This window comes from Candidatus Eremiobacterota bacterium, from assembly GCA_031082125.1.
GTDB lineage: Bacteria > Vulcanimicrobiota > CADAWZ01 > CADAWZ01 > Ess09-12 > Ess09-12.
In genome coordinates, this window is sequence record JAVHLM010000017.1 from 1 (window position 1) to 57671 (window position 57671).

Annotated in this window: 51 protein-coding genes, 3 tRNA genes and 1 pseudogene (1 of these 55 running past the window's edge); 27 read left to right on the plus strand and 28 right to left on the minus strand. The window is 54.3% G+C overall.

The genetic code is table 11. The features are described 5' to 3' along the window. Positions 1 to 983 precede the first annotated feature (983 nt). Positions 984 to 2117, minus strand: a pseudogene (locus RDV48_18015) (hypothetical protein). A 29-nt stretch (positions 2118 to 2146) separates the two neighbouring features. On the opposite strand from RDV48_18015, the gene RDV48_18020 reads away from it, so the two are divergent. Then, positions 2147 to 4117 (plus strand): LysM peptidoglycan-binding domain-containing protein, encoded by a 1971-nt coding sequence (locus tag RDV48_18020; GenBank protein MDQ7824703.1) that lies wholly within the window; start codon positions 2147 to 2149, stop codon positions 4115 to 4117. Between the two features lie 78 nt (positions 4118 to 4195). Here RDV48_18020 and RDV48_18025 read toward each other — a convergent pair whose 3' ends face one another. Continuing rightward, positions 4196 to 4756: a hypothetical protein gene (locus tag RDV48_18025; protein MDQ7824704.1), complete on the minus strand. Its 561-nt coding sequence runs from the start codon at positions 4754 to 4756 to the stop codon at positions 4196 to 4198. Positions 4757 to 5119: 363 nt separating this feature from the next. Between RDV48_18025 and RDV48_18030 the strand changes: the two genes are divergently transcribed. The 7 genes from RDV48_18030 to RDV48_18060 all read left to right on the plus strand — a co-directional run bounded on the left by RDV48_18030 (position 5120) and on the right by RDV48_18060 (position 13453). Continuing rightward, positions 5120 to 5629: a prepilin-type N-terminal cleavage/methylation domain-containing protein gene (locus RDV48_18030; protein ID MDQ7824705.1), complete on the plus strand. Its 510-nt coding sequence runs from the start codon at positions 5120 to 5122 to the stop codon at positions 5627 to 5629. 11 nt (positions 5630 to 5640) lie between these two features. Continuing rightward, positions 5641 to 6459: a hypothetical protein gene (locus RDV48_18035; GenBank protein MDQ7824706.1), complete on the plus strand. Its 819-nt coding sequence runs from the start codon at positions 5641 to 5643 to the stop codon at positions 6457 to 6459. A 34-nt stretch (positions 6460 to 6493) separates the two neighbouring features. Further along, entirely contained in the window at positions 6494 to 7837 is a 1344-nt protein-coding gene (locus RDV48_18040; GenBank protein MDQ7824707.1) for a hypothetical protein, read from the plus strand. A gap of 127 nt (positions 7838 to 7964) precedes the next feature. Beyond that, a complete protein-coding gene (locus tag RDV48_18045; protein ID MDQ7824708.1) occupies positions 7965 to 9941 on the plus strand; it encodes a PAS domain S-box protein in 1977 nt (658 codons plus the stop codon). A 204-nt stretch (positions 9942 to 10145) separates the two neighbouring features. After that, positions 10146 to 10463, plus strand: coding sequence for a hypothetical protein (locus RDV48_18050; GenBank protein MDQ7824709.1), 318 nt, complete (start codon positions 10146 to 10148; stop codon positions 10461 to 10463). A 27-nt stretch (positions 10464 to 10490) separates the two neighbouring features. Continuing rightward, complete coding sequence (locus RDV48_18055) at positions 10491 to 12092, plus strand: hypothetical protein (protein ID MDQ7824710.1); 1602 nt, start codon at positions 10491 to 10493, stop codon at positions 12090 to 12092. Positions 12093 to 12193: 101 nt separating this feature from the next. Next, positions 12194 to 13453: a hypothetical protein gene (locus tag RDV48_18060; GenBank protein MDQ7824711.1), complete on the plus strand. Its 1260-nt coding sequence runs from the start codon at positions 12194 to 12196 to the stop codon at positions 13451 to 13453. 12 nt (positions 13454 to 13465) lie between these two features. Here RDV48_18060 and RDV48_18065 read toward each other — a convergent pair whose 3' ends face one another. The 4 genes from RDV48_18065 to RDV48_18080 all read right to left on the minus strand — a co-directional run bounded on the left by RDV48_18065 (position 13466) and on the right by RDV48_18080 (position 16679). Beyond that, the gene (locus tag RDV48_18065) at positions 13466 to 13858 is read right to left on the minus strand and encodes a YkgJ family cysteine cluster protein (GenBank protein MDQ7824712.1); all 393 of its coding nucleotides are present in this window, start codon (positions 13856 to 13858) and stop codon (positions 13466 to 13468) included. 55 nt (positions 13859 to 13913) lie between these two features. Continuing rightward, positions 13914 to 14594, minus strand: coding sequence for an HAD family hydrolase (locus RDV48_18070; protein ID MDQ7824713.1), 681 nt, complete (start codon positions 14592 to 14594; stop codon positions 13914 to 13916). Positions 14595 to 14697: 103 nt separating this feature from the next. Then, positions 14698 to 16437 (minus strand): beta-propeller fold lactonase family protein, encoded by a 1740-nt coding sequence (locus RDV48_18075; GenBank protein MDQ7824714.1) that lies wholly within the window; start codon positions 16435 to 16437, stop codon positions 14698 to 14700. Further along, the gene (locus RDV48_18080) at positions 16434 to 16679 is read right to left on the minus strand and encodes a hypothetical protein (protein ID MDQ7824715.1); all 246 of its coding nucleotides are present in this window, start codon (positions 16677 to 16679) and stop codon (positions 16434 to 16436) included. Before RDV48_18080 ends, RDV48_18075 begins: the two co-directional genes overlap by 4 nt. A 79-nt stretch (positions 16680 to 16758) precedes the next feature. Here RDV48_18080 and RDV48_18085 point away from each other — a divergent pair, with 79 nt between their 5' ends. Both RDV48_18085 and RDV48_18090 read left to right on the plus strand, forming a co-directional pair. Continuing rightward, positions 16759 to 17745 (plus strand): SDR family NAD(P)-dependent oxidoreductase, encoded by a 987-nt coding sequence (locus tag RDV48_18085; protein MDQ7824716.1) that lies wholly within the window; start codon positions 16759 to 16761, stop codon positions 17743 to 17745. Positions 17746 to 17794: 49 nt separating this feature from the next. Further along, positions 17795 to 18841 carry a glycosyltransferase gene (locus tag RDV48_18090; protein ID MDQ7824717.1) on the plus strand — a complete coding sequence of 349 codons (1047 nt, stop codon included), beginning with the start codon at positions 17795 to 17797 and terminating at the stop codon, positions 18839 to 18841. On the opposite strand, the gene RDV48_18095 is transcribed toward RDV48_18090, so the two are convergent. The 4 genes from RDV48_18095 to RDV48_18110 are packed head-to-tail and all read right to left on the minus strand — an operon-like array spanning position 18823 to position 23588. Further along, on the minus strand, positions 18823 to 20493 hold the full coding sequence (locus tag RDV48_18095; GenBank protein MDQ7824718.1) for a glycosyltransferase: 1671 nt from the start codon (positions 20491 to 20493) through the stop codon (positions 18823 to 18825). The genes RDV48_18090 and RDV48_18095 overlap by 19 nt on opposite strands. Then, entirely contained in the window at positions 20480 to 21427 is a 948-nt protein-coding gene (locus tag RDV48_18100; protein MDQ7824719.1) for a class I SAM-dependent methyltransferase, read from the minus strand. The genes RDV48_18095 and RDV48_18100 overlap by 14 nt, the downstream gene beginning before the upstream one ends. Further along, positions 21424 to 22668, minus strand: coding sequence for an ABC transporter ATP-binding protein (locus RDV48_18105; GenBank protein ID MDQ7824720.1), 1245 nt, complete (start codon positions 22666 to 22668; stop codon positions 21424 to 21426). The genes RDV48_18100 and RDV48_18105 overlap by 4 nt, the downstream gene beginning before the upstream one ends. After that, positions 22665 to 23588, minus strand: a complete 924-nt coding sequence (locus RDV48_18110; protein ID MDQ7824721.1) for an ABC transporter permease — start codon at positions 23586 to 23588, stop codon at positions 22665 to 22667. The genes RDV48_18105 and RDV48_18110 overlap by 4 nt, the downstream gene beginning before the upstream one ends. Positions 23589 to 23689: 101 nt before the next feature. On the opposite strand from RDV48_18110, the gene RDV48_18115 reads away from it, so the two are divergent. Beyond that, positions 23690 to 24574, plus strand: a complete 885-nt coding sequence (locus RDV48_18115; GenBank protein MDQ7824722.1) for an NAD(P)-dependent oxidoreductase — start codon at positions 23690 to 23692, stop codon at positions 24572 to 24574. Between the two features lie 6 nt (positions 24575 to 24580). On the opposite strand, the gene asnB (RDV48_18120) is transcribed toward RDV48_18115, so the two are convergent. Both asnB (RDV48_18120) and RDV48_18125 read right to left on the minus strand, forming a co-directional pair. Beyond that, positions 24581 to 26509, minus strand: a complete 1929-nt coding sequence (gene asnB, locus RDV48_18120; GenBank protein MDQ7824723.1) for an asparagine synthase (glutamine-hydrolyzing) — start codon at positions 26507 to 26509, stop codon at positions 24581 to 24583. A 56-nt stretch (positions 26510 to 26565) separates the two neighbouring features. After that, positions 26566 to 27750, minus strand: a complete 1185-nt coding sequence (locus tag RDV48_18125; protein ID MDQ7824724.1) for a hypothetical protein — start codon at positions 27748 to 27750, stop codon at positions 26566 to 26568. Between the two features lie 182 nt (positions 27751 to 27932). On the opposite strand from RDV48_18125, the gene asnB (RDV48_18130) reads away from it, so the two are divergent. From asnB (RDV48_18130) to RDV48_18145, 4 genes are all read left to right on the plus strand, one after another. Next, on the plus strand, positions 27933 to 29825 hold the full coding sequence (gene asnB, locus RDV48_18130) for an asparagine synthase (glutamine-hydrolyzing) (protein MDQ7824725.1): 1893 nt from the start codon (positions 27933 to 27935) through the stop codon (positions 29823 to 29825). Between the two features lie 88 nt (positions 29826 to 29913). After that, positions 29914 to 30351, plus strand: a complete 438-nt coding sequence (locus RDV48_18135) for a hypothetical protein (GenBank protein ID MDQ7824726.1) — start codon at positions 29914 to 29916, stop codon at positions 30349 to 30351. A gap of 122 nt (positions 30352 to 30473) precedes the next feature. Further along, positions 30474 to 31454: a hypothetical protein gene (locus tag RDV48_18140; GenBank protein ID MDQ7824727.1), complete on the plus strand. Its 981-nt coding sequence runs from the start codon at positions 30474 to 30476 to the stop codon at positions 31452 to 31454. Continuing rightward, on the plus strand, positions 31441 to 31641 hold the full coding sequence (locus RDV48_18145) for a Trm112 family protein (GenBank protein MDQ7824728.1): 201 nt from the start codon (positions 31441 to 31443) through the stop codon (positions 31639 to 31641). Before RDV48_18140 ends, RDV48_18145 begins: the two co-directional genes overlap by 14 nt. Here the strand turns inward: RDV48_18145 and RDV48_18150 are convergent. After that, positions 31638 to 32573 (minus strand): hypothetical protein, encoded by a 936-nt coding sequence (locus RDV48_18150; GenBank protein ID MDQ7824729.1) that lies wholly within the window; start codon positions 32571 to 32573, stop codon positions 31638 to 31640. The genes RDV48_18145 and RDV48_18150 overlap by 4 nt on opposite strands. Before the next feature lie 215 nt (positions 32574 to 32788). On the opposite strand from RDV48_18150, the gene RDV48_18155 reads away from it, so the two are divergent. Both RDV48_18155 and RDV48_18160 read left to right on the plus strand, forming a co-directional pair. Further along, positions 32789 to 33217 (plus strand): UPF0158 family protein, encoded by a 429-nt coding sequence (locus RDV48_18155; protein MDQ7824730.1) that lies wholly within the window; start codon positions 32789 to 32791, stop codon positions 33215 to 33217. A 24-nt stretch (positions 33218 to 33241) separates the two neighbouring features. Further along, positions 33242 to 33820: a flotillin family protein gene (locus RDV48_18160; protein ID MDQ7824731.1), complete on the plus strand. Its 579-nt coding sequence runs from the start codon at positions 33242 to 33244 to the stop codon at positions 33818 to 33820. 20 nt (positions 33821 to 33840) lie between these two features. On the opposite strand, the gene RDV48_18165 is transcribed toward RDV48_18160, so the two are convergent. From RDV48_18165 to RDV48_18180, 4 genes are read right to left on the minus strand one after another with little or no spacing between them, the layout of a single operon-like run. Beyond that, a complete protein-coding gene (locus RDV48_18165) occupies positions 33841 to 34992 on the minus strand; it encodes a tetratricopeptide repeat protein (protein MDQ7824732.1) in 1152 nt (383 codons plus the stop codon). A 47-nt stretch (positions 34993 to 35039) separates the two neighbouring features. Beyond that, positions 35040 to 35705 (minus strand): phosphoribosyltransferase, encoded by a 666-nt coding sequence (locus tag RDV48_18170; GenBank protein MDQ7824733.1) that lies wholly within the window; start codon positions 35703 to 35705, stop codon positions 35040 to 35042. Between the two features lie 35 nt (positions 35706 to 35740). Then, on the minus strand, positions 35741 to 36202 hold the full coding sequence (locus RDV48_18175; protein MDQ7824734.1) for a hypothetical protein: 462 nt from the start codon (positions 36200 to 36202) through the stop codon (positions 35741 to 35743). Positions 36203 to 36239: 37 nt separating this feature from the next. Then, on the minus strand, positions 36240 to 36722 hold the full coding sequence (locus tag RDV48_18180) for a hypothetical protein (GenBank protein ID MDQ7824735.1): 483 nt from the start codon (positions 36720 to 36722) through the stop codon (positions 36240 to 36242). Positions 36723 to 36860: 138 nt separating this feature from the next. Here RDV48_18180 and RDV48_18185 point away from each other — a divergent pair, with 138 nt between their 5' ends. After that, positions 36861 to 37418 carry a periplasmic heavy metal sensor gene (locus RDV48_18185; GenBank protein MDQ7824736.1) on the plus strand — a complete coding sequence of 186 codons (558 nt, stop codon included), beginning with the start codon at positions 36861 to 36863 and terminating at the stop codon, positions 37416 to 37418. 42 nt (positions 37419 to 37460) lie between these two features. Here RDV48_18185 and RDV48_18190 read toward each other — a convergent pair whose 3' ends face one another. Genes RDV48_18190 through RDV48_18200 form a run of 3 tightly spaced genes read right to left on the minus strand, consistent with a single transcriptional unit; the run spans position 37461 to position 41096 of the window. After that, positions 37461 to 38630 carry a carbonic anhydrase gene (locus tag RDV48_18190; GenBank protein MDQ7824737.1) on the minus strand — a complete coding sequence of 390 codons (1170 nt, stop codon included), beginning with the start codon at positions 38628 to 38630 and terminating at the stop codon, positions 37461 to 37463. Positions 38631 to 38668: 38 nt separating this feature from the next. Beyond that, positions 38669 to 40177, minus strand: coding sequence for a 4Fe-4S dicluster domain-containing protein (locus tag RDV48_18195; GenBank protein ID MDQ7824738.1), 1509 nt, complete (start codon positions 40175 to 40177; stop codon positions 38669 to 38671). 4 nt (positions 40178 to 40181) lie between these two features. Beyond that, positions 40182 to 41096 carry a DUF362 domain-containing protein gene (locus RDV48_18200; protein MDQ7824739.1) on the minus strand — a complete coding sequence of 305 codons (915 nt, stop codon included), beginning with the start codon at positions 41094 to 41096 and terminating at the stop codon, positions 40182 to 40184. Positions 41097 to 41327: 231 nt separating this feature from the next. Between RDV48_18200 and RDV48_18205 the strand changes: the two genes are divergently transcribed. The 3 genes from RDV48_18205 to RDV48_18215 all read left to right on the plus strand — a co-directional run bounded on the left by RDV48_18205 (position 41328) and on the right by RDV48_18215 (position 43712). Next, positions 41328 to 41906 carry a D-sedoheptulose 7-phosphate isomerase gene (locus RDV48_18205; GenBank protein MDQ7824740.1) on the plus strand — a complete coding sequence of 193 codons (579 nt, stop codon included), beginning with the start codon at positions 41328 to 41330 and terminating at the stop codon, positions 41904 to 41906. 24 nt (positions 41907 to 41930) lie between these two features. Continuing rightward, positions 41931 to 43109: a glycosyltransferase family 4 protein gene (locus tag RDV48_18210; GenBank protein ID MDQ7824741.1), complete on the plus strand. Its 1179-nt coding sequence runs from the start codon at positions 41931 to 41933 to the stop codon at positions 43107 to 43109. A 132-nt stretch (positions 43110 to 43241) separates the two neighbouring features. Beyond that, positions 43242 to 43712, plus strand: a complete 471-nt coding sequence (locus RDV48_18215) for a hypothetical protein (GenBank protein MDQ7824742.1) — start codon at positions 43242 to 43244, stop codon at positions 43710 to 43712. Positions 43713 to 43784: 72 nt separating this feature from the next. Here the strand turns inward: RDV48_18215 and RDV48_18220 are convergent, their stop codons facing one another. Both RDV48_18220 and RDV48_18225 read right to left on the minus strand, forming a co-directional pair. Continuing rightward, positions 43785 to 45065, minus strand: a complete 1281-nt coding sequence (locus RDV48_18220; protein ID MDQ7824743.1) for a zinc ribbon domain-containing protein — start codon at positions 45063 to 45065, stop codon at positions 43785 to 43787. A gap of 126 nt (positions 45066 to 45191) precedes the next feature. After that, the gene (locus tag RDV48_18225) at positions 45192 to 45521 is read right to left on the minus strand and encodes a hypothetical protein (protein ID MDQ7824744.1); all 330 of its coding nucleotides are present in this window, start codon (positions 45519 to 45521) and stop codon (positions 45192 to 45194) included. A 251-nt stretch (positions 45522 to 45772) separates the two neighbouring features. On the opposite strand from RDV48_18225, the gene RDV48_18230 reads away from it, so the two are divergent. Further along, positions 45773 to 46960 carry a glycosyltransferase family 4 protein gene (locus tag RDV48_18230; protein ID MDQ7824745.1) on the plus strand — a complete coding sequence of 396 codons (1188 nt, stop codon included), beginning with the start codon at positions 45773 to 45775 and terminating at the stop codon, positions 46958 to 46960. On the opposite strand, the gene RDV48_18235 is transcribed toward RDV48_18230, so the two are convergent. Further along, the gene (locus RDV48_18235) at positions 46921 to 48132 is read right to left on the minus strand and encodes a glycosyltransferase (protein ID MDQ7824746.1); all 1212 of its coding nucleotides are present in this window, start codon (positions 48130 to 48132) and stop codon (positions 46921 to 46923) included. The two genes, RDV48_18230 and RDV48_18235, sit on opposite strands and share 40 nt — an antisense overlap. 194 nt (positions 48133 to 48326) lie before the next feature. Between RDV48_18235 and RDV48_18240 the strand changes: the two genes are divergently transcribed. Further along, on the plus strand, positions 48327 to 48791 hold the full coding sequence (locus tag RDV48_18240) for a S24/S26 family peptidase (GenBank protein MDQ7824747.1): 465 nt from the start codon (positions 48327 to 48329) through the stop codon (positions 48789 to 48791). 47 nt (positions 48792 to 48838) lie between these two features. Here the strand turns inward: RDV48_18240 and RDV48_18245 are convergent, their stop codons facing one another. Next, positions 48839 to 49384: a DUF4384 domain-containing protein gene (locus RDV48_18245; GenBank protein ID MDQ7824748.1), complete on the minus strand. Its 546-nt coding sequence runs from the start codon at positions 49382 to 49384 to the stop codon at positions 48839 to 48841. Between the two features lie 144 nt (positions 49385 to 49528). Between RDV48_18245 and RDV48_18250 the strand changes: the two genes are divergently transcribed. The 4 genes from RDV48_18250 to RDV48_18265 all read left to right on the plus strand — a co-directional run bounded on the left by RDV48_18250 (position 49529) and on the right by RDV48_18265 (position 52537). Further along, a tRNA-Ile gene (locus RDV48_18250) sits at positions 49529 to 49600 on the plus strand. 20 nt (positions 49601 to 49620) lie between these two features. Next, positions 49621 to 49693: transfer RNA gene (locus RDV48_18255), tRNA-Glu, on the plus strand. A gap of 13 nt (positions 49694 to 49706) precedes the next feature. Then, positions 49707 to 49779: transfer RNA gene (locus RDV48_18260), tRNA-Val, on the plus strand. 403 nt (positions 49780 to 50182) lie between these two features. Next, on the plus strand, positions 50183 to 52537 hold the full coding sequence (locus RDV48_18265; protein MDQ7824749.1) for an arylsulfatase: 2355 nt from the start codon (positions 50183 to 50185) through the stop codon (positions 52535 to 52537). Between the two features lie 5 nt (positions 52538 to 52542). On the opposite strand, the gene RDV48_18270 is transcribed toward RDV48_18265, so the two are convergent. The 4 genes from RDV48_18270 to RDV48_18285 form a co-directional block, all read right to left on the minus strand. Beyond that, entirely contained in the window at positions 52543 to 54567 is a 2025-nt protein-coding gene (locus tag RDV48_18270; GenBank protein MDQ7824750.1) for a hypothetical protein, read from the minus strand. A 216-nt stretch (positions 54568 to 54783) separates the two neighbouring features. Beyond that, positions 54784 to 56019: a serpin family protein gene (locus RDV48_18275; GenBank protein MDQ7824751.1), complete on the minus strand. Its 1236-nt coding sequence runs from the start codon at positions 56017 to 56019 to the stop codon at positions 54784 to 54786. A 63-nt stretch (positions 56020 to 56082) separates the two neighbouring features. Beyond that, positions 56083 to 56892 carry a zf-TFIIB domain-containing protein gene (locus tag RDV48_18280; GenBank protein MDQ7824752.1) on the minus strand — a complete coding sequence of 270 codons (810 nt, stop codon included), beginning with the start codon at positions 56890 to 56892 and terminating at the stop codon, positions 56083 to 56085. Between the two features lie 120 nt (positions 56893 to 57012). Then, positions 57013 to 57671: the final stretch of a S41 family peptidase gene (locus RDV48_18285; protein MDQ7824753.1), read on the minus strand. The gene runs 820 nt beyond the window's last position; 659 of the gene's 1479 nt are visible here — the last part of the coding sequence; its start codon lies off the right edge, out of view; the stop codon is at positions 57013 to 57015.

The window sequence follows — 57671 nt, forward strand, 5'->3', positions numbered from 1 at the left end:
GAATCAGTGATCGGCTTGCCCTGGAATTGGCGATCGATTATCTCTGGAATACGCACTCCGCTCTCAACTTTTTCTTTCCACGGGGAGACAATCCTGCAGGGGTTCCTGCCGGATCTGCTCATCTGATTCTCAATGGTTTCAACTTTCAGCGGCATCTCCTCTCCTTCTGGTCATGATCCCCATGAAAATTTTCAAAATTCCCAGATTTTTTTCTCAACACGTACCGCCGGCCTGAAGATACAAATGCGGTCACACTTAACTGTGTAAATTTTTTTGTGCCTATTTTTTTCCCCAAGGTTTAACAAAAATTTTATTGACGGCTTGTTAATATTACGCTATAATGAAGGTGTGACCTAAAAATGTGATCAGTTTTTACTGTGAAAATCGGCACGCGCTGAAAGCGCAAGAAGGGGAGGTTTCAATGAGTGGAGAGATTTCATCAATCAGAGGCACCGGTGCACTCCAGTATTCACCGGAGGTCTATGCAGAGCTTCAGGCGCGGCAGATGGCCCGCGATGCCCAGCTCCAGCAGGCAGGTACACTGCCCATTGAGAGGCTCACGCCCCAGCAGGTCTCGGAATACCAGCAGTTTTACAACGGCACGCTCGACAACATAGACCGGCTGAGATATCCCTGCAGCTTCCCCTCGCTCCAGCCTTCACAGGATGACGAAAGATCAACAGGAAACGAGGCACAGACTGCGGCCAGAGAGCTCCACAGAGAGATCGTCGGCAACTCAGATGAGAGCAGCCTGAAAAGCATCCTCTCATCCCTCGACAAGGGAATGCTCGGCGAAATCAAAAAAGAGTATCAGGAGCTTTACGGGATATCACTGGAAGAGGCTGTTTCAAATGCCGCCAGTGATGAAACCCGCGGGGAAATGCTGAGCCTCCTGGATGGCGGCGGATCGGATGAGTCGAGGGCACCCCAGACAGCCAACCAGGCACCGAACCAGACACCGAATCAGAGACCGAATCAGACACCTAACCAGAGGCCGAATCAGACGCCGAACCAGACACCGAATCAAACTCCGAATCAGACGCCCAATCAGACGCCTAATCAGACACCGAATCAGACACCGAACCAGACGCCTAATCAGACGCCTAATCAGACGCCGAATCAAACACCTAATCAAACGCCGAACCAGACACCGAATCAAACACCGAATCAAACGCCCAATCAGATGCCGAACCAGACGCCTAATCAAACGCCCAATCAGACTCCGAACCAGACTCCGAATCAAAGGCCTCATATTCATCATATAGATCAGACTCCGAATCAGACACCCAATCAGCGTCCGAATCAGACGCCGAACCAGACGCCTAATCAGACACCGAACCAGACGCCTAATCAAACTCCGAACCAGACGCCGAATCAGACACCGAATCAGACACCGAATCAAACTCCGAATCAGACGCCCAATCAGACGCCTAACCAGACGCCTAATCAGACACCGAACCAGACACCGAACCAGACGCCTAATCAGACACCGAATCAGACGCCGAACCAGACACCGAATCAAACTCCGAATCAGACGCCCAATCAGACGCCTAATCAGACACCGAATCAGACACCGAACCAGACGCCTAATCAGACGCCTAATCAGACACCGAACCAGACGCCGAATCAGACGCCTAATCAGACACCCAATCAGACGCCTAATCAAACTCCGAACCAGACGCCGAATCAGACACCGAATCAGACACCGAATCAAACGCCTAATCAGACGCCCAATCAGACGCCGAATCAGACACCTAATCAGACGCCGAATCAGACGCCGAATCAGACACCGAATCAGACACCGAACCAGACGCCTAATCAGACACCGAATCAGACACCGAATCAGACACCGAATCAAACTCCGAATCAGACGCCGAATCAGACACCCAATCAGACGCCTAATCAAACTCCGAACCAGACACCGAATCAGACACCGAATCAAACGCCGAATCAGACGCCCAATCAGACGCCTAACCAGACGCCTAATCAGACGCCGAACCAGACGCCTAACCAAACACCCAATCAGACACCGAATCAGACACCTAACCAGACGCCTAACCAGACGCCGAATCAGACACCTAATCAGACACCTAATCAGACACCCAATCAGACGCCGAACCAGTCACCCAATGCCAATAAATACACTGTGAAAGAGGGAGACTCTCTCTGGAAGATTGCTCATGAGAAAGGCGTTCCTTATCAAGATGTGATCAAGGCAAATTCACAGCTCCCAAATCCAAACTTGATAAGGCCTGGTGATATCATCAATATCCCTTCCGTCTCAGGAACCACGGCCAATCAGAGACCTAACCAGACGCCTAACCAGGTGCCCAATCAGGTGCCTAACCAAACACCCAATCAGCGTCCGAATCAGACACCTAACCAGACGCCTAACCAGACGCCTAATCAGACACCCAATCAGACGCCTAACCAGACACCCAATCAGACGCCTAACCAGACACCGAACCAGACGCCTAATCACACACCTAACCAGACACCGAACCAGACGCCTAATCACACACCTAACCAGACACCGAACCAGACGCCTAATCACACACCGAACCAGACGCCGAACCAGACGCCTAATCACACACCGAACCAGACACCGAACCAGACGCCTAATCACACACCTAACCAGACGCCGAATCACACGCCGAATCAGACACCGAACCAGACGCCTAATCACACACCGAATCAGACGCCTAACCAGACGCCTAACCAGACGCCTAATCAAACACCGAACCAGACGCCGAATCACACACCCAACCAGACGCCGAACCAGACGCCTAATCACACACCGAACCAGACGCCTAATCACACACCGAACCAGCCCAGGCCTCAGCCTACACCTCAGCCTACACCGCAGCCTACGCCGCAGCCTACGCCTCAGCCCACGCCTCAGCCCAGGCCGCAGCCCACGCCTCAGCCCACGCCGCAGCCCACGCCGCAGCCTACGCCGCAGCCTACGCCTCAGCCCACACCTCAGCCCACACCTCAGCCCACGCCGGATCCTGCGCGCGAGGAGCCTCCTCGCATACAGCCGGGCGTTCCGACGGAGATTTCCAAGCAGCAGTTTGATGAGCTTGGCAAGCAGCAGCTCAAGACACAGGCCGACGACGATAAAAACAAGAACAAGGTTGATGACAGGGTGGAAGCCCTCCAGTATATGCAGCAGATAGGTGGGAGCATCGGGCTCCCGGCGGGTGTGAAACCGTCGGATATAAAGATATCCGACGTCAACAAGGACGGAAATTTCAACGTCGGCGACACCCTCTATTACAAGCAGGGCGACAAGTATATGAAAGTGGTGCTTTCCGAGCAGAACGTGACTGACATGAACCGGGTGAAGAACGGCATCACGGCATCAGGAGCCCTCGGGCAGGCTGTCGAGAACGGAGATGTGCGCTTCAACGGCTCCATGAACGGCCAGAAATACGATCCGCGCTACTGGAAAGAAATTGATCATCCCCTGAACCCGGGGAAAAAGATGTATGCGGTGAGAACTGAGGGGGCCGACGGGAAAGCGGGCACGGCCGACGATGTGACGCCCTTCAAGGCAGTCCAGACTATGTTCGACGGCACAGGGAAATACGCAACGGACTGCGCAGCCCCGGTGCATATGGCAGGGCTCTACGAGGAGGCCCTCACCCTCGGCCCGGACAAGTTCAACGAGAAATACAAGAACCTTGCCATCAATGGATGGTTCAAGGTCTCCGAGAGCTCGACACAGGTTGACACCTCGGGAAGCTCCGTCGCCAAGCCTCTCCCCGGCGTTGAGGTCAAACTCGACAACGGCGTGGTGCGCAATTACGTTGACGCCGACAAGACCACGGAGCTGGGAGCGGTGCTGAGGCCCAACGATTTCGTGTACTTCCAGAATCCTGATCCCTCCAAGGTGGGCCAGGCCACCCAGGGAGAAAACACCAGGTTTGCAGGATTCGACTCCCAGGGCAGGCCGCAGTTCTCCTGCAACCCCAGCGGCGTGGTTACCGCAGAGCGCGTGCAGATTCCGGGAACGGATCCCCCCAAGTTTGGTTGGGGAGTGAAGCTCGGCGCTTTTGACAGCAAACCCTGGTTGATGCAGACAGGAGGAGTAGGGCACACTGCCGGCACCTAGATCCCGGCCCGCCTCACGTTGAAAAAAAAGAGAGCCCCGCGCGGGGCTCTCTTTTTTTCCGCAGAAACAGGGCGGGGCTTACATGAAGGTAACGGCAGTCTTTGCCGTGAGGGCCCCATCCCACACCTTGGTGAAATCCACTGACAGGCCTGGCGAGCGCTCAATGTCCTTGGGCACTTCCTTGATCACCATGTGGAAGGCATACTGGCCCTCCTCTGCGATGGAACAGCCCAGCTTGGGCCCCAGGTGAACGCAGAAGGTGTAGGTTCCCGGGGGGAAGCCCGCAAGGGCCATGTTCTCATCCACGACAGGAGGGGCCGAGCCGGCATAGAGAAAGCGATAATGGCTCCCGCTGCCAAAAGTGAGAGGCACGGAGAAAATCCCGTCAGGCGGCAGTTCCATGAAATCGCTCTCGGAGAGCGGGGGCGTGATTGTGGGTCCGAAGGGCACCACCTCGTAATCTCCTGCGAAAAGCCCTGTCATGAGGCGGTGCGTTGCCATATAAGTGCAGAAAATGATTGACCCGAAAGAGATATTGGTCATCTTTGCGTCAAACTCTGGAAGCTCCCCGCCCCGGTAAGCATTTTTCCGGGGCACAAGCTCCAGCTTGAGTCCCATGCATATGGAATTATCGGTCATATTGTCCACTCCCTTCACTAAAGCCTGGGGATGTCCCACTTCTCCAGAGAGAAGGCTTTTCCTTCTCAGCTTACCCTCTTCATATGGAAAAGCCCTTCCCCCGACAGGCCTTGTGGTGATTATTTCCCCAAAACGCGTCTTACACAGAAAGTTGGCCGATTTTTCAACGCTTTCGCAAAGAAAAGTTCATTTATTACCCTTTTATGCTACAATCCAAAAAAAGATACTTTTTGCAGCATTGCGCATTTCAAGCCGGGAAATTGGGCCTCATGGCCTATACCAAAAGACCAGTTTATATGCTATAATAAAACCGTGAAAATATCCGCTCCAACATTTATAAGAAGCGTAAAGACACAGAAACTGATGCAGCAAAGGGCTCGAAGAGGTTTTCTCCTCATCGAGCTTGGCATTGCCATCTCCATCCTCGCCGTAGGGATGCTCGCCCTGGTGGGGACTATTTATAAGAGCGTGGAGTGCATAGACAAGGGGAAAGACACTTTTTATATGACGGAGATTGCCAAACAGAAGCTTGATCTCGTGAGAGGCAAGGCCTTCAACTATATCCCAAGCGATGGATTCGTCTCCCTCTCTACCCTTTACAACGGCAAATACATCACTTCATACTATAAATATCAATATCTCATTTACTATTACACCAGGAACGGCACCCTGGTGAGCAACCCGACAGCCCTCCAGATAAGCCAGCAGGTGGCAAAAAAGGTAGTGGTGGTCACCGTCACCATGCCGTCAAACAACGAATCTTTCACCATAAACAGCACCAATGTCACCTATTCCAGGAACAGGAAGAATCTCAATGTCACGCGGTATGTCAAAATGGAAACTTCCATCACCAGGCAGACCCATTCAATATAAGGAACAAATAAATGAAAGAGTATAAGAGATCTCCTGGCGTCACACTCATAGAGATGGTTCTTTACTCGGCCCTCATGCTCACCGTCTTTTCCACCGTCTTCGGTATCTTTGTGATGGCCATAAGATCTTATCAGCTCTGTGACGCAAAGATCAACGTGCAGCGCGCGGCCCTCACCACGTCGCTGAGACTTGCAAAGGAACTTGAGGAGGCTAGCATTTATTCCGTCGCCATCTACCGGCCGGAAGACCTCACACCCGGCGCACCCCTGCGCCCTCATTATCCCCATGGTTACTACGACAGCTCAAGTGTAAATAATCTTGCAGGCATATCCTTTCTCTCGCCGAGGAAAGCAGCCTCCACCGGGGCTGCCAATCCCGACAAGGCTGAATTTGACTCATCGGGAAGCCTCCAGTTCTGGTCATGTGTGTGCTACTATCTTGTTTCTCAGGGAGGAAATCCTCCCCTTTATACTCTTAAAAGAAAGATGAAAACTTTCACCGCGGCACAGACTGTCACCACACAGGCCATGTATTCACCGGAGTACTTTTACAACGGCGCCGGGAAAACCACTCTGAAAGAAGATATTATCGCACGAAATATCTACAGCCTTGATATCTACTGGTGGAACGAATCCGGCACGGGCACCAATCATGACAGCTACGGATATTCGGCCCTCACGCCGACCTCCAAAATCCAGTACGGCCTTTATAACCCAGGCGCCTATGATTCGTCACTCTACGTAAACATCGCCTCTTATGACAAGAACATCAACGGCCAGGAAGTCATGGTGACGGCGAAAGAGAATGTCACTTTCTATAATAATAAATAATAATATCATGATAATCTGACGGGAGGGGAATTCTATGAGAAAGGCTCACAGAAAAGAGGAGGGAATAGGAACGGCAGTAGCGCTCCTCTTGCTCTCGGTGCTCTCTGTCGTGTGTCTCACATTGGGAACGCTGGGAATCTTCAACCTGCGCTATACAAATGATTACTCCTATAAGACGGCGGCTCGTTTTGCAGCCATCGAAGGCCTCAATGAAGCCGCGGCAGCTATCTATGGCAGCTCCTCCTGGACCACAGGATTCAGCAATACTTCGCAGATAAGCGCCCCTGGCAAGTATTATGTCACCTTCAGCACAAGCACCCCCTATTACTCAACAAATAACGCCAACGGCTCAAGCGCTGTCACGGGTTATAAAAATGTCTCCGTGCCGCCAGGGTATGTGTACTTGATTTCCCAGGGCAATGTGAACGGCGCTTGGAACTCCACTTCCAAAAAATACGACGGCGGCCAGACAGTAAAGGTTGCCACCATGATCAAGGCGCCGGTGCCCAATAATGACTCGGCATGGAACTACGCGGTGTTCTGCAACGGATTTTTTAATGTGAGCGGAGGTGGTAAATTTGAGACGGGAAGCTATAATTCTATAACAGGGAGCCCTTCCTACTCGACGCCCAATGATACATCAGGCGGGGATGTCGGTACGAACTCAATTGCAGCCGCTATCATTGCTCTTGGCAGCAGCAATTTTTTCAGCATCGGCGGCAATGTATCCCTTCCTCCTGGCGCTGACTCTTCAACCGCAGTGACAAACAGCAGCAAGATTGACGGCACAATAATAATCCGAACCTCAGTAATCTCTATTCCCATAGTGGCAGATTTTGTCACCGCCATATCACCTGTAAGCGATGTGTCTGGAGGCTCCAAGAAAAGCTATATGACCATTACCCCCGGATACTATGGCTCTCTTGAGAACGGCTACTATACCCTCTCACCAGGCGATTACTCTTTTTCGAATATCAACCTGGGAAATGGAGCAATCGCCCTCAGCAGCACCACGAACAGGGTCCGGATCTATGTGCGCGGCACAGCCTCTACAAGCGATATCGATATTGATTTCGGCAACGGAGAAATCAATAACAGCTCTTTTAAGTCGGGCCTTCTGCTCATATACGGCGGCACAAATGTGACAAAAGTGAATATCCAGGGGAATGCCGAAGCCGCCCTGGGCCTCTATACCCCCAACGCGACAATTGATTACCAAGGAACCGGCGAACTCTATGGAAGTTTTATCTGCAATAATTTTACCCTTTCAGGCGGAGGCCACGGTAATATTTTCCACGACGCCGCCCTCAACCAGACCTCCGTGCCCAATCCCGACGACGAGTACTCCAAGATCAAGTCATTCACTTACATAGAATAGGGGACCCTCCCTCAAGCCTTCCTGAGAGCCCAGCCCCCGGGAAGGTTCTTCCAGGACGCGCCTTTCACCGAGAGAGGATTGTCTCCCCTTTAAAGAGAATTGTTGATGTAAAGGTGGGTGGGGAATCTTGGAAATCTCCTCATGTGCTTCTGCTTCTTTTACCATACTTCTTGTTGATGACTATGAAGATTACCTCGTACTCCTCAGGACACGGCTCCAGAAGCAGGAAAAACGTTTCACCTTTCTCACCGCCTCTTCGGCAGATCAGGCGATGGCCCTCACAAGAGCCCACCATGTGGACTGTATCATCTCCGACTACGAAATGCCGGGGAAAAACGGCCTGGAGCTCCTCTCTGAGCTCCGCGCCTCCGGAGACATGACCCCCTTTATCTTCATCACCGGCCAGGGCAGCGAGCAGTTGGCCGCCGAGGCTCTGAGGCATGGCGCCGCTGATTACTACGCCAAAGATGAAGACTTTGCCCTCTATTCCCGCATTGCCAACTCGGTTCATCAGGCGGTAAAGGCTCACCGGGAGAAGCTCCTCCTCTATGAAGCTCAGGCAAGGCTGAAGCGCGAACTGGATCTCTCCAGGTCGCTTGCGAATCTCTCTTCAAAGCTCATCACCAGGGCCTCTCTTGAGGACATTTCCTTCATAGTGCTTTATTACGCGAAGCAGCTCACAGGGAGCCGCTTCGGCTACGTGGGTCATATTGATCCCGCCACAGGCTTCCTTGTCTGCACCTCCATGACAAGAGATATCTGGGATGTCTGCGGCATTGAGGGAAAGGCCGTGGTCTTTGAGAAGTTCAACGGCCTCTGGGGATGGGTCCTCACCCACAGGAAGCCCCTGATCTGCAACGACCCCTCGAAGGATCAGCGCGCTGCGGGCACGCCGAAAGGCCATATCCCCATTGAGCGCTTCCTCTCGGCGCCTGCCCTCATAGGCGAATCGCTTGTGGGGCAGATTGCCCTCGCCAATGCCGAGAGTGACTACACAAGCGAAGACCTCATGGTGGCCGAGCAGCTTGCGGCCCTCTATGCCCTTGCCGTGCAGCGCTTTTTCACCGTCGAGGAGCTCTGGAAAAGCCGTGAGCGCTACCGCACCCTGGCCGAGGCCACTCAGGATATGATCTATATCATTGATGCAAAGGGCACCATCACTTACGTGAACAGGGCCGCCGCGGTATTCCTCGGGAAGACGGAGGAGGAAATCATTGGAAAGAAACGCTCTTTCTTTTTCCCCCCCGGGCCCGGCACCACCCAGAAGGCGAGCCTGGAGAAAGTCTTTCACACCGGCACCCCGCTCCATCTGGAAAACCATCTTCCCTACCGCGACAAAGAGCTCATGGTCCACACGAGCCTTGTTCCCCTCAAGGATGAAAAGGGCACCGTGGTAAGCATCCTGGGGATCACAAGGGACCTCACGGCTTTCCTGGAGGCCAGAAAGCTCAAGGAAGAGTCACATGCCCTCATGAACATGGCCCGTACTGCCGTTGATACAGTCGAAGCCATCGGAGAGGCCCTCATCATCATGGACAGGGAGGGAAAAGTCGTCATGGTGAACGCCGCCTTTGAGAGGCTCACCGGATACGGGAAAAGCGAGATCATGGGAAAGATGCTCACCCGCCTTGCCAAAAGGATGATCCCCGCCCAGGACATGAAGCACTTTCTCAAGGTCATCAGGGAAGCCCTCGAGGGGAGGGCACCCTCGCCGGTCCCCGTCATGATTCTCCAGAACGACGAGGGGGAAAAGCGCTCCACCCAGCTTGGCATCTCCTTCATAAGAGACGGGGCAGGAGAGGTAGCCCATGTCATCTTCATCATGAAAGACATCACAGAATTGAAGAGAGCGGCGGAAGAGCGAGAGAAGCTCATAGCGGAGCTCCAGGAAGCCCTTGCTCGCGTGAAGACCCTCAGCGGTATCCTTCCCATCTGCTCATCATGCAAAAAGATCCGGAACGCCAGAGGCTCATGGGAAAGGCTCGAGGCCTACATGGGCAAGCACTCTGATGCCGAGTTCACCCATGGTCTCTGCCCGGAATGCGCAGAAATGCTCATCATGGCATCGGAAAACCACCGGCCCTCCGCCCCCTCCTCACCATGAAGCACTCTGCCGGGATGCTGCCTCCAATGAGAGAAACTCCTGGGATATTCTGCCCCCTCCCAGGGAGGATAAACGAGACTTCCCTCGAACCATGGAGGTGCGGAGAGACGGTCCATGAGAGGAGTGGTGGATTGTGTCTCTTTGTTGTTTTCAGATGACCGCGCGGGGAACAGGCGAAAAGCGGCGCCGGGGAGGCGAGCACTCATGAAGACCGGAAGCACAAGGAAAAAAGGGGTGCTCCTTCTTATCACGGGGAGTGCCATCATCTTTATCGCATCGGCGCTCAATTCCCTCCATGGGATGGCTTTTGACGGGTCAACATCCCTTTCAAGGGGAATCTACCTTTTTGACGTCCTCTCCACCTTCGGCGTGGTGATTATTCCCTGGGGCCTCACCCTCGTCCTGAGGAAAGAGGGGGTTCCCCCCCATTTCAGGCCTGAGTGCCTTCCCCACAGGAGTGACCATGAGGTGAGGGGGGCTCCCGCCGCCAGGCCGAGCATAGTGCGGAGGTTCCTTACCTAGGCGGGCATAATCTTCAGGAGCATCACTATGAGCATGCTGCAAAAAACAGGCTTTAAAAAAGATGCCATAATGGCTTTCCAGGCTTTTGCGTGGGCCTTCGCCCTTTTCCTGATGGTCCTCTTCACCTCCCGGGCCCTGTCGGCAAAACCCCTTGTAAAAAAAATAGGGGGGAGGACCTGGATTGCCAATACCACTATCAAGGTGGCCCCCCAGGAGAGCGCCATATACCATGCCAGTCCCCTCGTCTACCTGGCCCTCACGGGAGGGCTTGGTGAATACCACCTCCAGAACGGCACCTTTACCCTTTATTACCTGGGCGATGATGACCTCGGAAGCGACATCACCTCGCTCGCCATGGTGAATGATACCCTCTGGGTCGCCACGCGGAAGGGCATACGCCTCTTCAACACCAGGGAACGCTCCTTCACCGGTTCTTTGACGCCGGAAAACAGCCCTCTCGGTGCCGAGAACAACATCTCCCTCGTAAAGTCTTCCGACGGGTCATCGCTTTATGTGACGAGCTTCGAACACATCCAGCGCTATGATCTCCTCACCAGGAAGTGGGAAGATCTCAACTACGCCTATGAGGATCTCGCCATCGGCGAGCCTTCAGGCAACCCTTACTGCCTGGCGGGAGATGGCACCCTCTGGGTCGCCTCAAGCGCCCATGCTGCAAGCCGCGGGGGGCTCATGAGATACTCCGAGCCCGAAAGGCAGTGGACCCTCTACAGAGGGGAGCTCACCGGCGTAAAAAACCCGAAACGCATTGACATCAGTGATATGCTCCTTCTCCCCGACAGCCTCATGGTGCTTTCCAATGACAGACTGTCACGGCTTGACATCCACCAGAACAAATGGAGCGTCTTCCCCGCAGGCAATCTCCCCAGCCTCGCCGCATCACTTACCAGTGCCTACCCGAACATCCAGGGATATTACGGCCGGAATATGCATGGCATCCTTGAGTATTTTGAGAAATCCCTTGAAGATATGATCAGGCTCAGGGACTACCATGACATATACTTCAGGGACGGCGTCATAATGGGGCTCAATGCCGAATCCTTCTCCCTTTTCGAAGGGAACCATGCCATCCAGAATGTCCGCTACGCAAGCGAGCCCCTTCTTTTCAGAAAACCCCTGGGAAATGACGGCCAGATGAAAGCCCTGTTCCTTTCCAACAGGGGGCTCGAGCTCCTTGACGTGCCGGGGCTCAAGCTTTCAGTGATAAAAAACTCCGAGTATTTCATCGACAAGTATGACTTTTATGATTACACGGCCCTCTGGCGCGAGGGATTCGTGATGCTCTCGATCTCGAGGACTCCGGCTCCCGGCGAGGGGGCTTCGGTGCGCTTCTCAAGGCTCTTCTACCTTGATCTTAAGAAGGAGACCATCGAGGACAAGACTCCCCGCGAGGTAAAGAGTGCCGAAGAGCTTTTCATGGCAAAGAACATCCTTTACTGCTACACCGACAGGGGGCTCATGCGCTGGAAAGACACGCTCTGGGTAGCTTCGAAGGACAAGGTGAATCCTCCAGCCATTGCCCCGCAGCCTCCCACACGGAGAGCGGTCGCCACCTTCAAGGGAGGAAGGAAAGTGGAATTTACCCCCCGGGGGCTCTTTATCTCACCCTGAAGCCACTTTATCAAATGCCTCCATAATGGCCGGCCTCAGAGGAATGGCGCACCGCGGTGTAGAACTGAAATCTTCCAAGAGTGCTCAAGGATGGTGACGCCATGAAAGAAAATACCTCCTTTCCGCCAGCCACCAAGCTTACCCTGGGAGTGAGGGCCGATGACATCCCGTTCCTCAAGGAGCATCGGAGCAAGATAGCCCCTGCCCTGGCAAACCAGATTATCGCCCGGGATGCCGTCGTCTTCTTCGAGGAGGTGCCCCTCAAGATCAAGGAGGTCCTCCCCTCATCACCGGCCATTATCACGCGCCTTACGACCCTCTCCTTTGCTGAAGATGACTTCGTGCCCCCGGAAGGGGGAAACTACCAGATCATGGGGGAAGCCGCCCCTGTAGTCACGCCCTTGGGGACCGCCGCGCAAGACCCCTCCCAGGGACCGCCGCCGGTGGCCTATGCAAAAATGGTGACCCTTGGCGTGCGCCCCGACGAAACCAAGGCCCTCGAGGAGAAATCCGATCTCATCATGGAAACCCTCGATGGAGAGAAAGTCTATGTGACCAAGACGATTTTTGTAGATACCATCCCGCTCCTGGTCATGGAAGTGGACCCCCACTCTCCCGCTATGATCACAAAGCGCACAAGGATCTCCCTCACCGAGCATGAGTTTCTCCCCGAAGGAGAGCCTCCCCCGAAGAACCAGGATACGCAGAAAACCATCTACATGGTGGTCTTTTTTGTCCTGGCCATCGCCATATTCTTTCTGGGGTCTTACCTCTTTAAATATGCCACGGGGAAAACCACTTTCACGATAAAGTGCGCGGTGAAAATACCGCCCACGGTGGCTATCCGCAGGGAGGCCGTCGATGTGCAGGCCGAAACAGTTCAGAGAAGGCTCACCGACAGCGGCATCGATGCCAGGGCCCAGTCCAAGCCTGATGAGACCATAGAGCTCCGCGTGGCGAACTATGGCCGCTCCATGAACAAGCTCATTACCACCACGGGAAACATCTCATACCGCGCTTATGAGAGCGATGACATTAGCAGCAAGTGGGTCGATTACGTGCCTCAGGTCTTCATCGAGAAGGCCGAGGTGAAAAAGGGGGCCCAGGGACCCGAAATCCACTATACCCTGGCCGAGGCATCAAGGACAAAGTTTGTGGAAGCCATGCTCCCCAGGCCTAATGTAACGGTGTGCCTTTTCATGGATGACGAGAAGATCTCTTCACCGGTCAACAAGGAGCAGGTTCGCACGGGAAATGCCGTGCTCAAGGACAAGGGCCTCACCGAGGAGCGGGCGCAGTTCCTCGCCGCCATCATGAGAAACGGCGCCTACCAGTATCCCATGGAAATCCTGAACAAGTAACAGGGCGCCTGCTTATTTCCCCTCTCCCAGGCGCTTCAGGATGTCCTCAAAGTCCTCGGGGGGGACAAGGGTGAAGCCGCAACCCTCCTTCACGTCGGCTCCGCATGAGAGAAGGGCCGCCTGAGGATACTCGACGCAGATGTCGGGGCGCTCGGGGTAGATGGTGCACCTGTTTTCACCGTCAATCTTCGTGCATGAAAAGACCAGGATGCCGCTCTCGGTGACTGTCTTGGGCTGAAAGACGGCATAGCGGGGATTTTCCCTCACAAACTGCTCAAACTCTTCCACGGTGGCGATCTTTTTCCCCTCATCGGTGAGAGCCATATCGCGGCAGCAGGCGCCGCAGCAGCGGCAGCGGCCGATACGGAATGATCCGGGCCTTTCCCCCCTGAGCCTTCTCGCCATTCGCGCAAGGGCAATCCTCATTGCATGAAAAAATCTGCGGAGGCGATCCTTCATATCATCTTATGGCCCTCGCCAGGGCAAGGGCCTCGGCGAGGGTGCCAATCTCAAAATCGCAGTGGCTGCTTTTCCCGAAAAGTGACGACTGGGGCTCCTGGACGATCCGGGCCGTGTAGATCCCGAGGCGGTGGGCTCCATCAAGCTCCTCACAGGCGCCGTCGCCGATGAAGAGCGCCTCGTCAGGGCCGATCCGGAGGCGGGAGAGGGCTTCCCGGTAGATGGCGGGATCGGGCTTGGAGACTCCCAGTTCACAGGAGATCACAAGGGTATCAAAGCAGGGGACAAGCCCCAGGTGCTCGGCGATGAAGAGGGAGTTATTCGAGGCATTGCTCACCAGGGCCGTTTTGAAGCCTTCACTCCTGATGGCCCCAAGAGCTTCCATGACACCTGGATACAGGTGGGAATAGGAGAGGAGCCTTTCCCTCTCTTCAAGAACCAAGCGCTCTTTTATGCCGTCAGCAACAGAAACTCCGAAGTGTGCGCCTACCATGGCAAGCATCTCGCCTGTATCCCTGATTTTTCCCAGGAACCGGTCGGGCGTGCGGGCACGCCACACCTTCCTGAACTCGCCGCACTCGATGCCCAGGGCACGTGCCATCTCGTCCCGGAAGGCCAGGTAAGGCTCCTCGTCAATATAGACAAGGGTGTCGAAGAGGTCGATGAGAAAAGCCTTAATCATAAGTCATTGAGTCCATCTTGCCTTACTTTCATTCTCAGCCAGCGCAGAAAGAGTGCTTTCACGATGGCTGGACAACTATTAAATCCACAGAGGAAAGAGTCCTTCAACGGCCATTTATTGCACCCGGCTCTCTCCCTGTGAGCATATGAACCACCATGAGCTCATCAAGGGAATTATTCCCTTTTTTCCATGATGCGCAGAAGTAATTCTGCGCCATAGCATCGACGCTCTTTTTCCCCCGATTTCCTTTTTCTGCCTCCTGGTATTCCTCGTAGAATACCCTTCCCTGGGGAGTGGTGAAAAGCTCCCTCAGCTTCTGATGGAAGAGGGGCCCGGAGAGGCCGGGGAACATTATGCGCCGCAAATCGTCGGCAACCAGAAGTCCCGTGGTGAGCCTTTTCGCTTTCAGCCTCGCAGCTTTCTGGCGGATGGCACCTTCCAGCCTTTTCAATTGGACTTTCCGCAAGGGCGAGCAGAGTGTATTTCCCATACACCAGGAATCCTGCTCCAGGGTGAGGGGGAAGAGGTACTGGGCATCGTCACGGAAAAAGTAGTAAGCCTGCGGCTTCTGGTTGGAGAAAAGAATGAAGCCACTCTCGAGTTGAACCCTGTCAAGGAAATAGAGCTCGCCCCCCCCATTGAAAAGAGAGCTCGCTGGATAAGGCGTATTGAGAACCGGAAGCGACTCACTGCGGTATGCAGGGTGCAGTTGTGCGTAGCCAAGGAGAAAGTCCTGTCCCAGGATTGATACCCTTGGGCCCTTTTCCCAGATATACTTTTCCCATCCCGCTCCCAGACGCTCTGTCGTGAGCCTTTCCTCCCTGGTATAAGCCCATTCTTTCGCATTGCAGGCATATACCCTATCTATGGTGAGATTTTTCCTGTCTCCGCAAAGCAGCCTATTCTGAAAGGCAGAGGCAACAACAAGCTCTTCTTCATTCACAATGGCGGTATAAGGCATATTGAGAAACCGGTAAGTGGGCCCGTTGCCGCCAAAATAAGTGCTCACCTTCAGCATTGTGGCATCGATGAAGTAAATAAAGCCTGTATGGGCATCGCTCACTATGAGCTGATCTTCTGACAAGGGCTGTACTGACGTGGGCCAGAGAAACTCCATCTCCCCGGGCCGCCAGCCCGCTCTCCCCGCCTGTCTCATTATCCTGCCGGTGCTGCGGTCCAGTTCAAAGAGACATTTGTCCATCAACCCGGTGGCATACACTTTCCCCCTGCTCATGCATACTCCATGGGCAAGCTTTATTGGGGTGTTCCAGAGCTCCCGGGCCGGGTAGGACGAGATGTCAAAGGCGGTTACCGAGCTTCCGTCATAATTGGCACAGACGCATAGGTCACCTTTTTCACTTACCCAGACGTTTTCAGGCGAGATGGTGTGAGCTGATGTAATGACACGCAGGAAACGGAGCGTCCCGGCCTTTTCGTCAACCTTATATACCACGAGATTATTTGCCGTGTAATTGGCAACAAAGAGACCATCAACGGCAGGCGAGAAAAAAAGGCCCGCGGGATTGTGGATCCATCCCTCCCCCCTGGCGGGGAGAGACTCCTTGTCAATCTGCATTGTTTTCGCCGAGCCGCTCCTGCTGTCAAAGAGGATGACCTTATTGTAGTTTGCCATAAGGTATTGGTGCTTTCCCAGAGGGGTCAGCGACACAGGGCACCAGGGCCTGGCATCATCTGAAGATGAAGATGGGCTGAATTCTCTCACATTGTCAGGCCAGAGATTGACCGCAACCTCTCGGGCAGCCTGCCGGCTGCATGAAGCAAGGGTTGCAAGAAAAACAAGAAGCGCCACTGCTGTCAGGACCTGCAGTCGCTTTCTTATCATATGGGATAGCCCCCTTTCCACTGGTAGCCCGCAGCAGGTTGTACATGCCGCCATCTAAGCGGGGAACCCAATTTTTGGGGTCGGCAGGAGCCCTTCATGCCGGGCGGGGCCTTCTCATCCCGGAAGGCCAGGTAAGGCTCCTCGTCAATAGAGACAAGGGTGATGAAAAGGTCGATGAGAAAAGCTTTAATCATGAGCCTGCCTGAGAGATTCGCCGATCCTGTGAGAATCCCTACCTTCATTTTCTCACCGCCTGTGAAGGTATTTGGGAGTTTCTGTGGTATTCTCCTGGAAATAATTACTTATCCCCAGGAGGTACTAATGATTGATATATCCGGAAGCCGTATTCTCGTCATTGGCGGCGGCGGCTTTATAGGATCCCACGTGGTTGACCAGCTCTGCGCCGAACCGGTGAAAGAGATCATAGTCTATGACAACTTTGCCAGGGGAAAGCGTGAGAACCTTCATAAGGCCTTGAAAGATGAGCGGGTGTCAATATTCCCTGCCGGAGGAGACATAAGGGAGGTCGATGTCCTCAACAATGCAATGAAAGGCATTGATTACGTGATCCATCTTGCAGCCCTGTGGCTTCTCCAGTGCGTGGAATACCCGCGGGCAGCCTTCGATGTCAATATCCAGGGAACCTTCAACGTGCTTGAAGGATGCGTGAAACACGGTGTGAAGAAGCTTGTCTATTCCTCTTCCGCCTCGGTATATGGAAATGCTCTCAGAACCCCCATGGAGGAAGACCATCCCTATAACAACAGGACATTTTACGGGGCCACTAAAATAGCAGGCGAACAGATGGCAAGAGCCTTCAATGACCGTTACGGCCTCAATTATGTGGGCTTGCGCTACATGAATGTCTATGGCCCCCGCCAGGACTATAAAGGGGCCTACGTGGCAGTTATCATGAAAATGCTTGACAGGATTGACGAGAATCTTCCTCCTGTCATCTTCGGCGATGGCTCACAGACCTACGATTTCATAAGCGTGGAGGATACGGCGCGGGCAAATATCTGCGCATTGAAAGCAGAAACGAGTGACACTTTTTATAATGTGGGGAGCGGAACAGGAACCACGGTAAAAGAGATTGCAGAACTCCTCATTGAGCTTACCGGGTCAAAACTCTCCATCCAGTATGAACCCCAGGGCCAGACCTTCGTGACTCACCGCATTGGGGGCACCTCAAAAGCGGCAAAGGAAATCGGCTTCACCGCAAAAGTTGCGCTGAAGGAAGGGCTCATAAAGCTCATCGAATGGAGAAAAACCGACAAAGAGCGCCAGAAAGTCTTTTCAACGGTGTGACATCGGGCATGTGTCTCCTCTGTGAGCTTCCCGGAGCAAAGGAGCTTCCATGCTGAAGATTCTTCATGCCCCTCACGGGGTGGCAGGAAACGCCTATACTCTCTCAAAGGCTGAAAGAGCCCTGGGATGCCTCAGTGATACGATGGTATTTGCCGGAAGCGCCCTGAAGTTTCCGGTAAACAATAACCTGGAACTGGAAAAAGTACCACGCTGGCCGGGCAGGTGGCGCACCCTGTCGTTTTTTCTGAAAGCCTGCCTTCGTTATGAGGTCTTTCATTTCAACTTTGGAGGCTCGCTCTTCTCCTGGTATCCTTCCCTCGCCCTGCGTGATCTTCCTTTGCTGAAAGCCATGGGCAAGAAAATCTTTCACACATTCCAGGGATGTGATGTGAGGAGCAGAGCCCTTTCACTTGCAAAATACCAGACTTCCGCATGCCATTATTGTGATTTCGAGAGCTGCAATGACAAAGCGGCTAAGAGGAAAGCCGAGGCAGTGAGGATAATTGCACGCTATGCAGACAAAATATATGTGGTAAACCCTGATCTTCTCCCCTTCGTGCCAGGGGCAGAATTTCTCCCCTATGCGAGTGTTGACCCCAGGGAATGGACGCCCAGCCCAAGACCCCCTCAAAGCACCCTCACCATCCTTCATGCCCCGACTTCCCGCACGATCAAAGGAACTCACTTTATCATCGAGGCCATTGAGGCATTAAAGAAAAAGGGCATTCCCCTAAGGCTTCTGCTGGTAGAGAATGTCCCCTACGGGGAAGCGAGAGAGCTTTACCGCCAGGCTCACCTCGCTGTTGACCAGCTTCATGCGGGATGGTACGGCGCCTTCGCCGTGGAAACCATGGCAATGGGCATCCCTACGCTTTGCTACCTCCGAGATGAAGACATGGCGCACCTTCCTTTCAGGGAAAGGATTCCTATTGTGCGCACCTCGAAAGAGACTCTTGCAGATGACCTGCTGGCCCTTGTGGAGAGCGAGCCCCTCCGGAGGGAGATCGGAGAAAAGTCCCGCGCCTTCGTGGAAGATATCCATGATCCTTATAAAATCGCAGAAAGGCTCATCAATGACTATATGACTTCCCGGTAAATTTCCGTAAGTGTCGTGACTATTACTTTCTCCGAGTGATACCGGGCATACCACCCAAGGCCTTTTTCAATGATCCCTGCTGTCCATTCCTTGTCCTGATAGAGTCTCCTGAGGCCCTCGAAGACTTCCTGGGGGGTCCATGCGTTCACCACTGGAGGCATCTCGCTGAAGCACCACCGGTGCAGGTCTTCATTAAGTGCCAGGAGGGCTGGCCTCCCGCAGGCAAGAGCCTTGGGCATGGTGCTTCCGAAAGCACCCAGGAAAAACTGGTCGGCAAGCGCATCAGTGGCTTTTATATGGCGCACCATGCTTCTATTGGGAAGGGGCTCAATCCATGTCACCCTCGAGGTGATCCCAAGGCTTTCTATGAGCCTTTTGCTCTCTTCTATCATTTTTCCCCAGTTCACCAACAGTGTCGATGCCCTGGGATTCACTTCCTTCACAAACCTCGCAAAGCCTTCAATGAAGATGTCATTCCCTTTCTCCCAGCTTGGATGGCGCTCGCTGCTCCAATGCTGCCGCGAAGGGTGGAATACCACGAAATCGCTCTCCCGGTGAAGCATATCACGCAACCTGGATGTTTCGGCGTCTTCCTCAAGAAAATCCTCATTCACCGGGTGGGGTATGAACCGGTAGCTGGCAAGGGCGAGCTTTTTTGCCGCTTCTATGTTATCGGCGTTGGTGATGCACACTTTATTCGCAATGCGGTAAGTGAGGGCACAGAGGCGGCCCTGGGTATCATTCTGGAAAGGGATATGCCTGATAGTGCCATGTTCATATGCAATATATGCATTCCCCGTGAGAAGAGGGTAGATGCCGTCAGTGGCATAGCCTTGAATAAGGTCATAATGCTTAAAGAGCTCCTTCCAGAGAGGCAGCAGATTCCAATAACCCTCAAGATCAGAATTTGAAAGCCTGTCCTGGCGCCCGGGGAAACAGGAGCTGAAAGCATTGATAAGCTCTTCCATCCGTTCGTCGCTGGGATGCTTCCGTACTTCCTGAACGGAAGCATTGCGAGGCCGGAAGAGTTTCCGGTAGCATTTGAGCGGAATAACCACGAGAGAGAGCAGTGCATAGTAAACGAAAAAAAATGGCGATATGACCGCAGCAAGCAGGTAGAACAGGCAGGCTCCCAGGGGGAAATACCTGCTTCTGAGCCCTCCATTGAGGGCGCGTGCCTTTCGAAGAGCACCCAGGAAACCGAAAAAGAGGGTAAAAAGAGAGGTCACGGCACCTTTATGGCGGGTATGAGCCCCCAGGACATGCCACCAGAACTGGGCCTTCAGCTTATTCTTTCTCCTTCTTGCAAGAAGGTAGTTTATTGCATAGCGAAGAGGCCCCTGGGCAAACCAGCGGGGCCTCTCATAGCCGCGGAGATCGATTGATCCCCAGTCGGGGTTGAACTGATTTGCCACTTTGCCGGTAAAATCGGCATCCTCCCACTCAGGGCAGCCCATGATATGGTAGTAGTCATAACAGAGCACATCGCAGTCCAATCCCGCCTTGTTGAGCATCTTTGAATTTATATAGGCATTGTTGGCTATATTGCCGATATGGAGTATCGCGGGCTTCCTCCCGTGACGCTTCTCAAAATCATGAGCCCACTCCGGGATGTCTTTTCCTGCCTGAGAGGGCTTTTTAAAGGTTTCCATGAGATGCTCCTTCTTTTAAGGGGACAAGACTGTAAAAGCTTGACAGGGAAGGCCTCTCAAGATGAAAAGATTCCTCCACCTCGAAGAAGCGGCTCATCAATTCCTCAAACCAGTCTCTGGAAAAATGAAAGAGGTGGTAGCGGTCCACTGGCACGATGGCCTTATCGAAAGGATCATACTTTGCCGCCCCCTCGACAAAACCGACCCATACAAGAAAATGCCCTCCAGGGCAGAGGACTCTTCTTACCTCTTCCAGGCTTCTCTCAAGAAGCAGCACATGGTCAAGCGAGGTGGCATTGATCACTGTCTCAAAGCTTCCCTCATTCCAGGGGAGCCATTCGGCAAAACAACGGACAAAAGTAAAGGGGTGGGCCGTGGCGGCAGGGATTGGATCAATACCGGCAATGTTCGAGAGGGGATATCCCTCCAGGTAGGAAGGAAGCGGCTGAGGCCCGCAGCCGATATCGAGCACCCTTCCTCTCAGATAGGGAGCGATGAAATCTTGAAAATATCCTGCCATGCCATGGCCTTCCACGCTGCAGCTCTCCACAGGGAAGCCCTCATAATCCTTCGAGTTTACCTCAAGGAGCTTTCTCCACTCACGGTATGCGGCAGGGGCTTCCTTCTCCAGTAAGGCGGCGTAACTCTCAAAATCCTTTACCGGCCTTTGAGGCGCTAACGAGGCAGCAGAAGGCCTTTCCCTCTCATTGCCCCTTTCAATGAAAAATGAGCGGCTTTTAAGAATCAACCCTATGAGCTCATTGTTCTTCTCCTTAAACTCGCCTTGTAATCGAACCAAATCCTGCCGGAGGCTTTCACTTTCCTCACGGAGCATTGCATTTTCCCTCTTCACAAACTCAAGCTCTTCCCTTACAGGGCTTGCGATGATGTTTTTCAGCGCCTGTTTCATTTTCTGCTTAAATGAGCTGCTCATACCCGCTCCTTCTTTACTGATACAACTTTCATCGGCTGGTCAAAAATGGTGGAGAGAGGTCTTGTTTTTCTCTTTACTTCCATCTGCACGACCCTTTCCCAGATGCAGAAAGGGTCCATGTAATGAGACGAGTCGCCTCCCTTCTTCTCCGGGAAGAATGCCACAGTAAGATAAAAGAGCCCATCGCCAAGCATGAGATCGTCAATTCCGACCTCTATCTCATGGCTTCCTCTGTCAAAGGCGCCTATGTCAGTGAATTCCGGTTCATGGCTCATCCAGCTTGTGGCGGTCACCCCGTCACTCCGCATGAATCGCACCCATACGGCAGGATTTTTAAAGGGAGCATATGCCGTGAATGATATCTTTATTGCCATTGGCGAGTGCTGGAAAAAAGCATATTGAGAAGATCCCTCGCCATTCTCAAGCGTCACCGAAGTAATTTCTGCCACCTCACTCTTGATCTTTATCCCCTGCCCTGATGAAGAGCGCTCATCAAGGGCCGATGAAGAGATTTCAAGAAGAAGTGATTCATAATGGCTGCAGATTTCCTGGGCTTCGCCAATCATGGCAATCCGGCCTTTTTCGATATAAAGGGCCCTGCTGCAAAGGCGCTTCACAAGGTCCGTTGAATGCGATACAAAGAGCACCGTGGCCCCTGAGCGGCAGATTTCCTTGATGCGTGCAAGGCATTTCGATATAAAAAAGGCATCGCCCGCAGCAAGGGCCTCATCCACGATGAAGATGTCGGGCTCGACGCTTATGGCGACAGAAAAGGTAAGGCGGGCCTGCATGCCGCTTGAATAAGTCTTAAAAGGCTGATCAATCACGCTCTGAAGTTCGCTGAAATCAATGATGCTTTCAAGCTTCCTGTCTATCTCATCGCGGCTCATCCCCAGGCAGAGCCCTCCCATGTAAATGTTCTCGTGTCCTGTGCATTCAGGGTGGAAACCCGTGCCCAGCTCCAGGATGGCCGAAATTTTCCCTGCTATCTCTATTTCTCCTGCAGTCTTGTCGAGAGTGCCTGCAAGTATTTTCAAAAGAGTGCTCTTCCCTGCGCCGTTTCTTCCTATAACTCCTACCACTTCCCCCCGCTCAACCTCAAAACTCACGTCTCTGAGAGCCCAGAACTCACTATAGCGGTGCTTTCCCGTAACAAGCTCCCTGAGCATGTCAGAAGGCTTGCGGTAAATCTTGTACATCTTTGAAAGGTTACAGACTTTAATCGCTTTGTGATCGCTCATAGCACGTTTCCGAACATGATTTTCAATTTTCTGAACACGCGGTAGCCCCCGTAGAAGCTCAGCAGCGCAAGGAAGGGAAAGACAACCCATGCGAAGGAATGGTCAATTCTCCCGAAATAGAGCACATCCTGGTAGCACCAGATCAAATAGCTGAATGGATTGAGGTAGAGAAGTGGCCGAAAGAGCTCCGGCACAAACTCGGGAAGATAAAAAGCAGGGACCAGATAGACTCCGATAACGACGAAGACCTGCACAAAGTCCTTCAGGTCGCGGAAATAGGGGCTTATGGACGAGAGAAAATAGTTGATCCCTATCATCCCGAGGGCCTGGAAAAAGAGGAGCAGGGGAAGGAGCGCGTAAGTCCAGGGGAGTAACCGGTAGGAAATGAGCACATACCCGATAAGAAACACCAGGAATACGACCTGGGTGAAAAGGGAGGCAATCACTCCCTTCACCGGCAGGATCTCAATGGGAAATACCACCTGCTTCACAAGGTTGGCATTGGCGGTGATGGCCGTCGTTCCCTTGGACATGGATTCCTGCACACCAAGCCATGGGATAAGGCCCGAGAGAAGATAGATGGTGTAGTTCAAGGGAAGGTCATAGGTGCCCCCGATTTTCACCTTGAAGACAAAGGCAAAAATAAAAATATAGACTCCCATGAGGACCAGGGGATGGGCAAAGACCCAGAAAGCGCCGAAAACCTGCCCAAGGTAACGTTCCGTCACCTCGCGGCGTGCCATCTCAAAGGTAAGCTGCCGGTGCCTGGTGAGAAGAAGGGTGACCTCTCTGAAAGCCTGGAAATGACCATGTAAAGCGCGCTTCTTCATGATAAGACAGTGGGAATCCATCGCCTGCCGGGTGGTTCTTTCACGGGCGCGATGGAGTATCCTCTCCTTGAAAATTCTCTCTTCTTTCAACAAGAGTAAAAGTAATCCTCTCGCACCGGGCGGGGACGGAATTTCAGCCAGAAAGGACTTTTTCAGTGCCTCCTCGAACGGTGAAATGACTGCAGGGAGGGATGATGAAAAAAAGGGCAGTGGTGACAGGAGCGACAGGCTTTATCGGGAGCCATCTCATCAGGCGGCTTTCACCGTCATATGACCTTTTCTGCACTGCTGAGAAGATCCCGGAGCACTCAGGCTCTGAGGGAGTAACCTGGATCGAGCATGACTTTTCATCGCCTTTTGACAGAGCTCTCTTCCCCGCCAGGGTCGATCATATCATTCACCTCACGCAGTTCCCGGGGCACCGCCTCTTTCCAGAAAAGGCTCTCACCCTCTTCCAGGTGAACACGGAAAGCACCCTTGCCCTTCTCGACTACGGGCGCCAGGCAGGGATTTCCTCCTTTGTCTTCGCCTCTTCAGGCAACGTGTACGGACCGCGGTACTCGCCCGAGCCTCTCATGGAAGAGGGGCCTTGCGCCCCCGCCGACTTTTACGGCCACACCAAATACGCCTCGGAACAACTTCTCCCCTTTTACCGGGAGTTTTTTCCCTCGGTGGCATTCAGAATCTTCTTCTGCTACGGGGAAGGGCAGCAGGGGCGCCTGATTCCCGGCATCGTGGAGCGCGTAAAAGAGGGCCGGGAAGTGACGGTGGTGGGTTCGGAAGGGATGTCGTTCACTCCTGTCCACGTGAATGATGCGGTGCACTGCATGGAAAAGGCGCTCTCCCTTAAGGAAAGCGCCACTCTGAACCTTGCGGGGAATGAAGTGACGACCCTGAAAGGTCTCGCGCTTCTCGCAGGCTCCCTCTGCGGCAGAGAGCCTCTTTTCGCCTTCAGGACCGGCGAGAGCCAGCCTTGCTACGTGGCTTCCATAGAGAAACTCAAGAAAACACTTGACTATGTCCCCTCCATGCCGCTTGCAGAGGGTGTGGCACCCCTCTGCACTCCGTCGGAGTAAGACCTTTTACGACGATTTCCTCCCCGATTTGATATCCTCGCGGTCTCCGTCCATGAAGAGCCTGTTCCACCATTCGAAACTGAGAAGGCTCCATATGATGAGCCGGTGATTGTGGAGGCCCCGCGTGTGCTCATCAACAATCCGCTCGATGGAGGAAGGCTCGAAGAATCCCCTGGTGAGGGTCCTCCTGTCGAGAAGGATCTGCCTGACGTAATTCATGCTCTCGCCGCGGTACCAGGAGCCGTCGGGGGGGCTGAAGCCCTGCTTTTTCAGGTTCAGGATCGAGACGGGGGTGAGCTTCCTCATGGCCTCCCTCAGGATGTATTTCCCCTTGTTTGACTGGAGAATAACCTCATTGCCGGTGTCACGGACCACTTCGTCACCCTTTGAAGAGGTCATCAGGAGCTTATGGCGCGAGGGCATCGAGAGGGCGAAGTCCACAAGGTCATTATCCAGGAAAGGCACCCTCGTCTCAAGAGAATGGGCCATGCTCACCTTGTCCTCAATGACAAAAAGGCCGTGCAAAAAGGTTTTTGCATCAAAGTAGAGGGCGCGGTTAAGGTTGTGCTCTCTCCTCTCCCCGCCCCCGGGCGCCTCACCGGCTCCCTTGAGAACCTGCCGGTAGGCATCGAAGGATGAGTAATCCCCTATGCGCTTTCTTGCGCTCTCCGTGAAGAAGGCATCATGTTCCGCTTCAGGTATGAGCCTCTGCCAGTACTCATAGTAAATCCTGTCAAAATGATCGTCACTCTCGCATTCCAGAATTTTTTCATAGCGCCAGGGATAGCCGGCGAAGAGCTCATCGCCCCCGGCGCCTGAGAGGACCACTTTGACAAACTTTGAGGCAAGCCTTGCTATGTAATAATTCTGGTAGCACATGCCCACGCGGAGGTCCTCTATATGCCAGATAAGCCTGGGAAGGGCCCATGCCATGTCGCCGGCATGGAGCACCATCTCATAGTGCTCCGTGAGGAACGTCGAGGAGAGAAGCTCGGCATGCTCCCGCTCGTCAAAAACAAGCTCGATGCCGCTCACCGACGAGAGATCATAGCCGCCGGTAAAAGTCATCAGACGCGGAAGGTTCTTGCTTGCCACGGCGACGATGGACCCCGAGTCCATGCCTCCTGACAGGTAGCTTCCCAGGGGCACGTCGCTCATGAGCTGACGGATCACGGACTGCTCGAAGAGAAACTGGAGCTTTTCGATGTACTCTCTCTCGTCCATGATGAGGGGATTCGGGGCAAAAAGGCGCTCGTAGCCCCAGTATGAGTGCATGGAAAAGCTCTCCGCCCCCCCTTTCTCGTCAAGGGTGATATAATGGCCGGCGGGGAGCAGTCTTATTCCACCAAAGAGTGTCCGGTCAGAATAGACGTTCTGAAAGGTGAAATATTCCTTGAGAGCCTGGTAATCAACATCCTTGGCATACTCGGGATGGAGCAGGATTGCCTTGATTTCGGAAGAGAAGACAAACTTGTTCTTCACGAAGGCATAGTAGAGGGGCTTGATGCCGTAGCGGTCGCGGGCAAGAATGATCCGGCGGCGCGCTTTGTCCCAGAGAGCGAAGGCGAACATGCCGTTGAATTTTTTCAGCGCCTCGAGGCCCCACTCCTCATAGCTGTGGATCACCGTCTCCGAATCAGTGTGGGAGTGAAAGCGGTGGCCCCTTGAGGTAAGCTCCGTGCGAAGCTCCTGGTAGTTGTAGATCTCTCCGTTATAGACCATCACCACCGTGGCATCCTCATTGGCCATGGGCTGATGGGCCGCAGGAGAGAGGTCTATGATGGAGAGACGCCTGTGGGCAAAGGCAAGGTTTTCATCGATGTAATATCCCTGGTCATCGGGCCCGCGGTGGGTGATGACTCCCGACATCTCCTTGATGAGAGCCGACGATACGGGATCCTTGTTGAGACTGAGCACACCTGCTATTCCGCACATAACATATCACGCTTTCTTTTATTTTCTGTGAATGCCCTGAGTATCACCCGGGGGCCTCAATAGCGGTAGCCGGAAAGCTCCCGGTAAAGACAGTCCATTTTCGCTCCCACTGCCTTCAGTGAATGGACTTTCTCCACATAGGAGCGTCCCTTCTCACCGAGTTCCTCTCTCAGGAGAGGATTCTCGATAAGGACACGAAGTGCCTCCTTGAGCGAATCAGGATTTGCACTCACGATGGGGCACTCCGCTTCTCCGGGGAGATAGAGGGAGGGCTTCCTGATGAAGGCGATCACCGGCTTCCCCAGCGCCATTGACTCAACGGCGAAATACCCGTACCACCCGATGAGAAACTGTTCAGCGACGATATGGGCCTTTTTGTAGAGCTCCAGGGCTTCCCTGTTGCTCACCTTCTGCACCAGCAGAAGCTCAATCGGCGCGCCCTCCCTCTTCAGCTCTTCAATCACCTTGAGAAGGTGCTCAGTGCCTTTATACTCTGGATGATTCGGCGCGTGAAGCACCAGGAGAGGCCCTTCACTCGCGGGCTGCCCGACATAAGGGACCTTCTCAGTATCTATGGCCCAGAAGTATATGCCGGTGACCGTGGCAGGCACATATTCCCTCATGTCTCCCATGGCAAGCATTGCGTGGGCATAGCGCCTCACGTGGGCAATATTCCGGGATGCTTTCTCATCGTCGCAGATACAGGCCTTTCCCGGCGCCTTGCAGTGCATACAGCCGTTATAAGGTCCCAATGCAAGGGTACGCGATCTCACCCGCACGTCAGAGCCGTAAGTGGAGACTATGACAATCTTTCCTGCGGCGCAAAGAAGGGGCAGCTCCCAGCACCTGAGCCATGTTCTTCCCAGGAATCCCCCGTCAAAATAGAACTGAAAGATATCATAGGAAAGACACGCCCAGAGAAATACCGCCAGAGGCACCACGAGGGGCCCCATACGGCGGCCGATAGAGCGCTCCATGCTCCAGGTGAAGTCGCTGGTAATATAGTAAGTCTCATAGACAAGAGTATCGCTCTTATAGCCAAAAAGTCTGTCAGCTGCGGCGTTTGTGGCGATATTGATGATGGGCGTGGGGCCCCAGAGTATCCGGGGACGTCTCCTGAAAAGCCTCCTCAAGAGGCGGGAAAGATGGAACAAGGGGAGACCCAGCAGAAAAAGAGCAAAAAAAAGCCCATGAACGGCCCCATGAAAGATGAGCTTCACCATCTGCCTCAGACTCTTCATCGCTTCCTGCCACGTGAAATGAAAGAGCAGTGTATTCGAGAGTTCACTGCCGATTACCTCTTCCGGGAGAGAAAGGCCGCAGGGGGAGAGAGCTTCAGGGCAGGGGATGCCGCTCTTGCAGGAAGTTAAGGAAGAGGGTGGTATTTATGACAGGTATATCTCAGTGAATAGCAAGGATTATTATGTGCGGAATCGTGGGAATCGTGGGGCCATCGAAAGAGGAAGAGCGGCAGAAAGCCCTCTCGCTCATTGCCCACCGGGGACCCGACGGCGAAGGGGAGTGGCAGTCCAGTGAATCCCCCGTCTGGCTTGGCCACCGGCGGCTTGCCATCATTGATCCCGAGCGGGGTGCCCAGCCCCTCTCAAATGAGGACGAGACGGTGTGGATCACCTTCAACGGCTGTGTCTATAACTATCTCGAGCTTGCCCAGGCGCTCCGGAAAAAGGGGCACCGCTTCAAGACATACTCCGACACGGAGGTCATTGTCCACGCCTACGAGGAATACGGCGAAGGATGTCTCCAGAAATTCATCGGGATGTTCTCCTTTGCCATCTGGGACGAAAAGAAAAGGCGCCTCTTCTGCGCCCGGGATCGCATCGGCGTGAAGCCCTTCTACTATGTTGCCCGGAAAGGGCTTTTCGCCTTCGCCTCGGAGATCAAGGCCCTCCTCGCCCTGGGCACGGAAGCATCTGTCTTAATGGCAGGCCTCAGGGAATACCTCATATTCCAGACGACCCTGGCGGACAGGACCCTCTTCGAGGGAGTATACCGCCTTCTCCCCGGCCACTCCATGACCATCGACGGCGAGGGCAGGATCCTGGAGACGAAAAGATTCTGGGACCTCGGCTTTGCCGCCGATGACGACCACACGGAGGAATATTTTATCGACCATCTCCGCCTTCTGCTCCGGGATGCGGTAAAAATAAGGCTCCGCTCTGACGTGGCCCTCGGCGCCCATCTCTCGGGAGGCCTTGACTCGAGCACCGTGGTCTGCCTTGCAGGGGACATGAACGGCGGAAGCGAGTCGCTCTCCACGTTCACCGGCGCCTTCTCTGAAGGCGAAGACTTCGACGAGACTTATTATGCTCACCTGGTTGCTGAGCGCACAGGGGCTACTTACCATGAGATCAGGCCAGTTCCGGCAGACTTCATCGAGCACCTCCCTAAAATCATCTATTACATGGACGAGCCCGCCGCAGGGCCGGGCGTTTTCCCCCAGTATATGGTATCACAGCTCGCCTCTCAGCATGTAAAGGTCGTTCTCGGCGGCCAGGGCGGCGACGAGATTTTTGCAGGCTACGCGCGCTATCTCCTGGGCTACCTTGAGGAGTGCCTGAAGGGCGCCATCGAGGAGACAGAGAGAACATCCCAGTATGCCGCCACCCTGGCCACCATTATTCCCAACCTGCCGATGCTCCGCCAGTACATCCCTATGATGCGCTACTTCTGGAAGGACGGGCTCTTCGAGGCTCCGGAAAAACGCTATTTCCGCCTCATGGACCGCTCATCGGGAATAAGGGATATATATGACGCCGGGATTTTCTCCGCCGATACCTCGCTTGATGACGAGTTTTCCCGCATATTCAACGGTTCTGATGCCCGGTCGTTTCTCAACAGGATGCTTTACTTTGACCTCAAGGTCCATCTGCCGGCGCTACTGCACGTGGAAGACCGCACGAGCATGGCCTGGGGCCTCGAATCACGCGTTCCCCTTCTGGACCACAGGATTGCCGATCTTATCGCAAGCATTCCCCCCGTCATCAAGTTCAAAGGGGGACAGCCCAAATATCTCTTCAGGAAATCGGTGAAAAACATCGTGCCCGACGAGGTCCTCGACAGGAAGGACAAGAAAGGCTTCCCCGTGCCTCTCCACATCTGGCAGCGGGGCCCCCTGCGCGAATTCATCAGGGACATTCTTCTCTCGCCGAAGGCCCGCACCAGGGGGGTTTTCAACTCGCAGGCCCTGGAGCGTGCCTTAGACAGGGAAATGGATTTCGGAAGGGTCATCTGGGGTGCCCTCTGCATGGAACTATGGTTCACCACCTTCATAGATGGCCATGGAGCAAGAGATTGAAAAGCCCTTAAAAGTATGATAAGATCATGGTGGGGGGATGACAGTCCTCATACCGTCACCCATTGATGAGACGAGGAGGATACGGCTCATGATGAAAAAGGCAGGCTTACTGGCAGTCGTGCTGCTTATCGCATGCCTGGCATGCTCTTGCGGAGGGGGGGGCAAGAACAGGCCGGCAGTTCCCGGCAAGGTCCTCAACAACCCCGAGGTCAAGCTCAACTACTATGGAAATCCCATGCAGGTTCAGCTCCCCGACGTCCCTGAGCTCAGGTGGGATTTTTTCCAGGAGGCCGACAAGAAAGAGCTCACCTGCCGTTATAAGCTCAAGGTGATCTTCAAGGAGAACGGGAAATTCAATGCAATCGTGCAGTTTCTTGACCTGAACAAGTTTCCCGTCACCACGTCGTCCGTCAAGTTCATCGGCTCAAAGGGTGAAAGCACCACCTATGAGAATACCCTTTACATTGATCCAAAGATTTCAGGGAGGATCACCAAGGCGCAGGTGCTCCTCACCCCCCTGAAATAGGCATCTTCCTTTCCTGAGTGCACAGGAGAGTCCCCGGTGGGCTCTCTCTTGTTTCTTCGCCCCTGATGAGAGGAATTACGGCAAAAAAAAAGAATTAGGGGAGAAAAACCAGGAGGCTCCCCATGGATTTCTGCGACGGGCCCGAGGAAGAGGGCGGCTTTCTTTCCACGTTGAGAAAAACCTGGATTGATGACTCCACAGAAGATACCCCCGGCTCGGGCTCGACCCCTCCTCCCACCAGGTCTTCCGCCCTGAACGAGCTTTATGCCCTGGGCATGAAGTGCTTTGAGGAGAGGGGTAACCTGAAACTTTTCAAGCTGAGGCTTGATTCAGAGATGCTGCGCTTTTACGGGATTTACAAGAATTTCCTGGAGACCTACTATCAGGCCGAGCTCCCCCAGGACGTGGACACGCAGGCTAAAATCGTCCTTCTCTCCCTCCAGGAGTATGAAAAGGCCCTTGAGGAGATCAAGACTTATTTCGACTCCGGCGAGCTTTCGATAATAGGATCGGGACTGAAAAAAGCTGTCAATGCCATCAACACCCTCACTTTTTCCTACGATGCCTTTGTAAAGCACCAGTCAGACGCCCTTACGAAGAAATGCATCCTCTGCGGCCACCCCAACTCTCTGGGAAGCATCCAGTGCAGCGCCTGCGAGTCGCCTTTCACCTTGAGCGGCGAGGAGATTCCGCTGGAGTTCACATCCCTGCGGGTCATAGGGGAAAAATCGTCCCTTTCCTTCGGCGCCGCCTCATTCCCGGGGAGCATCATAGAAGTGTACGACAACTTCCTGAAGTACACCGCAAATCGCATGAAAAAGGAAAAATACCTGGAAGAGGTAGACTGGGCCATCACCCAGTTCGAGATTTCCCGCCAGCACCTTGAGAGGTCCCAGGCCACTATGGAAAGCGAGTCCTTTGAGACCATGGAGGGATTGCTGGAGGGAACGGACAGGATCAAGAAATCACTTGAGAAAATAAGGGATGCCATCGTCATGGAGCGGCTGGACAGGCTCGGCATCCAGTGGAACAACCTCATATCGGCCATTCATCTCATTTACAGGGCACAATCAGTCCGGGAGGGTCCCCATGACGCTCAGTGAGGAGTTAAAGAGGATTCTGGCCTGCCCGCTCTGCAAAAAGCCTGTCACCGCCATCGTTCATAAAGAACAGGAAGGGCTTCTCTGCCCTTCCTGCAGGCTCTTGTACCCTGTCACCGATGATATCCCCGTAATGCTCGCCGCCTTTGCAGTTCCCTTCGAGGGGCCTCTTCAGGAGCCGGGAGACTAGAACTCCATCCTGGGCGATGAATTCAGCTTCATTTCAGTGATAACGGCCTCAAAAACCAGCTGGTCCCCTTTAATTCTTTTTGCGTAGGCAGGCCAGAATGTCTCGGCATCAATGGCAATGGTGTCGGTAAATTCGTCCTTCCGGATCTCCACGAGATAGCATTTTTTCGCAATGGTCTTCCCGCCGCCGGCCGACGGTGTGGGCGCGGGTGTCGGCGAGGCCGGGGAGGCATCAGAGGGAGAGGCCGTGGGGGAAGGCGGGTTCTCCAGAGGAGATGGCTCAGGGGAAGGCGTCAGTGATGGCGCAAGCGACGGGGAAGGCTCAGGAGTCGGTGTTCCGGCCGCCACGGGAGTCCCGGCTCCCTGCCCGTTGAGGGATACCGCAATGCTCCCGTCCACCTGGGCAAAAAGGTCCACAGCCCCCTTGAAGGCCACATCTTTTCCCGAGCGCATCATATTCAGGATCATGTCCACCAGCGACTCCACAATGGGAGTGTTCTGAAGCTTGAGGCGCTCAATGGAGCGCCATACGCGAAATCCTCCCATCTTCACCTTGACCTCTCCCTTTTTCTGTTCGGGCAGGTAGAGTATGACGGCACCCTTCCCGTTCCCCTCCAGGACTTCGGCCCTTATCGTAGAGGGTCTCACGCACCGGTAGTCCGCCACAAGGGTCCCCTTGTCAAGCCTTATGTATCCGATGAAGGAATAATCGGCCACCGAGGCAACCGTTTTTTCCATAGCCGACAAAAGCCCCTTCGTATCTGTCACCTCACCCTGGGGCGTCGCTGACGGTGGTGCAGACGGGAGAGCCGAGGGAGAGGGAGAAGGGCTTTCCTGTTCCATCCCTGACGAAGCGGGCGGCGAAAAGAAAAGAACAAGCCCCAGAGCCAGGAAAATGAGCGCAACCAGTGTACTTTTTGAGATGATACGCATAGGTGATTCCTCCTCCTTCATAATTGTATAATATAGTTCTCCTTCTCTTTTTATATTCCTTGAGATCCCTTTTCCCGATAATCGCTCTCATGTGAACCATTACAGGGCCCTTTTGAAACCATCCGGAGTACCGCAAAATACCGTGACAAAGGAGAAGGAGATTTCACGGCAGTGCATAAGAAATAAGAAGGCTTACTCCACCCCGGGAGAGATACATGCCAGGAAAGATAAAAATGGAAGCCCTCATGGCTGCATTAAGTGATACCCAGAAGGATATATACTATTTCTTTGACAAGCAGACAAAAGAAGTGATAAAGCTTTCACTTGACAATCCTGATGTCTCGGCACTCAAGTCTCTCAAGGAGAAGATTGCCAAGGAAAAAGGCCGCTTTCCCCAGATCCCGAGACGGACTCCCCATGATACCTACAAGGACATGGAAGCCTTTATTAAAACCCTCAAGGATGTCAAGCTCCAGAAAAGGCTTCTTGAGGCCATCGAGGGCCAGGGGGCCTTCCGGGGATTCAGGGACGTCCTCGAGGCATACCCGAGGGAAAAACAGCGATGGAACACTTTCAGAGACGATATACTCAAGAAAAGCGTCCTTGCCTTCCTCAGGGAGGCTGGCATTTCAGCACAGGAATAAAAGCCACGAGGGGAGAGAGAAACCATGTCCGGTCCCATGATCTTTGCAATAATCCTGACCACCCTGCTCTTAGCCCTGACAGCCCAAAGGATTTACCAGTCTTGCAAGAGAACGGCAAAGCCCGATGAAGTGACCATTGTGGAAGATGGCTCGGGGAGGAAGTATTACCGTGAAGGGAAATTCTTCGTGGTCCCCTTTTTCCAGAAAGAGTACAAACTGAGCCTTGCACCCTTCCCGGTGGACCGGATGGCAAGGAACATCCGGAACAGAGAGGGCAATATCTTTGATATCCATGTCGTCATGGAGGTAAGGATAGATGACTCGCCCAATGGTCTTGAGCTTGCGGCGGGGAGGTTCATGAACAAGGACACCGACCAGATCAGCGACTTTGTCGAGGAAATCATCAAGCGGAACGTGACGATCTATCTCCAGGAGCTTGACATCCGCTCCCTTGTGAACAACATAGAGCCTTTCTGCAAAAACGTCGAGGAGTCCATGAAGGAAGACCTCCTCAAAATGGGTATCCTGGTGAACAGCTTCAGCATCACGTCGCTTGAGGACAGCCAGGGTCTCATGAAAAGGCTCGCCGAGCAGAAGCGTTAAGAGAACCGCCCGCCGATCTCTCAGCAGGGAAGGGCAAGGGTGGCAAGCTCGCCTTCCATCATCTTTTTCACCCCTTCGTCAACGGCAAGCGCCATCGCCTTCTCATAATGAAAACGGGCCTTTTCGGGAAAAGAAAGCTTTCTGTGAATCTTCCCCAGGCACATGTGGGCAAGAAGGTCCTCGCCGTCAAGGGCGAGCGCACCCTGATAGGCCTCGAGAGCCTCTTCGGATCGGGCAAGACAATCCAGAATATTTCCCTTCATGATGAGAAGCGTGGGTGAAGGCTCAAGTGCGAGGGCGTGTTCATAAGCATCAAGGGCATGCTCATATTCATTGAGGGAGAGGAAGGCGAGCCCCATGTTGGCCCAGGCCATGTGGTTTGACCCGTCCCTCCTGATGGCCTCGCGGTAGAGCACCACTGCCCCCTGGAAATCACTCATCCCGTATTTCACAAAACCAAGTTTCACAAGGAGCACCGGTTCCTCGGGGTCCAGGGCGATGGCGGCGCGGTATTCCCGCTCTGCTTCGGGAAGGTGCTCCATGAGCTCGTACTTCCTGGCCTGGTATGACCTCACAAGAGCGCTGTCGGGGAAACGCTGAAGGGCTTCGTCATAAAGAAGAAATGCTTTCCTGGGATCCCCCTCGTCGAGGGAGACATTGCCCATGATAAGAAAATCCATCGCCGTCAGGGGGGTAAGGGAATCACGGCATGCGCGGTAATACTGAAGGCGGAGCGCTGAAAAAGCCTGCACGAGGGCTTCAACCCTCTTCCAGGTTCCCTGGCGTGCCGGCGAGGCGCCATAGGGGCAGCCCTTGCCGACTGAGCGGAAGGGAACATGGCCGAACATGCGGCAGCAGAGGGGACGCCACAGGTATATCAGGCACTTCATGCCTTCACAATCATAGTGAGGGCACACCTTGGCAGGGCTTCCCGACTCCCCGGCTGCCCTGTTGATGAAGGCGATGAATGCCTCCTCGCGGCAGGTGCCGGGCGGTGCCTGCTCTTTGATGAAGTCACGCTCAAGGGCGCTCACCTGGAGATGGATGGGATAGGAGCAGCAGTTCCGGCAGGTCTCACAGGGATTTTCCGGCGCACCGGGAAGGGTAGTGGAGAGCACCTCGTCAAACTGTGAATAGAGCCCTGCAAGCTCAGCCGCCCATGCTTTGACCAAGACCCTTCACCTCTTTCTTCCGGTCCTGCCTGATTCAGGAACCTCTCTCAGTCGCCCAGGCTGCTCATCAGAGTCCTTATGGGGATGAGGTTGTAAGGGGTCTTGTCAAGCTCGGGGATCTTTTTTGAAAGGGTGGCAATGACGCCGATCCCGTTGACTCTCCCGCCGGCCTTGTAGATCTCGTCGATAATGATGCGGAGCGTGTAGCCCGAACCGATAAACTCATCGAGTATATAGACATTTTTCCCGGCAATCTCAATATTGGGCGGGAGGACCACACGGGAAACCTCCTCGCTTCCATCGGCATGGCAGACCTTTTCCCTTCTCACCTCTGCCGAGGGGAGTTCCCTCAGTATTCCCACATAACGGCTGATAAGCTCTCCCGCGTGATCGACGAGGAGCACCACGTCAGTATTGGGCCAGGGCATCATGGCAAGAGATGCGCATATACCGGCGTACTCATGAGATTTCTGCCTGAAGTCATCGCGCTCATGCGGGGAAATATGAGCAAAGCTCTTGATGTCAATCTTGGGGTGAAGGAGTACGGTGGCGGAATACCCGTTGAACTTAGAGATGTCCTCGAGTTCAGTGGGATGGACCGTCACCAGGGAGAGGCGCACGTCAAAGGTGCTGGCATCCCTCGTGAACACCATGCCCCCCTCGACGACACCGGGCTCATACTGGGAGATTTCGGGAATATAGATTGATTCCATGGGGTGCCTTCCTTTCTCTCTGGGACCCTGGGGGCTCAGATGACCATGGTGCTGTAGTCATCCTTTTCCTTTGCCTTGTCTATCACTTTGATCATGAGATCGTACTCGGGGAAAAAGAGGTTGTCTATCGTGCCGAAATTCCTGCCGTCGCTTATGATGGCAGTCCGGTAAAGGGAGCGCTCTCCTCCCGATATCTTGAAGGTGAGATCCCTCCAGAGTACGGAGAATTCCTTGTTCCCGTGCTTATACTCGATATTCTTAGGAGTAAAGACCACTACTTTCTTCATATTCAGAAAAAGGGCCGAGAGAGAGCCTATGAGGAGGAGCGCACCCGCACCGGCCAGGGCGAAAAGCAAAGGAGTCTTGAAGGGGTCAATCCTGGGAAGCTTGTGATAGACCTTGAGGCCATAGAGCAGGCCCAGGGTATAGAGGACGTAAAGGATGACCATAAAGACGATATATCTTTTCGGGCTTGCGAAAAATTTCTTTTCCTTCAAGGCGCCCCCCTTATTTTACTATTTCCCTGTGAGTTCCCTAATTCCTCTCAGGCAAGACACAATCCTTCGCAGAGGGGGAAGCGGTGAGAGCCGTCACGGCGAAATCAAAGAACTCGGCCGTCTCCCTGCCTGGCTCCCCCACCCCGTTGAGGCGTCGGAGCACCTTCACCGGGAGGTTCTTGTCATCAATCTCCACGACGCCGAGGAAGGGGAGATCCTCGTCATGAATCTCAAATTTCTCTTCGCAGACCTGTTTTTCATCGGCTTTGTCAAAATGATAGGACACCACAGAGAGATCCTGGGGAAGAATATTTTTCCGGGCTCTCTGGTCCTGAAAATAGCTCTGGAGCTTCTTCTCAAAGGCCATGGTATCAGATTTGGTGTCTTTCCCCACAAAAAGAATGGCAATATGAGCGAGCACGGGGTATTCCCTGGACGAAATGAAGCTCACCGTGAGCCCTGCAAGAACGGCAATGGCACAGATTGCCATCATGAAGCCCAGGAGCTTTTTATTTTCCATGGAGAAAGCACCTCCACCTTTACATTCAAGGAGAGAGGCACCTCCTCCTCCAGGCGGAAATTTCCTTGGGGGGGTGAGAAACTTTTTTCTCTCCCCATGGTCAAACTTCACAGCATCACCAGAAAGGAGCATAAGATTATGAAAAAGATTGCGGTGTTTCTGCTGATAGCCTTACTCTCGATCCAGGCGCCCTCATGGGCCGCCGAGGGAAAAGGCGAAGGAAGGCGGGACGGGGGCGGCCATTTCCCCAAGAAAACCCTGATGAAGTACTACATGAAGGTCCAGGAAGCCCTGAAGCTCACGGACAAGCAGATCGAGTCGCTCCGAGCCCTCTGCTTCACCAGCCAGAAGGAAGCGGTAAAGGAGCGGGCTGCTATCCAGATTGCCCACATTGAGTTCCGCGAACTGCGGTCCGGTGATTCTCTCGACATGAAGAAAGCCGAGGCCAAGATAAGGGAAATTGCCAGTCTCGAAGCTGCCATGAAGATACAGCGCCTCAAGAATATCGAGGCGGGGAAGGCCATGCTCACCGAGGAGCAGAGAAACACTCTCAAGAAGATGAAAACAAACCCCGCTCTCCTCAAGACGCTCGCCATGGGCTCGGAGTCTTATGATGAATGGGCCGCATCGGAGGAGGAAATCGAGGAGATGACCTTCGTGGACCAGGTGATGGGCTTTGAGGTCCTTTCGGAATAAGCCTTGCTCCAGTAAGAGAGATGCCCTTCCCGGGCACCTCTCTTACTGTTTCATTACTTTCCTTACTTTCTTGATGATGGCCGTCGCCCCGAGAGACTGGAGATGGCGCTTCAGCTTCTGAGCCTCCTGGGGGGACTGGGTGGTGAGGATGGCTTTCTTGAGGGCCGACACATCGCTTATCACCCCGCCGGAAAGCCGCCGGAGCTCCTTGACGACATCATCATTGAAGAGGCCCAGATCCTCAAGCCATACTTCAAACCGCTCGGCAGCCTGCTCCGCCTCTTTTGAAGAGGGGGCCGCCTGGGAGGCTGGGCCGGAAGGGAGCTGTTCCTGGCCGGTGGCGGTATTCACAAATTGCACGAACTGGTTGAGGGGCTCCATGGCCTTCTGGATCTTCTGCTCCTTGCCTTGAAGCAACCCCTTCACCTTCTCGTTCACCTGGTCCTTCACGGTCTGCTTTGGCTTCGGCGTGGATGGCTGCTCCACCTCGAGCGGCGTGAGAATGGGGATCTCGGCAGTCTTGAAGGCATCGATGCTGTCAAGAGAGGTCTGCCATTCAAGAGCCTGCGGCTCATTGAAGCTCCTGTCCTCCTCCGGCTTGTGTTCCTTTTCCCTGAGCCATTCCAAAGGCTTTTGAAAGAGTGGCTCAGCCTTCTTTTCCGGAGGCTTTCCCTCCGCCGGCAGAGTTTCTGTTTTTCTGGGCTCACCCTTTACCACCGCCTCAAGGCTCCCATTGGCGGTGTTGATAAGAAACCCATGGATCAGGACTTCACGGGGAATGAGCGGTGATTTTCTCAGGGCATCCACCGATTCCCTCACACGCTCGCGCTCAGACCCCGTGGCACCGGCCCAGGCCCTGAGATCGCTTGCAGGGATGGCGTCACGTGCCACCCCCTTTTTCTTCATATTCTCCGTGAAGTCATAGGCCTGGAATTTCGCCAGGGCGCAGTCGGTGTGATTCACCACAAATATCTCCTGCACATTAAAGGTGTAGAGCGTCACGGCAATTGACCTTATGACATCATCAGTCACGAGCACACCGGCATTCCTTATGACCGCCGCATCGCCGGGGGCGAACCCCATGGCTTTTTCCACAAGCTCTGAAAGCCTTGAGTCCACGCAGGTAAAAAGTATCACGCCCTTCCGGGGCCCTGCAGGCGGGCCATGGAAACCTGAAAAGATCTTGTTGAATGAGAGCACATGGTCTAGCATGGCACTACCCCCCATGGTGATTTAATAACAGTGTTCTCTTATTTTTCCCTAATATCCTTCACCGCCATGCCTTTTCTATAGACCACTATGGCAGGATCTGGTCCCGTGGGGCAGCGGTGTTCGCACTGTCCGCACCCCACGCAGAGCGCGGGGTCCACGAAAGGCCGGGGCTTTCCCTCAAGCTCTTTCTGGAACACGGCGTCATAGGAGCAGTATTCATCGCAGACAAGGCACTTGGCGTCCTGGTTCCAGGCGATGCACTTGCTCCTGTCTATCCGCGCCTGCCCCAGGATCTCCCTCTTCTTGTCTTTCACGTCCACAGGGCGGAGCGCTCCTACAGGGCAGAGCGAAGTGCAGAGGTTGCAGTTCTCCTCACAGAATCCACGAAGGGGGACGAGGCGGGGCGACCACAACCCGGCAAGTCCCCCCTCAAACAAGGAGGGCTGAAGCCCGTTGGTGACGCATACCTTCAGGCATGCCCCGCAGCGGATGCACCGTGCCACGAATTCCGCCTCGGGAAGAGCGCCTGGTGGCCTTATCAATCGTGAGCTGGCCATGGCATACCCGTACTCGGTTTTTCCCATAAGGGCAAAAGCGCAGCCCCCCGCGAGGGAGAGAAAAAAATCCCTCCTGGAAAGAGCCATGAGGGCCCCAGGTTCATGGGGCCTGTCCTTTCTCAGAATCCACTTCACAACGGGCCCGAAGAGGGGCTGAGGCTTTCCCATCCTGAACGAGATGGCCTTTGAGGGGCAGAGGGCCTCACAGTCCATGCATTCTATGCATTCCGAAGGCATAATGTCCCTGTTTGCGGGAAATATGGCACCGGTGCGGCACTTCCTGGCGCAAAGACCGCAGTCGGTGCAGGAATCGCTCACGTGCTTCCTGAGAAGGGCGACTCTTGAAAAAACCCCCAGGAGGGCGCCCATGGGGCAGAGCACACGGCACCACTTCCGCCTGGTGAATGCCTCAAGGGCCATGATGGCGACAAAAATGAGAAAAAAGAGAAAAGTCCCCTCGAAAAACACCTTGGGCGCCGGCGAGAGCAGCGACTGGGAAATCCAGGGGAGCTTCTGGGAAAGGGGTGCCACAAGGGAAAAAAGCACCGGGAAGAGGCAGAAGGTCAGGGTGCGGAAGACTATGGAAAAGGGCTCAAAGAAATAGACCGGCGAAAGCCCGAGAAGGACTGCTGCCGTAAGGGCTGCCAGAAGGTAATACTTGACATGCTGCCCCCTTGTATGGCTTTCACCCCGGCCATTGTCAATGCGGCGGAAGAGAAGGCGGTGGGTTCCGTCAAGGAGAGTGCCCATGGGACAGATCCATCCGCAGAAGAACCTGCCGAGAATGAGTGTCAGGGCCAGCACAAGGAGGCCCGGATAGACAGAATGGGCAGTGGGCTTCTGGATGAAAGTGACAAAAGCCGCAAGAGGAGAAATATGGAAGAAAAGCTCGGCGGAAACGGCATTTTTCACCGGGTATGTCGTGGCAAAGAAAAGATAAAGAAAAAGGACAAGAAAGAATGCCTGGAAAAGCCGCCGCAGGAGCACCATGAAATTACACTTTCTGGATCACCATCTTGCCTTGATCTGCCTGCCCGAGGCCCATCTTGCCGGCAAGCTGAATATGACGGATATCGCTGCCCTTCTTTCCGAAGAGCGAGACTGCGTATGAGTCACAGGCAACAAAATCAGTGCCGGCAATGAGGGTCTTCGGCTCCTTAACCTCCCCGGGGCCCTTGGGGCCGTGGGTCAGAAGAATTCTCGTGGCATCAACAATGGTGAGGTGAGGCTTCACGATGGTCATGAAGTCGGCGATGCACTGATCCAGGTCGTTCCCGTGCCAGTAGCCCCTGTCCCATATAAGGCCCATCATGTTCTTCATGCCCAGCGTGACCTTTGTCGCGCTGTGGTCCTTGGCAATGGGCATGTTGATAAAGCAGTCCGCCTCGCGGATATATTTCACAATACTGACTTGCTTGAGGCTTTTCCCCCGGGGAACGCTCTCGGGAGTATAGAAGTTCTCCGTGACGGCGGCGAAAATCTTTCCTCCCTCGCGCTCCACGGCATCCTTGATGCCGCTTTTCTGGAAGGTATAGACATAGCTGTCGCAAGGGTTCTCGTACACACAGACCTCCTTGGCTCCGGCCTTGTAACAGAGCTTCACCAGGTGGCCCACGAGATCGGGGTTGGTGTTGCCGGCCTGCCGGGGCTCACGGGCCCACCCGATATTGGGCTTGAGGAGCACCTTGCTTCCTTTCCTCACAAACCTCTCGATCCCGCCGAAGGGCTTCAGCGCATTGATGAGCCTCCCGTAAAGGTTACCGTCCTTGGCCACCACTATCTTCGAAGCGGCAGGCTGAGCCTGGGAGATGCCCCCTGGAAGAGCCGAGAGCACGGCCGTTCCGGCAGCGGCAAGGCCCAGTCGGGCAAGTTTCTCAAGAGCTTCTCTTCTGGTGAGTTCGTTTTTCATGGAGCTCCTCCTTGATTTCTCTGCAGGATGGCAGGGCCTGGTATTCCGTGACTATAAAATTCACTCAGAAGAAGGAGCCTTCCTTCTTTCCTCAAAGAGTGCCGCCCCATGCCCCAGGGAGGGCAAAAGGAATCCCCGGCCCTTCCGGAGAATCCTGTGAGGGGTGGCAGAGTCCCGGGAGCCTGCCGGAGCGCCCCGCACCCACCAAATCGTACCGGAAAAGAGGTCCCGATGGAAAGCGAACTCTCACTAGCGCTTGAGGAAAGCATCAAGGCAAAGGAGCACCTCAGGGAAATGATCCCCTCCCTGGCGCATGCGGCGGGGATGATGGTAGAGGCCTTCCGAAGGGGGAACAAGATCCTGGTGTGCGGAAACGGCGGCAGCGCCGCCGATGCCCAGCACCTTGCCGCCGAGCTTGTGGGGCGCTTCGAAATGGAGCGAAGCCCCCTGCCCTGTCTGGCCCTCACGACCAATACGTCCAACCTCACCGCCATTGCCAATGACTACCAGTTTTCCAGGATCTTCGAAAAACAGGTCGAGGCTTTTGCCGCACCCGGCGATATCGTCATAGGGATAAGCACCTCCGGCACCTCGGAGAACATCGTGAGAGCCCTTCAGGCAGGAAAGGAAAAAGGAGCCCTGGCCATAGGCTTCACGGGAAAATCTGGAAGAACCATCAAGAAAATTGCCCATCTGTGCCTTACGGCGCCCTCGGAAAGGACATGCAGGATACAGGAATGCCATGTGACCATGATCCATCTCCTCTGCGAGCAGGTAGAAAAAGCCATGGCTTCTTCGGCAGCACACTGAGTGTCATCAGCAAAGGACGGTTCCATGAGAGTAGGAGTATTCACCAATGCCTACAAGCCCATCATCAGCGGTGTGGTGAACTGCATTGACCTCATCAGGCAGTCTCTGATAAAAAAAGGCCATGAGGTCATCATCTTTGCACCGCGCTTCCCGGGGTACCAGGAGGAGGACAGCCCCGTCTACCGCTACCGCTCCCTCAATCTCACGAAAAAAATGAAATTCCCCGTCCCTATCCCCTTCTCCCGCCGCATCAGCGCCCTTATCCCCACTTTTGGCCTTGATATCATCCACTCCCACCACCCTTTCGTCATGGGCGATGAAGGGGCCCGCTGGGCGGCCCGCCTTGGGGTGCCCCTGGTGTTCACCTTCCATACCCAGTACGAGCAGTATGCCCACTATATTCCCCTTCCCGCGGCCCTCGTGAGAGCTGTCTCAAGAATGCGCGTAAAAGCCTATGCAAAGAAGTGCTCTGTCATCATCACGCCGGGGACCTCCATCGTGGAGCTCCTCCATGAATACGGCATCAGGGACAATGTCATCTACATGCCCAACGCCATAGATCTCTCCTCCTTTGAAAATCCTGACGGGAGCCGGGTGCGGGCGCGCCACCAGATAGGCGAAAAGGAGCGCCTCCTGGTGTACGTAGGGCGCATGGCCCTCGAGAAAAACCTGCCCTTCATGCTTGACGCTTTCAAGCTCATCGCGGGAACCATCCAGGTGAGGCTCATGATTATCGGCGAAGGGCCGGAGCTTGAAAGCCTGAGACGCTATGCGGCGGCGCTTAACCTCGGGGATAAGGTCATATTTCCCGGGAGAGTCGAGTACCGGGAGATTCCCGCCTATTACGGCGCCGCCGATCTTTTCGTGATGACCTCCACCACTGAGGTGAAGCCCCTCGCCCTCATTGAGGCCATGGCTTCAGGCCTTCCCGTCGTTGCCGTATCGGCCCATGGCTCCTCGGACACAATACAGGACGGAAAAAACGGCCTTCTCACCGCTGAAGACCGCGGTGTCTTCGCAGAGGCCGTGGAGACGCTCCTTCGTGACGGCAAAAGGCTGGCTATGATGAAAAAAGAGAGCATTGAGACGGCAAAGGGCTACTCCATTGACCAGGTCACCGATCGCCTCCTTGGGCTCTATACCGACGCAATAGAACGGGAAAAAAACCGGCGCGGTGATTCTCCCCTAAGCACCTGCAGGTAAAACTCCTACGCCCTCGAACTATATTCCCGGTAAATATTGAGCCATCTTTCTTCTTCTGAGTTCCCGGCCCTCGGGATTCCCCTGAAAAGACTCAATAGTTGCCCAAGCTCACATTAAAAAGGAGGAATGGATATGAAAAAGACTGGTATCTTTATGGCCATCGCGGCTTTCCTGGCCATGGTCTGCCTGGGCGTGGCATGGGCAGACTGGCCCGATTACTGCATGGGAAGGCCACAGTTCACCCCGGGGAAGAGCTACGGCTATTTCATATGGAAAGTTGACTGCTGGCACCTCAGGACAAGCACCAAAGAGGAGAGAAAGGTATTTGAAGGCACCATCTCGTCAGACCAGGACATCACCATTGTCCACCGTGACAATATGGAGCCCGACAATGGAGATTTCGTGACCCGCGTAAGCAACAACCAGATCATGTTCCGCCTCACCACAGAAGGTGATGAGGACGGCTTCGGCTTCAACACCAACGGGAAATACCTCATCTTCGATCTCAAGAGAGACGGCGTGCATGTCTGGACCGAGCACATCACTGTCGGTGATGATAACTGGCATCCCTCCTCCAATCCTTTCGTAACGACCCAGCAATAGCGCACTAAGAAAAAGACCGGGGTGAGCTTTCACCCCGGTCTTTTTTTTCCCGGGAAACGTGCCAGGCTCCTTTCAGGAAGGCTGCGCCTTTTTCATCGATTCCGAGAGAAACTGTACCTGGAAGAGCCTGTCTGCCCCAGAAAGGGCCTCTTCCAGCCCGAATATGAGGGCGCTTTCATCGCCCGCCTGGGCAAAAAGCTTCATACGCCCAATCCCCGAAAGAAGCTCCCCAATTCCTTCTTCCATGGCGGAGTTCACCTCTTCAAGCACCAGTGATTCCGGTGAGTCACCCTTGAGATCGCCAGGAAGGGTGAGCCTGGCTTTCTCCTTCCTGGCATGGAGCACCTTCGCCTCAAGCCTGGAGAGTTCTGCAAGAAATCCTTCGGAGGAAAGTGAGCCATCCCTTGCCCTCAAGACGGTATTCTGAAGATCTCTGGTGAACTCCGTATCTGCATGGGCGGAAGCCTTTACCATCCCCTCCTGGTCCATGCGGAACTCCATGCTTGAGGACTGTCCCGTAGCGAAGTCGGCAAGCCTGGCATTGCAGTGCACACAGAACTTTGCCGTCACCTCGTTCTCACCACCGCACTGAATGCAGGGCCGGGTACGGGGACCCGCACCGGACTCCGTAAGGCCGCGGTGGAGAAGGACAAGCATCTCAGAGGCTTCCTTCGACCTTTCAAGGCCCCTGGCTATGTGCTCCGTGCTGTGGTCAGCGAAATAAAGGGCTGCCTCCTCGAGGCCCCTGAAATATTCCTTGAGAGCCTTCTTTATCTCAGAGCGCTTCTCGTGGAAAAAGGCCTCCTCATGGGGCGCCGGGGACATCTTATCAAATCCTTCATAGAATGCCTTTATTGACTGCCGCACGGCCGCAAGACGCTCTTTAAAGGCTTCAGGCTTTATGGTACCCCTCATCACGCCGTATCCCACCCGCATGAGCTCATTCTGCAGCGGCGACTCAGCATAGCGGGGAATATTCCGCTCCTCTTCCTTGAGCGAGTCGATGGAGGCGAAAAGCTCTGCAAAGCTCTCCCTCATGATGGCTATGCCCTTGACAAGAGCCTCCCTGTCGTGAGAGGAAAAATAGCGGTATGCCTCTTCAAGCCCTGTCCGGAGCTTTTCAAGGGCCTTCTCAATAAGGGGAGCCTGGGTCATGAGGGTAGGGGTGTTCTCCTGGAACTTGAGCTGGTGGCGGAAAAAGCTCCTCATCTCGCGGCGGAAGGTGTTGAGGGTCTTGATGCTCTTCTTGAGATCGTCTTCGATGCCCTCACCTTCATAGACAGCCCGCGCAAGGGTGATTACCTCGTTGAGCTGGGGAGCTCTTGTGAGTTCAAAGAGGGCTTCTTCTCCCATGGCGTGCTCCTTTTCCTCACAGTTCTCTCCACTTTCACCGTTATCCTTCCCCGGCCCGCAGGCTGCCCGGGGAGAAAAATAAAAAGACGCCAGAAGCGCCTTTTTCAACTCTGCACAAGAAGAATGCTACCAGCAGATATACGGATTGTGCATACCATGGTGCCATCCCGCAGCACCGCCGAAAAGGCTGCCAAGGGTGCCCCCGGCAAACATTCCAAGCGATGAGCCCAGGAACATGCCGGGATAGCCCCCCGCCCCGAGCCCCAGCAACGCGCCAAGACCGCCTCCTATTGTTGAGCCGAAACTTCCGCCGTAAAAAGACCCCATGTTATAACCGAGAAGAGCGCTGCTGATGTTACCACACCCTCCCATAAAAGGCATCCCCATTCCCATGGTGAGGGGATTCATACCCAGTCCGAAACCGCCGCCGCACATAAACGGTGATATACCCCACATACTCTCACTCCCTTTAAAGGAAATAGCTCTTTTATTTACTATACCATGGAATATGGGGGAAAAGCAATATTCATGATATTACAGAATTGTAAACATAAGGACAGCTTGCCACCGGAGCGTGAACAGAGCGGAGTCCATTCCTCTGAAAAAGCTCCCATTGAAGGCATATCAGCACCTCTTTGAAGGATATCCCTCTCCAATAATAGAATCATGCCCTGCTCGGGGTGCCGCAGTGAGGAGAGAAACCTGGTATGGGTAAAGAGGTAATGAAGAAGCTCTGCATGGTGGTCTTCAATTATTACGACATTGACTCCCGGGTAAAGCGGCAGGCCGAATACGCCGCAAGCCGCGGGTGGCACGTGGACGTCATCGCCCTCAAGTCCAGGTTCACTGGCAAAGCAAAGCACCATGAGCACATCAGGGTCTTCGAGATTTCCGTCGAGAAGCAGCGGGCGGGCTTTTTCAGGTATCTTTACCAGTACTCCCTCTTTTCCTTTCTCTCCTTTTTCCTGGTCACCTCCCTCCATGCAAAGAACCGCTATTCTCTTATCCAGGTCCACACGCTCCCGGACTTTCTCATCTTTTCAGCCATAATTCCCAAACTGATGGGATGTCCACTTCTCCTGGACATGCACGAAATCACCCCCGAATTCTTTATCTACAAGTACGGAGTATCGACGGACCATCCCTTCATCAAGCTCACCTACTTCATTGAAAAGCTTGCCATGCGCTTTGCCGACCATGTCCTCACGGTGAACGAGGCCATCAGGGAGCTCCTCATCTCGCGGGGGATCCCCTCGTCAAAAATCTCGACAGTTCTCGATTCCACCGACGAAAGCATCTTTGTGCCCCGCAAAAACGAAGCCCAGAACGGCACCTTTGTGCTCATGTATCATGGAACCCTCACGCCCCTCTATGGCCTTGATCTCGTGATCCGCTCGATGCAGCACCTTCCCGAGTGCCAGCGCGGGAATATTGAAGTGCGCATAGCCGGTGAAGGGCCCGAAGAGGCCTCGCTGAAATCGCTGGTGAACGAAATGGGACTTGGTGATTCCGTGAAATTCATCGGCACGTACCCTGTTGACGATATGCCGCAGCTCATCAACGCCTGCAATGCCGGTATATGCCCCACGACCAGTAACGTGCTTACCGAGTACTCCCTCTCAACAAAGCTCCTGGAATATGTCTCCATGGGCAAACCCATAATCGCTTCCCGCCTGAAGACTTACCTGAAATACTTTGACGAGTCCTGCATCGCTTATTTCTCACCGGGAGATGAAAAGGAGCTTCTCGAAAAGATACTGGCCCTCAAGAAAGACGAGGCCCTGAGGGATACCCTGGTGAAAAACGCGAAGGAACGCTACAGGGCCCTGAGCTGGACCCTCGTGCGGGAGAAATATTACGAGGTCCTCACGAGGCTCTCCGGCAAAGAGACATAATTCCCCGCCACAAGCCCCTGGTAGATTGAATCGATCTCCGCCACCATGCGCTCCTTTGACCAGAGATGACGCGGGAACTCCTTTTCCCTGAGGCGCATGGCATCCCTGACCTGGGGACTTCCGATAAGGGAGGAGAGCTTCTCGACAAAGAGGGGCAGGTTATGCTCCTCTATGATATAACCGTTCTCGCCATCCCTCACGACCTCGCGGATGCCCCCCACCTCAAAGGTGACGATGGGCTTCTCCATCATTGCATACTGCACGACAGTACGCGGAAGGCCTTCAAGGAGCGAGGTGAAGATGGCTATGTCAAAGGAGGCGATGACTTTCGCCACATCATCTCTGAAACCGGCGAAGTGGACATATTCTTCCATGCGTCTCGCCTTCACCTCGGCGAGAAGGCGTGCCTTCAGGGAGCCGTCGCCGACAACAACAAACTTTACCTTCCCGGTGCGGGAGACAACGGCCTCAACGAGCTCGGCAAAAAAATTGAAGCCCTTTCCCGGCTCAAGCCTTGAAACAATCCCCACGCATTGCTCGCCGTTTCTGATGCCGAATTCACGGCGCAGCGCCGCGATCTCCTCCCTGTCCATTTTCGCAGCCCTTTCGAAAAGCTCAAGGTCCATACCGCTGTATACGGTGCGGTAACACTCGGGACGCCCGATGCCATGGGAGAGATAGCGCTCCTTGAGATCGTTGCCCACGGAAATGAATATGCGGGTATACCGGGCCGCCCATCTCTCCAGGAGGAGGAAAAAGCCATTATAGCGTGGTTGAAGCACATCGGTGAAGGGTATGGTGTGCACACCGTGGACAATGCAGGGGGTTCCGGCCATTTTTGCCGCCAGGCGGCCGATAAAACCGGCCTTTGATGTGTGAGTATGGACAATATCATATTTTTCCTTCGCTATCAATGAGTATATTTTAAAGAGGGCCTGAAGGTCTTTGAATGGAGCCACTTCACGCCCCATTTCTCTGATGGTGAGGAGCTTCACATCCTCATCAAGCCGGTTCACCATAAGGTCTTCAAAGATGCTTCCTATCATGAGATGGACCTCATAACGGGCCTTATCCAGGCCGTTCACGGTGAACAGCGTGTTTTCATCAGCGCCGCCGCAAATAAAGCGCGTGATGATGTGAAGGACTTTCAGTTTCCTTCCCTGATTTTCCAATGGGAATGCTCCTTCTGACATGCTGCTATTCATTTATACTTGGAAAAGCACGAAATACCTTTTTATACCTCTAAAGAACTATTCATTTTAGTTCTTAAGGTTCTTGAATAATAATTCTTTCGGTGTATAATTAATGTAGGGGGGGGAGTGGGTGAACTAAGTCTCTCGGTCGTCGGCATATTCAAGGATTGGTGGTGGTAGCATTGTCTGAAGCCATTTCAAAGCACTCCCTTAAGGGCTTCGACAGCGTCAAGAAAGCAGCGGAACTCCAGGAAACCATCAAAAAGAAAGGTGAGATAAAGTTCCGTATCTCAAGTGATGACATGGCTCCCACTATCAAGTCGGGAGACAGGGTGCGCGCGGTGAAGACCTGCGAGGGGGGTGTGAAAAGGGGAACCATTGTCGTGATTGTCAAGGACGGCGATATCGTGGTGAAAAGGGTCCAGAAGATTATCAATGACGCCACCACCCCCAAGGTGAGCCTCACAAATGGCACCTCTTCAAAGGAAATAATCGTGACATTCAGCCAGATCATAGGGAAAGTGACTGATATCAAGCGGGGAGAGCAAAAGATCATCATTGACGCCGATATATCCGGCGGTGATCTCCTCAAGGCGGACCTGGGAACCATCATCAAGAGACTCTTCAAGATAAAATAATAAAGGCCCCCCTCGGGGGGCCTTTTTCTTATCTTTCCTGCAGTCCTCTAGACTATCTTGAACTCGCAGAGCGCCTCGCTCCACGAGGTGCTCTCCAGGGAATCCAGCTTTTTCTGCAGCTTCGTTATCCTGGAGTCAAGCTCTGATTCTGCAATGGTATATGAGATGGCCCTTGCGTCCCTCAGATCGATATCAAAAAGATTGATGGGATCAAGGGTGACAATCGCCTTGATGCGCTCCGTGCCGGTAGGTCCCTGGATCATTGCCGCCACATCCCATGAGCCCTCAGGATAGAGGAGCTCCCTGCCGCCTTTCACAAAATTGTCCACATTGAAAGCACTCGGTATGATCACATGGACCCTTCCGCTTGTCCCGATATCCACAAGGGTGAGGTAGCAGTCTTTTTCCGACTCGAACTGAATCTTTACTGCCTCGCCGATTTTAAAGCGGCTGCGCGGCTTCTTCCCTTTTCCCTCTTCTTCGTCAAGCTTTGGAATGATACCAAGCAGAATCCTGAAGGACTTCCTGGCATTCTTCAGATTGATTAGGCGTTCTACGGGGTTTTTACTTGAGGTGTTATATCCTGGTGTCATGACAGTAACCCTCCTCTCATATACTCATAGAATTTTACATGAATCCGAATTCACCTTTTTTCACTCGATAATATTGCAGGTGATTTTTCCAGCCATCTTGACCTTTGCTCCTTTTTAGTTTATAATATCTCACGCAAGATATGAGGGCCCATAGCTCAGCGGTAGAGCGGTCGGCTCATAACCGATTGGTCCCTGGTTCGAATCCGGGTGGGCCCATGGAAAGATTTTCGCAGAACGGCCCCGTCGTCTAGCGGTTAGGACATCACTCTTTCAAGGTGGAGATCACGGGTTCGAATCCCGTCGGGGTCATTTTCAATTTCAGGGGCGGATAGCTCAGCTGGCAGAGCATCTGACTTACATTCAGGAGGTCGGGGGTTCGAGCCCCTCTCCGCCCACTCAAGAAAAACCCACTGTTGACAAGCCTGCAGCGGGTTTTAATTTTTCTCAAGGGAGGCTTGGGCTAAGGACTCTCACTGTGCGGTACCTCACCATCAGGAGCATAATCTGCTTGAGAACAGCTCCTCGGTCCCCTGTTCACCGAATCTTCACGCTTCATTCACCTTGCTTTCACCCCCAGGCATTACCATATACCTGAAAAATGAAGCAAGAGATTGGGAGGCGATTACAATGGGATGAAGATGGACCTCCGGCATCAGAAGTTCCTGAAGAGGCCAAGAATGAGCTCAATAAAGATGAGCACCACTAATTCTTGCCAAGAGGGCTCTTTTCTGCTACCATTGCAGGATAGAGAAAAGAATACTTCTTTCTTGTAAAATTCACTCCCCAAGGAGGATACCCATGGCACTTGTCGAGTACACACCCGGAACGACCTTTCCCGGTACCATCGGCCGCACCGTTGACCAGTCAAGCCAGGCCTGGCCCCGGCCGCTGCGGGCGAAGGAGGGAGCGCCCAACGTGCTCTTCGTCATCCTTGATGATACCGGCTTCGGCCAGCTCGGCTGCTACGGCAGCCCTATCGCCACCCCGCACCTGGATGCACTTGCCGCGGGAGGCCTTCTTTTCAGCAACATGCATACCACCGCCCTCTGCTCGCCTACGAGATCGTGTATCCTCACGGGGCGCAACCATCACTCCAACGCCATGGCCTGCATCACTGAAGGCTCAACGGGGTTCCCCGGGGGAAATGGCAATATCCCCTTCGAGAATGGCTTCCTTTCTGAGATTCTGCTGGAGCATGGCTACAGCACCTACGCCATAGGGAAATGGCACCTTACCCCCGCCGATCAGATCTCGGCGGCAGGCCCTTACAACCGTTGGCCCCTCGGGCGGGGCTTTGAGCGGTTCTACGGGTTTCTCGGCGGCGACACCCATCAGTATTACCCCGAGCTGGTCTATGACAACCACCAGGTGGAGCCCCCGAGGACTCCCGAGGAGGGCTACCTTCTCACGGAAGACCTCGTGGACAAAGCGATAAGCTTCATCGCCGACTCAAAGCAGGTGGCGCCCGACAAGCCCTTCTTCGTATATTTCTGCCCCGGCGCCATGCATGCCCCCCACCATGCGCCCAAGGAATGGATCGACAACTACAAGGGAAAATTCGATGAGGGGTGGGAGGTATACCGCAAGAAAGTCTTCGCCAGGCAGAAAGAGCTTGGCATCATCCCGCAGGACTCCCAGCTCTCCCGCCATGATCCCGACGTGCAGCAGTGGGATTCCCTCACCGCTGATGAAAAGAAGCTCTATGCGAGGATGATGGAGGTTTTCGCAGGCTTCCTCTCCCATACGGACCATCACATCGGGCGGCTCGTCGAACACCTGAAGAAAACAGGGGAGTTCGAGAACACCCTCATCATGGTCCTGTCGGACAACGGGGCCTCTTCAGAAGGGGGTCCCACGGGATCGGTCAATGAAAATCTCTTCTTCAACAGGGTGCCCGAATCTCTTGAAGAGAATCTCAAGGCAATTGATGAGCTTGGAGGGCCGAAATATTTCAATCATTACCCCTGGGGGTGGACCTGGGCAGGGAACACTCCTTTCCGCCGCTGGAAGCGCGAGACCTACCGGGGAGGCGTGAGCGATCCTTTCATCGTCCACTGGCCGAAAGGTATCAAGGCAAAAGGAGAGGTCAGGACTCAGTATGCGCATGCCATCGACATGGTGCCCACGGTGCTTCAAGCGCTGGGGATAGAAGCGCCTCTCCAGGTCCGGGGAGTCACCCAGTCACCGGTCCAGGGGGTGAGCTTCTTCCATGCGCTCGATAATGCCGAAGCTGAAACAAGACACCGCACCCAGTATTTTGAGATGATGGGGCACCGCGCAATATATCATGACGGGTGGCGCGCCGTGTGCCCATGGCCAGGCCCCTCCTTCGCCGAAGCGGGCATGCCCTTCGGCATGCCAATCTCCGCTGAAAAGCTCACCGAGCTTGACGGGAAGCACTGGGAGCTCTACCACATAGAGAAGGACTTCGCCGAGAACTTCAACATAGCCGCAGAGCACAGGGACAAGTTAATCGAGATGATCTCCCAGTGGTATGTCGAGGCCGGCAAGTATAATGTCCTGCCCATTGACGGCAGGGGTCAGCAGCGGATAGCCGACGAGCGCCCCTCCATCGCCGCTGACATGAAGAGCTACCTTTACTATCCAGGCACTCAGATGGTGCCGCCTGCTGTCGCCGTCAGCCTTATCAACCGGCCGCACTGCATCACCGCTGATGTGGAGATACCGGAAGGAGGTGCCGGGGGAGTGCTCCTTTCCGCCGGCGGAATAGACGGGGGCTTCAGCCTCTATATGAAGGATGGAAAGCTTCATTACGGGTATAATTACGTGGGAAGATATTACTATCATATGGAGTCAGAAGAGAGCGTGCCCAAGGGCCGCCACTTGCTCAGCTTCGAGTTCAAGGTGACGGGGAGCCCCGAGATCATGAAGGGAAAGGGCGCTCCAGGAATCGGGCAGCTTTATATTGACGGGAAGCTTGCCGGGGAGGGGGAGATCCCCTTTACCATGCCAATATGCCTGGGCCTGGCGGGAGGGATCATGTGCGGCACCGACTCCGGCGCCCCCGCCGTACCGGGGTATGAGGTTCCGTTCACCTTTACCGGGGTGCTGCACCATGTGACAATCGATGTGAGCGGAGAACCGACAGAGGACCATGAAGCGAAGCTGGCCATGGTGATGGCGCGGCAATAGAGCGTTTACTCATCGGTCATGCGGAACGCGCTTCCTCCCAGTGTCGCCGCGTAGATTACCCTGGCATCATGGGGGTCAATCAGGAGCTCATCGATGAACTTGTTGGGAAGGTCGCCGGTAATGTCCTGCCAGCTCTCTCCCCGGTCATCGCTTCTGAAAATGCCCTGCGCGCTGAGCCCTGCATAAAAACGGGGCTGTTTCCCTTCGGTGCACTTTATGTCAACGCAGCGCGGGGAAGAAGGAAGGCCCCTGGAGCTTTTTCCCCAGGTGCGGCCTCCATCCCTGCTGAGATAAGGCCCCGTCGATGTGGCGCACAGGATGGTATCTCCGCATGCCGCAATGGAAAAAACCGCTTTCCTGAGGATTGAGGGGGTCCACTGGCCTCTCTTTTCGTCGAGAATATAAAGGTTCCCCTTCTCACCGGGAACTGGATGCCATGAATGCTTCTCCAGGGGATTGCCGTCACTCTCCCTTGTGCCTGCGAGAAGAGTCTTGCCCTGCCGAGCGGCCCAGAGGGCACAGACGCTCTTTTCCGAGAGCCCCCGGCTCATCTGCCTGAAGCTTTTCCCCCCGTCATCGCTTATCATGACTCCCTTATCCTGCGTGCCGGCGATAATGAGGCCGGGCTTTTCTTTGAAGGTGAGCAGCTTCCATATCCCCGTATTGCCGAGAACCTGCTGAAAGGAGCTTCTCTTTTCTGACTGCGCAAGCTGTGAGAGCGGCTTCATCCAGGAAAGCTCCAGCCTGTAGATTCCGCGCGATTCAGGCCACGACCACGCGGGGTAGCCGGTTCCATAGTAGAAGGCACCGTCCCTGGAGTAATCCCTCGCGAAGCACCAGGTGTAAAGAAGGGTTTTTGCCGGTTTCACGTAAAGGAATTCATCATCGCCGGCTCTTTTCGCCAGGATACCCTCTTCCCCTGCCGCGAAGAAAGTCCCCCTCTCATCGATAAAGAGCGCATTGGTATAGACGCCATTAATGCCGTTTATGGCAAGAGAAGATCCTTTGTCGGTGAGCTTTATCACGCATGCAAGGCCGCCGCCGGTGCGGTAATATACCTTTGTCCTTTTTCCCGCAAGGGGATCGTCGTATAACCCGCTCGCCCGGTCGGGAGTGTTCCTGAAACCGCCGTAATAGACACCTCTCCTGAAATTGAGAGGCCTGTAAGTGCTGCTGCCTGCATAGTAGATAATGGTGCCCGCTGGCGCCTTCTGGGAGGGAAGCGGGTTGAAAAAGGGCTGCTCTGTCGAGCCGCCTGCGGCATTGCACCCTATCACGATAAGGTCGGCATTGTTGGGATCGACTGCAAGGTTGTAGACGAGGGGAAGAACAGCGCTCTGCCGGAGTTCCGCGGGAAGGGGGAGGCGCTCCCAGTTCTTCCCGCCGTTTTTTGTGCGGTACACCCAGTCATCCTGCGTTCCGATATATGCCTCGTCCGCGCGGGCAGGGCTGGGATTGAGGAAGGTGACCTTTGATCGCGGGGGGCCCGCTTCGCACCATGTCCCCTTTTCAAGGAGAAAGCAGCCCTTCCCGTAAAGAGAGAGCCAGATCTTACCGTCTGCCCCGCGAGCCACCAGAGCCCGCGGCTTTTCTTCCGCCGCGGGAAGGCCTTTCCCCAGGGGCGTCCATCTTTTGCTGCCAGAATCATAGCGGAGCACGGGAGCCACGGTTCCTTTCACTCTGGCCTGTTCACCCATGCAGAGCGCGGCGTAGAGGTTCTTTTCGCCGTCAAAGGCAAGGCTGCTCACAGGGGGACAGATCTTTTCCCCGCCACCAGAGAGATTACCCGGGAAGCCTTCATTCATCTTCCGCCAGTGTTCTCCGCCGTCCAGGCTCTCAAAGATGCCAAGCCGGTTTGATGCCGTGAACAGGTGCTCACCATCATCGGGATGGAAGGCAAAGGAGAAAAATGAGCCCTGCATCTCCTGCGAGTGGATGGCCTTCCAGTGGGCGGCACCATCGACAGATTTATGGACTCCGCCATGGCCCACGCAGTAAAGAATTTGATTGTCCCGGGGGTGAACACTCACAAGGAACCGGTCGCCTCCGGGCGGCCCCACGGGCTCCCAGTGGCGGGTAACGCCGGAACCCCGGCATATTGAGCAGGACAAGAGAAGAATAAGGCAGCACAGGGGGATAGATATACCCCAGAGGTATAAAGCCCTTTTTTCACAGGTGATCTCTTGCACTTTCATCAATGAAATGGAACAGCCTCTCTCGCAGATGCCGCCCCGCCTTCCCGTATCCTATCTCTTTGCCGTGGGGTTCTTCACCGTGCCCATGAAGAGAATGCTCCCTGTAGCGTTCTCCCTGATGAGGAAAAGGAAAGGATGATCGACGGTGAACTTGATGATCCGGGGAGGCTCGGTAGGCATGGCTCCTCCTGCCATCACCACGGCTGTGGCGGCAGCTGCCTCCGTTCCCTCCTCGTTGACGTCAACAAAGGCCTTGTGAATCACTTCCGAAATGAAGAGAAGCTTGGTCCCGTCTATCCCCGAGAAGTCGGCGGGGCCGAACTGAAAGGGGGTTTTCATCCCCAGGGCCTTGAGAAGCTTCCCCAGGAAAAATGACGACGTGGTCGTAAACTTTGGGAGCGCGAGGTCCACCGTGGCGGCCGAGAGTGAGCGGATATCCTTTGCGCAGGCTTTTTCATCGTACCGGGAAAGGAATGCTTCCAGCCCGTCCCGGGCATCGGGGAGCACCACGATCATGGAGAGCTCTGATCTTTTATAGGGGATAGCAAGAACCTGGTAGCCTTTCCCTTTCAGATAGCTCATCCTGTACTGGGCATGCATCATGGCCACCTTGATCTCATTTTTCCCTCCTGCCCAGAACCGTTCTTTTTTTGTGAGGCGCTTTTCAAACTGCTCTCCCCATTCACTTTTGAAATATATGGCATTGGTGAGCACGAGCCTGCTGTCGGCATCAAGCGCGCCGGGAGGGATGAGGTCCCTGATTCTTTTTTTCGTGGCATCCTCAATCCACTTGTTGATTACCTGCCGCGCTTCCTCGGTGCGCTTCTTGAAGTCCACTTCGCCAAGGCCTGACTGGTAGAATTTCTTTTCATCGTCAAGAAAGCTCGGCAGAAACTTGTAACCCTTCTGCCCCCACAGCCTGTTGGCCACTACAAGCTCGTAACACTCCCTGTCTTCCCTGTTATTGAATCGGTCCAGGAGCTCCTGGAAGGCAGGGTGCAGTTTCGCGGGGGGAAGGGTGAAGTGAAGCGTCTTTGCCATCTCATCGGCAGTGGCTCCCCTGGCGCCGAGGTAAGTCATCGCGAGCGCCGTTGAGATGCTGTAGGGGGAAAAGAAGAGATTCTCGCCCTTTTTATCGAGCTTGCTGAGCACCGAAAAAGCAAAGGCATTGTTGCTCCCCACGAGGGCTTCTGTATCACCGGAAGGAGCATTTTCTGCATAGAGAGGCAAAGTGCTGGAAAATGCGAAGAATATCAGAAAGTAAAGCACAAGAGAGTTTTTTTTCACGATAATCGCTCCTCATTTGATATGCCCTCTCCCCGCTGGCACCCTGGGCCGGCAGCGCCGTGCTCAGGCATTCACAAAGGGACTCTCAGAGAATATCCTCATGAGGGCGCTGAACTCGCCCTTGTCAAACCAGAGCCCCATGCAGGTCGGGCAGAAATCGATATAGAGGTCCTTGAGAGCCGGCGGAAGATTCTTCCAGCGCTCAAGGGGAACCTTGCAACGGGGGCATCCTCCCACGGCAGGGGTGGAGGCGCTCTTTTCCAGCAGGGCAAGCTTCTCGCCGGGCTCAACGGCTTCATGGCTTATATCGCCCATGAGCTCCTCCATTTCTCCGGAGGCAAGCCACAATCCCCGGCATTCCTTGCACCTGTGCACCTTGATGCCAAGAAGCTCTCCCTCGGAGAAATCGGTCTCTTTGACGCACCGGGGGCAGGAGAGCTTTGTAAGGGACTTCGAGAGGCTCTCGTCAAGATTCTCATCAAGATCGCCCACGGCGATGGCCTCTTTCATGGCAAACTGAAATATCTGGGAGAGCTCGCCCTTGTCAAACCATATTCCCTGGCATTTCCCGCACTGATCGATAAATAGGGTGCTCTTGGAAAGCTCGAACTTGAGGGGTGAGGGGATAAAGGCTCCCCCGCAGAAAGGGCATGAGCCGCCGAGAGGCTCTTTCGCCTCGCGGGACAGCTCCTCGCTTTTCACCGGGGTGCCCGGTGCCGCCACGGCCTTCCCCAGGACCTCCTCGGCTTCGCTGTAATCAATCAGGAAGCCCCCGCACTTTGAGCAGCCCTTCACCGACATTCCCATCACCACATTGCTTGCCTGCTGCTTTTCTCCCATGGAAGCTCCACACCGCGGGCATGTACTGTCCATAACCTTTCCTCCTTTTATGGATATTGCTGATATCACTCTTACCTTTTCAGGGTGCTGCCTCGCAGCCCCCTTGACAGCTCTTTTCTTTCCCTGCCTTCCCTGAGTTTGGATACCCCGTGATCAGGGCCCCGCATGAACGCCTTTCTTCAGGAATGTGACGGCCTCTTCAAGCTGGCTGTCCTTGTCCTTGCCGACCAGGTTGGGTTTCATCGGGGAATAGATATGGGGCTTGAGGCCCTTCTTGTTGATTATTTTCCCGCCGGGGGTGGTAAAATAGCTTACCGTGAGCTTGAGGGCCGAGTTTTCCGCCAGGGAATAAATCTGCTGCACCGAGCCCTTGCCAAAGGTCCTGTCTCCGATAAGGGTCCCTGCATGGTTGTCCTTTATCGCCCCCGCCACAATCTCCGAGGAACTGGCGGAGAACCTGTTCACCAGCACCACGAGGGGCAGCGATACCCTGTCGCGCCTCTTGGCGCCAAAATCCTCCACTCTGCCGTTCCTGTCAATTCTCTTGAACACCGTCCTGTCAGGCGACAGGAACTTGCTGGAGATCTCCACTGCGGCATTCAGGTAGCCGCCGCCGTTGTTCCTGAGATCCATCACCAGGTACTTCACGTTCTGCTTGGAAAAGGAATCCAGGGCTTCGTCAAACTCCCGTTCCGTCTCTGTGCCAAAGGATCTGAGCCTCACATACCCCACGTCGTCGTGAATCACTTTCCATGAGACAGAGGGGCTGTTGATATTGTCGCGGCTGATGACAAAGGAGAGAGGCTTTGCCA

Coding starts and splice junctions, on each gene's coding strand:
- RDV48_18025 (MDQ7824704.1), bottom strand. CDS start 4,756: ATGACCGATAATTCCATATGCATGGGACTCAAGCTGGAGCTTGTGCCC.
- RDV48_18030 (MDQ7824705.1), top strand. CDS start 5,120: ATGCAGCAAAGGGCTCGAAGAGGTTTTCTCCTCATCGAGCTTGGCATT.
- RDV48_18035 (MDQ7824706.1), top strand. CDS start 5,641: ATGAAAGAGTATAAGAGATCTCCTGGCGTCACACTCATAGAGATGGTT.
- RDV48_18040 (MDQ7824707.1), top strand. CDS start 6,494: ATGAGAAAGGCTCACAGAAAAGAGGAGGGAATAGGAACGGCAGTAGCG.
- RDV48_18050 (MDQ7824709.1), top strand. CDS start 10,146: ATGAAGACCGGAAGCACAAGGAAAAAAGGGGTGCTCCTTCTTATCACG.
- RDV48_18055 (MDQ7824710.1), top strand. CDS start 10,491: ATGAGCATGCTGCAAAAAACAGGCTTTAAAAAAGATGCCATAATGGCT.
- RDV48_18060 (MDQ7824711.1), top strand. CDS start 12,194: ATGAAAGAAAATACCTCCTTTCCGCCAGCCACCAAGCTTACCCTGGGA.
- RDV48_18065 (MDQ7824712.1), bottom strand. CDS start 13,858: ATGGCGAGAAGGCTCAGGGGGGAAAGGCCCGGATCATTCCGTATCGGC.
- RDV48_18070 (MDQ7824713.1), bottom strand. CDS start 14,594: ATGATTAAGGCTTTTCTCATCGACCTCTTCGACACCCTTGTCTATATT.
- RDV48_18075 (MDQ7824714.1), bottom strand. CDS start 16,437: ATGATAAGAAAGCGACTGCAGGTCCTGACAGCAGTGGCGCTTCTTGTT.
- RDV48_18080 (MDQ7824715.1), bottom strand. CDS start 16,679: ATGAAGGTAGGGATTCTCACAGGATCGGCGAATCTCTCAGGCAGGCTC.
- RDV48_18085 (MDQ7824716.1), top strand. CDS start 16,759: ATGATTGATATATCCGGAAGCCGTATTCTCGTCATTGGCGGCGGCGGC.
- RDV48_18090 (MDQ7824717.1), top strand. CDS start 17,795: ATGCTGAAGATTCTTCATGCCCCTCACGGGGTGGCAGGAAACGCCTAT.
- RDV48_18095 (MDQ7824718.1), bottom strand. CDS start 20,493: ATGGAAACCTTTAAAAAGCCCTCTCAGGCAGGAAAAGACATCCCGGAG.
- RDV48_18100 (MDQ7824719.1), bottom strand. CDS start 21,427: ATGAGCAGCTCATTTAAGCAGAAAATGAAACAGGCGCTGAAAAACATC.
- RDV48_18105 (MDQ7824720.1), bottom strand. CDS start 22,668: ATGAGCGATCACAAAGCGATTAAAGTCTGTAACCTTTCAAAGATGTAC.
- RDV48_18115 (MDQ7824722.1), top strand. CDS start 23,690: ATGATGAAAAAAAGGGCAGTGGTGACAGGAGCGACAGGCTTTATCGGG.
- asnB (MDQ7824723.1), bottom strand. CDS start 26,509: ATGTGCGGAATAGCAGGTGTGCTCAGTCTCAACAAGGATCCCGTATCG.
- RDV48_18125 (MDQ7824724.1), bottom strand. CDS start 27,750: ATGAAGAGTCTGAGGCAGATGGTGAAGCTCATCTTTCATGGGGCCGTT.
- asnB (MDQ7824725.1), top strand. CDS start 27,933: ATGTGCGGAATCGTGGGAATCGTGGGGCCATCGAAAGAGGAAGAGCGG.
- RDV48_18135 (MDQ7824726.1), top strand. CDS start 29,914: ATGATGAAAAAGGCAGGCTTACTGGCAGTCGTGCTGCTTATCGCATGC.
- RDV48_18140 (MDQ7824727.1), top strand. CDS start 30,474: ATGGATTTCTGCGACGGGCCCGAGGAAGAGGGCGGCTTTCTTTCCACG.
- RDV48_18145 (MDQ7824728.1), top strand. CDS start 31,441: ATGACGCTCAGTGAGGAGTTAAAGAGGATTCTGGCCTGCCCGCTCTGC.
- RDV48_18150 (MDQ7824729.1), bottom strand. CDS start 32,573: ATGCGTATCATCTCAAAAAGTACACTGGTTGCGCTCATTTTCCTGGCT.
- RDV48_18155 (MDQ7824730.1), top strand. CDS start 32,789: ATGCCAGGAAAGATAAAAATGGAAGCCCTCATGGCTGCATTAAGTGAT.
- RDV48_18160 (MDQ7824731.1), top strand. CDS start 33,242: ATGTCCGGTCCCATGATCTTTGCAATAATCCTGACCACCCTGCTCTTA.
- RDV48_18170 (MDQ7824733.1), bottom strand. CDS start 35,705: ATGGAATCAATCTATATTCCCGAAATCTCCCAGTATGAGCCCGGTGTC.
- RDV48_18180 (MDQ7824735.1), bottom strand. CDS start 36,722: ATGGAAAATAAAAAGCTCCTGGGCTTCATGATGGCAATCTGTGCCATT.
- RDV48_18185 (MDQ7824736.1), top strand. CDS start 36,861: ATGAAAAAGATTGCGGTGTTTCTGCTGATAGCCTTACTCTCGATCCAG.
- RDV48_18190 (MDQ7824737.1), bottom strand. CDS start 38,630: ATGCTAGACCATGTGCTCTCATTCAACAAGATCTTTTCAGGTTTCCAT.
- RDV48_18195 (MDQ7824738.1), bottom strand. CDS start 40,177: ATGGTGCTCCTGCGGCGGCTTTTCCAGGCATTCTTTCTTGTCCTTTTT.
- RDV48_18200 (MDQ7824739.1), bottom strand. CDS start 41,096: ATGAAAAACGAACTCACCAGAAGAGAAGCTCTTGAGAAACTTGCCCGA.
- RDV48_18205 (MDQ7824740.1), top strand. CDS start 41,328: ATGGAAAGCGAACTCTCACTAGCGCTTGAGGAAAGCATCAAGGCAAAG.
- RDV48_18210 (MDQ7824741.1), top strand. CDS start 41,931: ATGAGAGTAGGAGTATTCACCAATGCCTACAAGCCCATCATCAGCGGT.
- RDV48_18215 (MDQ7824742.1), top strand. CDS start 43,242: ATGAAAAAGACTGGTATCTTTATGGCCATCGCGGCTTTCCTGGCCATG.
- RDV48_18220 (MDQ7824743.1), bottom strand. CDS start 45,065: ATGGGAGAAGAAGCCCTCTTTGAACTCACAAGAGCTCCCCAGCTCAAC.
- RDV48_18225 (MDQ7824744.1), bottom strand. CDS start 45,521: ATGTGGGGTATATCACCGTTTATGTGCGGCGGCGGTTTCGGACTGGGT.
- RDV48_18230 (MDQ7824745.1), top strand. CDS start 45,773: ATGGGTAAAGAGGTAATGAAGAAGCTCTGCATGGTGGTCTTCAATTAT.
- RDV48_18245 (MDQ7824748.1), bottom strand. CDS start 49,384: ATGACACCAGGATATAACACCTCAAGTAAAAACCCCGTAGAACGCCTA.
- RDV48_18265 (MDQ7824749.1), top strand. CDS start 50,183: ATGGCACTTGTCGAGTACACACCCGGAACGACCTTTCCCGGTACCATC.
- RDV48_18280 (MDQ7824752.1), bottom strand. CDS start 56,892: ATGGACAGTACATGCCCGCGGTGTGGAGCTTCCATGGGAGAAAAGCAG.